At 67.6% G+C, this 55,070-nt stretch carries 56 protein-coding genes and 2 tRNA genes (2 of these 58 cut by a window edge); 28 read left to right on the top strand and 30 right to left on the bottom strand.

Annotated elements, in window-relative coordinates:
• Positions 1–81: the 3' portion of a long-chain-fatty-acid--CoA ligase gene (locus ACR4XW_RS15125; protein WP_434761398.1), read on the top strand. Its footprint begins 1,593 nt before the window's first position; the window shows 81 of its 1,674 coding nt (coding positions 1,594–1,674); the start codon falls outside the window, past its left edge; the stop codon is at positions 79–81.
• Positions 82–121: 40 nt separating this feature from the next.
• On the opposite strand, the gene ACR4XW_RS15120 is transcribed toward ACR4XW_RS15125, so the two are convergent.
• Positions 122–1,789 carry an AMP-binding protein gene (locus ACR4XW_RS15120; protein ID WP_434761397.1) on the bottom strand — a complete coding sequence of 556 codons (1,668 nt, stop codon included), beginning with the start codon at positions 1,787–1,789 and terminating at the stop codon, positions 122–124.
• Positions 1,790–1,962: 173 nt separating this feature from the next.
• Between ACR4XW_RS15120 and ACR4XW_RS15115 the strand changes: the two genes are divergently transcribed.
• Positions 1,963–2,035: transfer RNA gene (locus ACR4XW_RS15115), tRNA-Lys, on the top strand.
• Between the two features lie 150 nt (positions 2,036–2,185).
• On the opposite strand, the gene ACR4XW_RS15110 is transcribed toward ACR4XW_RS15115, so the two are convergent.
• Positions 2,186–2,611: a helix-turn-helix domain-containing protein gene (locus tag ACR4XW_RS15110; RefSeq protein WP_434761396.1), complete on the bottom strand. Its 426-nt coding sequence runs from the start codon at positions 2,609–2,611 to the stop codon at positions 2,186–2,188.
• 127 nt (positions 2,612–2,738) lie between these two features.
• Positions 2,739–3,485 (bottom strand): 2-keto-4-pentenoate hydratase, encoded by a 747-nt coding sequence (locus ACR4XW_RS15105; protein WP_434761395.1) that lies wholly within the window; start codon positions 3,483–3,485, stop codon positions 2,739–2,741.
• A 112-nt stretch (positions 3,486–3,597) separates the two neighbouring features.
• Between ACR4XW_RS15105 and ACR4XW_RS15100 the strand changes: the two genes are divergently transcribed.
• A complete protein-coding gene (locus ACR4XW_RS15100) occupies positions 3,598–4,827 on the top strand; it encodes a CapA family protein (RefSeq protein ID WP_434761416.1) in 1,230 nt (409 codons plus the stop codon).
• Between the two features lie 22 nt (positions 4,828–4,849).
• Here the strand turns inward: ACR4XW_RS15100 and ACR4XW_RS15095 are convergent, their stop codons facing one another.
• Entirely contained in the window at positions 4,850–5,287 is a 438-nt protein-coding gene (locus tag ACR4XW_RS15095) for a hypothetical protein (protein ID WP_434761394.1), read from the bottom strand.
• Between the two features lie 141 nt (positions 5,288–5,428).
• Positions 5,429–5,818, bottom strand: coding sequence for a DUF2237 family protein (locus tag ACR4XW_RS15090; protein ID WP_434761393.1), 390 nt, complete (start codon positions 5,816–5,818; stop codon positions 5,429–5,431).
• A gap of 86 nt (positions 5,819–5,904) precedes the next feature.
• Between ACR4XW_RS15090 and ACR4XW_RS15085 the strand changes: the two genes are divergently transcribed.
• Entirely contained in the window at positions 5,905–6,831 is a 927-nt protein-coding gene (locus ACR4XW_RS15085; RefSeq protein WP_434761392.1) for a PAC2 family protein, read from the top strand.
• A 53-nt stretch (positions 6,832–6,884) separates the two neighbouring features.
• Here the strand turns inward: ACR4XW_RS15085 and ACR4XW_RS15080 are convergent, their stop codons facing one another.
• Together ACR4XW_RS15080 and ACR4XW_RS15075 are read right to left on the bottom strand one after the other, a co-directional pair.
• The gene (locus tag ACR4XW_RS15080) at positions 6,885–7,592 is read right to left on the bottom strand and encodes a type 1 glutamine amidotransferase (RefSeq protein WP_434761391.1); all 708 of its coding nucleotides are present in this window, start codon (positions 7,590–7,592) and stop codon (positions 6,885–6,887) included.
• Positions 7,589–8,995, bottom strand: a complete 1,407-nt coding sequence (locus ACR4XW_RS15075) for a DUF1727 domain-containing protein (protein ID WP_434761390.1) — start codon at positions 8,993–8,995, stop codon at positions 7,589–7,591. Before ACR4XW_RS15075 ends, ACR4XW_RS15080 begins: the two co-directional genes overlap by 4 nt.
• Positions 8,996–9,208: 213 nt before the next feature.
• Between ACR4XW_RS15075 and ACR4XW_RS15070 the strand changes: the two genes are divergently transcribed.
• On the top strand, positions 9,209–10,003 hold the full coding sequence (locus tag ACR4XW_RS15070; RefSeq protein ID WP_434761389.1) for a phosphatase PAP2 family protein: 795 nt from the start codon (positions 9,209–9,211) through the stop codon (positions 10,001–10,003).
• 66 nt (positions 10,004–10,069) lie between these two features.
• A complete protein-coding gene (locus ACR4XW_RS15065; RefSeq protein ID WP_434761388.1) occupies positions 10,070–11,770 on the top strand; it encodes a thiamine pyrophosphate-binding protein in 1,701 nt (566 codons plus the stop codon).
• Between the two features lie 155 nt (positions 11,771–11,925).
• Here the strand turns inward: ACR4XW_RS15065 and ACR4XW_RS15060 are convergent, their stop codons facing one another.
• From ACR4XW_RS15060 to ACR4XW_RS15030, 7 genes are all read right to left on the bottom strand, one after another.
• Positions 11,926–12,720, bottom strand: a complete 795-nt coding sequence (locus tag ACR4XW_RS15060) for an IclR family transcriptional regulator (RefSeq protein ID WP_434761387.1) — start codon at positions 12,718–12,720, stop codon at positions 11,926–11,928.
• Between the two features lie 56 nt (positions 12,721–12,776).
• Positions 12,777–14,222, bottom strand: a complete 1,446-nt coding sequence (locus tag ACR4XW_RS15055) for an aldehyde dehydrogenase (protein WP_434761386.1) — start codon at positions 14,220–14,222, stop codon at positions 12,777–12,779.
• Between the two features lie 39 nt (positions 14,223–14,261).
• Positions 14,262–14,465 (bottom strand): tautomerase family protein, encoded by a 204-nt coding sequence (locus ACR4XW_RS15050; protein ID WP_434761385.1) that lies wholly within the window; start codon positions 14,463–14,465, stop codon positions 14,262–14,264.
• Between the two features lie 5 nt (positions 14,466–14,470).
• Positions 14,471–15,265: a 2-keto-4-pentenoate hydratase gene (locus tag ACR4XW_RS15045; protein ID WP_434761384.1), complete on the bottom strand. Its 795-nt coding sequence runs from the start codon at positions 15,263–15,265 to the stop codon at positions 14,471–14,473.
• Positions 15,266–15,397: 132 nt separating this feature from the next.
• Positions 15,398–16,219 carry an IclR family transcriptional regulator gene (locus ACR4XW_RS15040; RefSeq protein WP_434761383.1) on the bottom strand — a complete coding sequence of 274 codons (822 nt, stop codon included), beginning with the start codon at positions 16,217–16,219 and terminating at the stop codon, positions 15,398–15,400.
• A 140-nt stretch (positions 16,220–16,359) separates the two neighbouring features.
• Positions 16,360–16,785, bottom strand: coding sequence for a GlcG/HbpS family heme-binding protein (locus ACR4XW_RS15035; RefSeq protein WP_434761382.1), 426 nt, complete (start codon positions 16,783–16,785; stop codon positions 16,360–16,362).
• Positions 16,786–16,907: 122 nt separating this feature from the next.
• Complete coding sequence (locus tag ACR4XW_RS15030; protein WP_434761381.1) at positions 16,908–17,822, bottom strand: catechol 2,3-dioxygenase; 915 nt, start codon at positions 17,820–17,822, stop codon at positions 16,908–16,910.
• A gap of 219 nt (positions 17,823–18,041) precedes the next feature.
• Between ACR4XW_RS15030 and ACR4XW_RS15025 the strand changes: the two genes are divergently transcribed.
• From ACR4XW_RS15025 to ACR4XW_RS15015, 3 genes are all read left to right on the top strand, one after another.
• On the top strand, positions 18,042–18,707 hold the full coding sequence (locus tag ACR4XW_RS15025; protein ID WP_434761380.1) for a LuxR C-terminal-related transcriptional regulator: 666 nt from the start codon (positions 18,042–18,044) through the stop codon (positions 18,705–18,707).
• Between the two features lie 114 nt (positions 18,708–18,821).
• Positions 18,822–19,913, top strand: a complete 1,092-nt coding sequence (locus ACR4XW_RS15020) for a tocopherol cyclase family protein (RefSeq protein WP_434761379.1) — start codon at positions 18,822–18,824, stop codon at positions 19,911–19,913.
• A 48-nt stretch (positions 19,914–19,961) separates the two neighbouring features.
• Positions 19,962–20,726 (top strand): YoaK family protein, encoded by a 765-nt coding sequence (locus tag ACR4XW_RS15015; protein WP_434761378.1) that lies wholly within the window; start codon positions 19,962–19,964, stop codon positions 20,724–20,726.
• Between the two features lie 22 nt (positions 20,727–20,748).
• On the opposite strand, the gene ACR4XW_RS15010 is transcribed toward ACR4XW_RS15015, so the two are convergent.
• The 4 genes from ACR4XW_RS15010 to ACR4XW_RS14995 are packed head-to-tail and all read right to left on the bottom strand — an operon-like array spanning position 20,749 to position 23,741.
• Positions 20,749–21,480, bottom strand: coding sequence for a glycosyltransferase family 2 protein (locus ACR4XW_RS15010; protein WP_434761377.1), 732 nt, complete (start codon positions 21,478–21,480; stop codon positions 20,749–20,751).
• A complete protein-coding gene (locus tag ACR4XW_RS15005) occupies positions 21,477–22,433 on the bottom strand; it encodes an acyl-CoA dehydrogenase family protein (RefSeq protein WP_434761376.1) in 957 nt (318 codons plus the stop codon). The genes ACR4XW_RS15010 and ACR4XW_RS15005 overlap by 4 nt, the downstream gene beginning before the upstream one ends.
• Entirely contained in the window at positions 22,433–22,981 is a 549-nt protein-coding gene (locus ACR4XW_RS15000) for a class I SAM-dependent methyltransferase (protein ID WP_434761375.1), read from the bottom strand. The genes ACR4XW_RS15005 and ACR4XW_RS15000 overlap by 1 nt, the downstream gene beginning before the upstream one ends.
• Positions 22,974–23,741 (bottom strand): PIG-L deacetylase family protein, encoded by a 768-nt coding sequence (locus ACR4XW_RS14995; RefSeq protein ID WP_434761374.1) that lies wholly within the window; start codon positions 23,739–23,741, stop codon positions 22,974–22,976. Before ACR4XW_RS14995 ends, ACR4XW_RS15000 begins: the two co-directional genes overlap by 8 nt.
• A gap of 254 nt (positions 23,742–23,995) precedes the next feature.
• Between ACR4XW_RS14995 and ACR4XW_RS14990 the strand changes: the two genes are divergently transcribed.
• From ACR4XW_RS14990 to ACR4XW_RS14975, 4 genes are read left to right on the top strand one after another with little or no spacing between them, the layout of a single operon-like run.
• Complete coding sequence (locus ACR4XW_RS14990) at positions 23,996–24,856, top strand: hypothetical protein (RefSeq protein ID WP_434761373.1); 861 nt, start codon at positions 23,996–23,998, stop codon at positions 24,854–24,856.
• Positions 24,856–25,314 (top strand): phage holin family protein, encoded by a 459-nt coding sequence (locus tag ACR4XW_RS14985; RefSeq protein ID WP_434761372.1) that lies wholly within the window; start codon positions 24,856–24,858, stop codon positions 25,312–25,314. The genes ACR4XW_RS14990 and ACR4XW_RS14985 overlap by 1 nt, the downstream gene beginning before the upstream one ends.
• Positions 25,311–26,147 carry a DUF3618 domain-containing protein gene (locus ACR4XW_RS14980; protein WP_434761371.1) on the top strand — a complete coding sequence of 279 codons (837 nt, stop codon included), beginning with the start codon at positions 25,311–25,313 and terminating at the stop codon, positions 26,145–26,147. Before ACR4XW_RS14985 ends, ACR4XW_RS14980 begins: the two co-directional genes overlap by 4 nt.
• Before the next feature lie 18 nt (positions 26,148–26,165).
• Entirely contained in the window at positions 26,166–26,729 is a 564-nt protein-coding gene (locus ACR4XW_RS14975) for a type 1 glutamine amidotransferase domain-containing protein (protein WP_434761370.1), read from the top strand.
• A 73-nt stretch (positions 26,730–26,802) separates the two neighbouring features.
• Here the strand turns inward: ACR4XW_RS14975 and ACR4XW_RS14970 are convergent, their stop codons facing one another.
• Together ACR4XW_RS14970 and ACR4XW_RS14965 are read right to left on the bottom strand one after the other, a co-directional pair.
• Positions 26,803–27,453, bottom strand: coding sequence for a PRC-barrel domain-containing protein (locus ACR4XW_RS14970; RefSeq protein WP_434761369.1), 651 nt, complete (start codon positions 27,451–27,453; stop codon positions 26,803–26,805).
• A gap of 336 nt (positions 27,454–27,789) precedes the next feature.
• Positions 27,790–28,461 carry a hypothetical protein gene (locus ACR4XW_RS14965; protein WP_434761368.1) on the bottom strand — a complete coding sequence of 224 codons (672 nt, stop codon included), beginning with the start codon at positions 28,459–28,461 and terminating at the stop codon, positions 27,790–27,792.
• Positions 28,462–28,619: 158 nt separating this feature from the next.
• Between ACR4XW_RS14965 and ACR4XW_RS14960 the strand changes: the two genes are divergently transcribed.
• The 3 genes from ACR4XW_RS14960 (at position 28,620) to ACR4XW_RS14950 (ending at position 30,029) form a co-directional block, all read left to right on the top strand.
• Complete coding sequence (locus ACR4XW_RS14960; RefSeq protein WP_434761367.1) at positions 28,620–29,270, top strand: TetR/AcrR family transcriptional regulator; 651 nt, start codon at positions 28,620–28,622, stop codon at positions 29,268–29,270.
• 84 nt (positions 29,271–29,354) lie between these two features.
• Positions 29,355–29,690 (top strand): TfoX/Sxy family protein, encoded by a 336-nt coding sequence (locus ACR4XW_RS14955; protein WP_434761366.1) that lies wholly within the window; start codon positions 29,355–29,357, stop codon positions 29,688–29,690.
• Positions 29,691–29,744: 54 nt separating this feature from the next.
• Positions 29,745–30,029, top strand: a complete 285-nt coding sequence (locus ACR4XW_RS14950; protein WP_434761365.1) for a DUF7218 family protein — start codon at positions 29,745–29,747, stop codon at positions 30,027–30,029.
• Between the two features lie 116 nt (positions 30,030–30,145).
• On the opposite strand, the gene nadE is transcribed toward ACR4XW_RS14950, so the two are convergent.
• The 3 genes from nadE to ACR4XW_RS14935 all read right to left on the bottom strand — a co-directional run bounded on the left by nadE (position 30,146) and on the right by ACR4XW_RS14935 (position 32,288).
• Positions 30,146–30,970, bottom strand: coding sequence for an NAD(+) synthase (nadE, locus tag ACR4XW_RS14945; RefSeq protein WP_434761364.1), 825 nt, complete (start codon positions 30,968–30,970; stop codon positions 30,146–30,148).
• Between the two features lie 70 nt (positions 30,971–31,040).
• Positions 31,041–31,655, bottom strand: a complete 615-nt coding sequence (locus tag ACR4XW_RS14940) for a CDP-alcohol phosphatidyltransferase family protein (RefSeq protein WP_434761363.1) — start codon at positions 31,653–31,655, stop codon at positions 31,041–31,043.
• Positions 31,656–31,820: 165 nt separating this feature from the next.
• Positions 31,821–32,288 (bottom strand): SRPBCC family protein, encoded by a 468-nt coding sequence (locus tag ACR4XW_RS14935; protein ID WP_434761362.1) that lies wholly within the window; start codon positions 32,286–32,288, stop codon positions 31,821–31,823.
• A 133-nt stretch (positions 32,289–32,421) separates the two neighbouring features.
• On the opposite strand from ACR4XW_RS14935, the gene ACR4XW_RS14930 reads away from it, so the two are divergent.
• The 10 genes from ACR4XW_RS14930 to ACR4XW_RS14885 all read left to right on the top strand — a co-directional run bounded on the left by ACR4XW_RS14930 (position 32,422) and on the right by ACR4XW_RS14885 (position 47,257).
• A complete protein-coding gene (locus tag ACR4XW_RS14930) occupies positions 32,422–33,057 on the top strand; it encodes an FAD-binding protein (protein WP_434761361.1) in 636 nt (211 codons plus the stop codon).
• Positions 33,058–33,063: 6 nt separating this feature from the next.
• The gene (locus ACR4XW_RS14925) at positions 33,064–33,663 is read left to right on the top strand and encodes a DUF488 domain-containing protein (protein WP_434761360.1); all 600 of its coding nucleotides are present in this window, start codon (positions 33,064–33,066) and stop codon (positions 33,661–33,663) included.
• Positions 33,664–33,758: 95 nt separating this feature from the next.
• Positions 33,759–38,375 (top strand): NAD-glutamate dehydrogenase, encoded by a 4,617-nt coding sequence (locus ACR4XW_RS14920; RefSeq protein WP_434761359.1) that lies wholly within the window; start codon positions 33,759–33,761, stop codon positions 38,373–38,375.
• A 115-nt stretch (positions 38,376–38,490) separates the two neighbouring features.
• Positions 38,491–39,792 (top strand): B12-binding domain-containing radical SAM protein, encoded by a 1,302-nt coding sequence (locus ACR4XW_RS14915; RefSeq protein ID WP_434761358.1) that lies wholly within the window; start codon positions 38,491–38,493, stop codon positions 39,790–39,792.
• Complete coding sequence (locus tag ACR4XW_RS14910) at positions 39,789–41,153, top strand: B12-binding domain-containing radical SAM protein (RefSeq protein WP_434761357.1); 1,365 nt, start codon at positions 39,789–39,791, stop codon at positions 41,151–41,153. The genes ACR4XW_RS14915 and ACR4XW_RS14910 overlap by 4 nt, the downstream gene beginning before the upstream one ends.
• The gene (locus ACR4XW_RS14905) at positions 41,146–41,850 is read left to right on the top strand and encodes a hypothetical protein (protein ID WP_434761356.1); all 705 of its coding nucleotides are present in this window, start codon (positions 41,146–41,148) and stop codon (positions 41,848–41,850) included. The genes ACR4XW_RS14910 and ACR4XW_RS14905 overlap by 8 nt, the downstream gene beginning before the upstream one ends.
• Complete coding sequence (locus ACR4XW_RS14900; RefSeq protein WP_434761355.1) at positions 41,847–43,403, top strand: GH3 family acyl-acid amido synthetase; 1,557 nt, start codon at positions 41,847–41,849, stop codon at positions 43,401–43,403. Before ACR4XW_RS14905 ends, ACR4XW_RS14900 begins: the two co-directional genes overlap by 4 nt.
• A gap of 59 nt (positions 43,404–43,462) precedes the next feature.
• Positions 43,463–44,821, top strand: a complete 1,359-nt coding sequence (locus tag ACR4XW_RS14895) for a B12-binding domain-containing radical SAM protein (protein WP_434761354.1) — start codon at positions 43,463–43,465, stop codon at positions 44,819–44,821.
• Positions 44,818–46,149 (top strand): B12-binding domain-containing radical SAM protein, encoded by a 1,332-nt coding sequence (locus ACR4XW_RS14890; protein ID WP_434761353.1) that lies wholly within the window; start codon positions 44,818–44,820, stop codon positions 46,147–46,149. Before ACR4XW_RS14895 ends, ACR4XW_RS14890 begins: the two co-directional genes overlap by 4 nt.
• Positions 46,133–47,257, top strand: coding sequence for a hypothetical protein (locus ACR4XW_RS14885; protein ID WP_434761352.1), 1,125 nt, complete (start codon positions 46,133–46,135; stop codon positions 47,255–47,257). The genes ACR4XW_RS14890 and ACR4XW_RS14885 overlap by 17 nt, the downstream gene beginning before the upstream one ends.
• Before the next feature lie 20 nt (positions 47,258–47,277).
• On the opposite strand, the gene ACR4XW_RS14880 is transcribed toward ACR4XW_RS14885, so the two are convergent.
• From ACR4XW_RS14880 to ACR4XW_RS14870, 3 genes are read right to left on the bottom strand one after another with little or no spacing between them, the layout of a single operon-like run.
• Positions 47,278–48,354 carry a hypothetical protein gene (locus ACR4XW_RS14880; protein ID WP_434761351.1) on the bottom strand — a complete coding sequence of 359 codons (1,077 nt, stop codon included), beginning with the start codon at positions 48,352–48,354 and terminating at the stop codon, positions 47,278–47,280.
• A 57-nt stretch (positions 48,355–48,411) separates the two neighbouring features.
• Positions 48,412–49,128 (bottom strand): TVP38/TMEM64 family protein, encoded by a 717-nt coding sequence (locus ACR4XW_RS14875; RefSeq protein WP_434761350.1) that lies wholly within the window; start codon positions 49,126–49,128, stop codon positions 48,412–48,414.
• On the bottom strand, positions 49,128–49,709 hold the full coding sequence (locus tag ACR4XW_RS14870; protein WP_434761349.1) for a class I SAM-dependent methyltransferase: 582 nt from the start codon (positions 49,707–49,709) through the stop codon (positions 49,128–49,130). The genes ACR4XW_RS14875 and ACR4XW_RS14870 overlap by 1 nt, the downstream gene beginning before the upstream one ends.
• Positions 49,710–50,203: 494 nt before the next feature.
• Here ACR4XW_RS14870 and ACR4XW_RS14865 point away from each other — a divergent pair, with 494 nt between their 5' ends.
• A complete protein-coding gene (locus tag ACR4XW_RS14865) occupies positions 50,204–51,550 on the top strand; it encodes a malonyl-CoA decarboxylase (protein WP_434761348.1) in 1,347 nt (448 codons plus the stop codon).
• A gap of 272 nt (positions 51,551–51,822) precedes the next feature.
• A complete protein-coding gene (locus ACR4XW_RS14860) occupies positions 51,823–53,385 on the top strand; it encodes an ABC transporter substrate-binding protein (RefSeq protein ID WP_434761347.1) in 1,563 nt (520 codons plus the stop codon).
• 69 nt (positions 53,386–53,454) lie between these two features.
• On the opposite strand, the gene ACR4XW_RS14855 is transcribed toward ACR4XW_RS14860, so the two are convergent.
• The 4 genes from ACR4XW_RS14855 to ACR4XW_RS14840 form a co-directional block, all read right to left on the bottom strand.
• On the bottom strand, positions 53,455–53,940 hold the full coding sequence (locus ACR4XW_RS14855; protein ID WP_434761346.1) for a VOC family protein: 486 nt from the start codon (positions 53,938–53,940) through the stop codon (positions 53,455–53,457).
• A gap of 152 nt (positions 53,941–54,092) precedes the next feature.
• Positions 54,093–54,167 (bottom strand) — tRNA-His (locus tag ACR4XW_RS14850).
• 102 nt (positions 54,168–54,269) lie between these two features.
• The gene (locus ACR4XW_RS14845) at positions 54,270–54,812 is read right to left on the bottom strand and encodes a hypothetical protein (RefSeq protein ID WP_434761345.1); all 543 of its coding nucleotides are present in this window, start codon (positions 54,810–54,812) and stop codon (positions 54,270–54,272) included.
• Positions 54,809–55,070: the final stretch of a hypothetical protein gene (locus tag ACR4XW_RS14840; RefSeq protein ID WP_434761344.1), read on the bottom strand. 620 nt of this gene lie beyond the right edge of the window; 262 of the gene's 882 nt are visible here — the last part of the coding sequence; the start codon falls outside the window, past its right edge; it ends in the stop codon at positions 54,809–54,811. Before ACR4XW_RS14840 ends, ACR4XW_RS14845 begins: the two co-directional genes overlap by 4 nt.

Below are 55,070 nucleotides of genomic sequence, written 5' to 3'. Positions count from 1 at the left end.
TTCGTCGTGGTGGACGAACTGCCGCGGTCGATGCTGGGCAAGGTGCTGCGCAAACAGGTGCGCGACCAGCACTTCGCCTGAAGCTCGGGTTCGGCGGGTGGACGCAGCCTTCGGTGAGCGTTCAGTCCTCGGCGTCGGCCCCGGGCAGCAGGTGGGCATTGTCGTTGGCCAGGTACTCCTCGCGCAGGGCGGCCCGCGCCGTCTCGTCCAAGAGTTCGTAGGAGGTGCCGTTCCACCGCCAGACCGGGTCGGAGGTCGCCCACGACTGTGAACGCAGGGCCGGCTTGTTGATCTTCTGGGTGGCGGTGACCGGCAGGTTGTCCGACACTCGCACCAGCATCGGCCACGATTTGGTGCTCAGATCCGACTGCTGATGCAGAAACTCCGTCCAGGCCTCGGGATCGAAATCCTCGGTCAGGTGCAGGGCCGCCATCACCTGATCACCGGTGCGTGGATCCGGCACCCCGTACACCGCGGCGGTCACCACGGCCGGGAAGCGGGCGAAGATCCGCTCGATCGGGGCTACCGCGAGGTTCTCCGAATCGACCCGCAACCAGTCGGAGGTGCGGCCGGCGAACCACCAGAAACCGTCGGCGTCCACATAGCCGAGGTCGCCGGTGTGATAGTCATCGCCCTGCAGGCGGGACTCGGTGGCCTCGGGGTTGTTGTAGTAGCCCTCGAACCTGGACGCGATGCCGCGGGAGACGAACTCGCCGATCGCCTCCTCGGGGTTCAGCAGCTCGCCGTTGGGGCCGAACTCGGCCACCGCGGCCTCGGTGCCGTCGGCGCGCAGCACGACCGGATCGAAACCCGGGCCGGGCTTGCCGAGGGCGCCGTCGGGGGTGTCGTCGGTGTGGATGATGAACAGCGTCCCTTCCGAGGAACCGTAGGACTCGAAGACCATGCACTCGAAGCGCCGGGAGAACTCCTCGCGGTCGCGCTTGGAGGCTTCGGTGCCGAAGCCGAAACGCAGTTTGTTGTTGCGCTCGTCGTCGGTTTCGGGCTGGGCGAGGATGTAGGCCAGCGAGCGTCCGACGTAGTTGAAGAAGGTGGCGCCGAACTTCTGGATGTCGGGCAGGAACTGGGAGGCGGAAAACTTGCGCCGGATCGCGAAGGCGCCGCCCTCCTTGATCGTCGGCGCCCAGGCACCCATCAACGAGTTGCCGTGGAACAGCGGCATCGCACTGTAGGCGACGTCGTCGCTGGTGAGCGGGATCGCGTTGGACTGGGCGATGGTGGCCCACCGTCCGGTGCTGAGCCGTACCGCCTTGGGGGCTCCGGTCGAGCCCGAGGTGAACAGCAGCAGCAACTGGTTCGCCGGTTCGAGGGCGGCCTCGGACGGTTCGGGCTTCGCGTCGCGGTGGGTGTCGAGAAGTGCCCGGTATTCCTCGCCCGCGACGTCGATCTGGCGGATGTCGAGGCCCAGACCGTCCAGCAGGCCGGCGTGGGCGTCCTCGGTGAGCAACACCTGACAGTCGGTGGCGCTGATGTCCTGGGCGAGTTCGGCGCCCCGGTGGGTCGGGTTGACCCCGACCACGGTGTAGCCGCCCAGGCAGGCCCCGGCGACGTGGAACAGGTACTCGGGGGTGTTCTCCAACAGCAGCCCGATGTGCCGGATCTCGGCGTCACCGAGCAGTTCATCGACCACCGCGGCACGAACGGCCGCCTCCTGTACCAGCTCGCGCCAGGACCAGGACTGATCCTCGAACAGCAGCGCGGGATTGTCGTCCTCGGCCCGCTCCAGGAACAGGCCTGCCATGGTGTGGTGCTTGATCTCCGGCACGTTCATGAATCAATCGAAAACCCTTTCCCAGGGCCTGGCAAGGATGAATCCGGTTCAATGGACGGGTGGTGCGGGTTCGTTCCGGCGCAGGGGCTCGGGTGGTTTGTGAATCAGACCCCGTCCGGAGGGTTATCGATTTCGCATCGGGGCCGATAACTTGGTAATGTTCTTCCTCGCGCGCACCGCTAGCTCAACTGGCAGAGCAGCTGACTCTTAATCAGCGGGTTCAGGGTTCGAGTCCCTGGCGGTGTACTCCCACGAAAGTGGGTCTGACAAGGGGAAACGCCCCTCCCAACTGCCTTTTGGGAGGGGCGTTTCGCTGTCGTTGGTCACAACCGTGGTCACAAAGGAGGAAAAACCTCGGTGCCTGCGGTGGTGTTTGGGCTGCGTCGAGGTGTCCACTCAGGGTGCCGGCACGGCCGCTGCGGGGATGACCCAGGCGCGCTGACCGGCCCGGCGTGCGGGCAGGGTGCCGTTGTTGATCCGCTCGAGTACTGCCTGGCGGGTGATGTTGAGGCGCTCGGCGGCTTCGGTCACCGAGATCAGCTCGGGGAGATCTTCCAAACCGGCGGTGCGGTCGAACTCGGTGGTTTCGAGCACCTGGAGCCCGATCGGGTCGAGTTCGGCGGTCAGTGCCCAGCCGAGGCGGGCGGCCTGCCCGAGGTTCTCGGCGTGAAGAGTGATGATGACTCGTGTCCGGCCGGTCACCAACCCCGCCGAGACCGCCGGATGAAACTCGGAGAAGGTGTCGTGGACGTGATCGATCCAGTCGGGATCGAGGGTGTTGCTGTCCCTGCGGATGGTTGCAATGACATTGAACTCTGTCATATAGCAAACATATCAATCATGTGGCTTGCTGTATGACGCCCGTGCGGGTGTGCGGGCGCTGCGCGCCGTACGCGCGCCGCCCGCCTTTTCCGTGGGCCGAGTCCCGCCCTGCATCTGGCAACGTGAGTCACCGGGTCAGGGTGACCTCGGCCGTCCGGTCGCCGGCGGTGAACACCGCCCGGGCCGTGCCACCAGCCTCCAAGGGGATCGCCCTGGTCAAGCCGCCGGTCAGCACCACCGACCCCGCCGGGAGCGGTTCGGCCAGTTGGTTCAGCAGCCAGGCCAGTGCAGCCAAAGGGTTGCCCATCGCGGCATCGGCGGTGCCGACCTGCTCGTCCTGGTCGGTCACCTCGAGCCGCACCGAAACGCCGGCCGGATCATCCATCGGCAAACGTTCCCCCAGCACGTAGGCGCCGGCGCTGGAGGAATCCGCGGTGTTGTCGCCCAAATCGAACTGGTAGTCGCTCCAGGAACTGTCGACCACCTCCAGCGACGCCCGCGCCTCGACTCGCCCGGCCAGGTCATCGACGCCGGTGCGTACCTCGTCCAGCATCACCAGGGCCACCTCGGGTTCGACCCGCGGCTGGCGCAGGAAGGACGGGGCGACCGCGCCGGAATCCAAGGCCATCACATCGGTGAGCGGGCCGTAGTTGGGCTGATCGATGCCCATCTGTTCGCGCATCACCGCCGAGGTGTAACCGAGCTTCCAGCCGACGACCCGTTCCCCGGCCGCCAGTCGCAGCGCGGTGACCGCACGTTGAATGCGGTAGGCCGCGGACAGGGTGAAGGGGTGCCCCTGCGTACTGGGGGCCGGCAACACCAGCCCTTGTTGGCGGGCTTGCCAGATCACCTCGGCCACACGGTTCTCGTCCATGTTGCCCATTCAACCCGCCGGCTCACCCCGAACGAGGAGCAACACTCTTATCGAGGCGTTATGAGACCTTATGGACCTCGTAGGGCAGGGCTGACATCATGGCCGCGTGTTCATGAGACGGGGCAAGGCGCGGACGTTGGCGATGGTGGCGGCCGCCTTGTTGGTGACCTCCTGTGCGCCGGGGCCGCAGGCGCCGCAACCGGGCAACCCGACCCCGACCCGGACGCCGACCGCGGACGAGACCAGTGCCTCGCCCACGCCCACCCCGACGCCAACTCCCACCTCGACGCCAACGCCAACCCCGACTCCCGAGAAGAAGCCCGACACCACCGTGCTGCTCTCCGGTGACCTGCTGTGGCACAACACCCTGTGGTACAGCGCGGCCGACGAGAAGGCCCGCACCGGTAAGGGCAAGGAGTTCGACTTCGGGCCGATGTTCGCCCACATCAAACCGCTGCTGGACGAGGCGGATGTCTCGGTTTGTCATGGCGAGGTGCCGTTCGCGCCCTGGGGTGGGCCGTACACCGGCTACCCCACCTTCGCCGCTCCACCGGAGATCGCCGGCCAGCTCAAGGAAATGGGCTGGGACATGTGCACCACCAGCTCGAACCACTCCCTCGACCAGGGGTTCAAGGGGCTGACCCACACCTTGGACGTGTACCACAAGGCCGGCATTCCTACCACGGGAACCTGGGCCAGCAAGCAAGACCGCGACACCCCGGTGATCTTCACCACCGCCGAGGGCGTCAAGGTCTCGATCGTCGGCGGCACCTACGGCACCAATGGGATTCCGGCACCCGAGGGCAAGGAATGGTCGGTCGCGATGCTCGATCCCGACGACATCATCGCCCGGGCCAAGGCGGCCCGCGCGGCCGGTGCCGACATCGTGATCGCCCACATGCACGGTGGGGACGAGTACGTCACCCCGCCGAACAACGAACAAGTCACCGTGGCCAAGAAGATCGTCGCCTCCAAGACGGTGGACCTGGTCTACGGCCAGCACGTCCACGTCGTCCAGCCGTGGACCAAGATCGACGACACCTACGTGATCTACGGACTGGGCAACCTGGTCGCCCAACATCTGGCCGATGTGCCCCGTGGTCAGGAGGGTGTGATCGCGATGCTCACCTTCAGTCAGGACGACAACGGCGACTGGACGATCAACAAGGCCGAGTACGTGCCGACCCTGACCACCCGGTACGCCAACGGCCCGGTGCGGCTCTACCAGATCAACAAGGCCCTGGCCGAGGGCGATGGGCCGTCCGAGGTGCTGAAGGTGGGCGTGGAACGCACCCGCAATGCCGTGCTGTCGATGGGCATCGAAGACATCACCGAACGCTGAGGACGGGGGCGGGTGCTGCTTCCTATTCGCGGAACTCGCTCGACTGCCTGTCCTCGATCAGGTCGGAAATCTCGTCCGACTCGAGGTCGAACATCGTGCTGTTGTGGTCCACCGGAGCGAAGAAGTGGTTCAGTCGGTTGGCGCCGAACTGCAGTCTCAGCCGAGCCCAGTCGCCCGCAGCAAGTACCGCGAAGCCCAAGGAGTCATCGCCCACAGAATCCACGAACCACCGAATCTCGTGGTCCGGGGCCAAGTGCTGTTGGACACCCTTCAGCAGGGTGTCGAGCCCGCCCGCATCGTCGGTGTCGATCCGGGCGTCCTCGGGCAGGTGCTCGTTGACCGCGGACATGACGTCCGGGGCGGCTGCTCGCCGGTCGACCCGGACCAACAGGTCGTCCTCGCGAAAATCGTCCTCGTACTCCGCTGGGGATTGCAGAAAGTCCTCAATAGCCTGAGCCACGTCTTCCACGATGCCTCGCCCTTCATCAAGCCTGCGCCGCGCCCGGCTGGCGATGCGTGGCACAACTATCGCACCCCCATCGGACGGTTGACAGGGGTTTAGAGTCGGCAGATGGAGCCGCGGACGCGGTGGTGCAGCGAGTCAGGTCAGCGCGGACAGATCGTCCGGAACGTCGACGGCGTGCTCCTGCAGGGCGTCGAGCGGAACCACCTCGAGGGCCTTGCGGTTCGTGCCGGCCAGCACCACCGGTGCTGGGTAACCCATCAGATAGGCCTGCATCCAACGCCGGGCAACCACACACCAGCGGTCACCGGCGCTCAATCCGGGGAAGCCGATCTCGGGGATCGGGGTGGTCAGATCGTTGCCGGAGTTGCGTTGATAGCGCAGGAAATCGGTGGTCATCACCGCGCACACGGTGTGACTACCCGGATCGGACCAATCCCAGGTACAGCACCCATCGCGGTGGAAGCCGGTTACCGGGTCGGTGCCGCATTCCTGCAGGGGCTCGCCCAACACATTCAGCTGCGCCATGCCCGCCAGTCTACCGGCGCGGGAATAGTCGGGCCCGGCTCGGTGTTGATCCCTCGGACTCTTCACTGACCGAAAGGTGCGGAAAAATGCTGGATCCGGTGGCTTTGTTCGAGTTCGACCCGCATGTCGACCATCGGACCGTGCGTGCCAGCAAGCTGGTGGTCACGCTGGGTACTCGCGACCCCGGAGGCGTCCAGCAACTCATCGACACCCACCTGTTGAACACCCTGCCGAACCACCGGCTGGGCGGTGTCGACATGGACCAGGTGATCGACTACACGACTGCGCGGCCCACCATCTCGTTCGATCAGGACCACTTCCACGACTACCAGCCGCCGGAGATCGAACTGCACCAGGTGACCGACGCCGAGGGACGCAGCTTCCTGTTGTTGCACGGCTTCGAACCCACCCTGCAGTGGGAACGTCTGGTGAACACGGTCGACCACCTGCTCAATCGCTTCTATGTGGCCGAGACCGTGATCGTCCAGGGGGTGCCCAGCCCCGTGCCGCACACCCGGGAGATGCACGTCACCCGTTACGCGGGGCAGCCCGGCATGGTGCCGGTCGAGGAGAAGGTGCCGGCGGTGTTCAAGATGCCGGCGAGTTTCACCAGCCTGCTGGCGCTGCGGCTGGCGGAGCGCCAGCGCAAGGTCACCGGGCTGGTCGCCCACGTCCCGCACTATTTGGCCCACGGTGAGGCGCCGGAGGCGGCGTTGCGGATGTTGGAGCGCCTCGCCGAGCACACCGCGCTGGACCTGCCGGCCGGCGACCTGCCGATGTTGGTGGAGGCTTTTCGAGCCCAACTGGACGCGGAGGTTGCCGAGTCGGCCGAGGCCCAGCACATGATCAGCCGGTTGGAGGGGTACTACGACCGGTTCTGGGAGACCAGCGCCCTGACCGAATCGACCGAGGTGCCGACCGCGGACGAGATCGGTGCCCAGGTCGAGGACTTCCTGCGGGGGCTCGACACCGACGCCCCCGACAGCCCGGACGAGGGCGACCTGCACGGCTGATTCCCACCGGGTTGGGGCCCAACGGGCTCAGGATTGCCGGCGCCGAACGCCCTTCAGTGCCCCAGGGCCTTGCGCCGCTCGGCGCGCAGCCGGTCGATCTCCGGCATCGGCAGCGGATCGAGTTCGGTGCCCAGCGCGAGCTCCAGCAGGTGATCGGCCAGGGCCGGGTTGCGGGCCAATACCGGCCCGTGCGGATAGGTGCCGAAGACCGTCCCCTGCACCGCACCCTCGGTGCCGTCACCGTTGCCGACCCCGACCACCACATCGGCCAGGGGGGCGCAGTTGTCGCCCAGGGTGGTGAAGCCGCCGTGGTTCTCGAAGCCGGTGATCCACTGCTCTTCACCACCGCGGCCCTGCCATCTGGTGAGGATCTCGCCGACGGCTCGTTCGGGTCCGCGGCGGGTGTCGACGTCCAATAACCCCAGCCCGGGCATCACCTGCTGGTGCTCCCCGATGGTGAAGGTGTTGCCCAGAATCTGGTAGCCGGCGCACACCCCGAACACCACCGCACCACGATCGGCGGCCCGGTGCAGGGCACCGTCGTTGGTGAGTTCGCGCACCGCGGTGGTCTGGGCACCGTCCTCACCGCCGCCGAGCAGGTAGACCTCGGCATCCTCGGGTAGTTCGGTACCCGGTTCGACGACCACCACCTCGGCGTCGATGCCGCGGCGCAGCAGTCGCTGGGCGAGCACGGTGCCATTGCCGCGGTCACCGTAGATGCCCAGCAACGACTGGTAGACCAGCACGATCTGCACGCTCATCGCCGATCTCCTTCGGTTCCCCGGGCGCCGACGTCCGGAAGAGCGGTCGGTTTCGGTTTCGGGTCGGGATGTGCGGTGCGCTGCACCCCGCCCAGATCCAGCAGCCGCTGGAAGGGGGTGTAGGTCGAGACCACATCGATCGGCCCGTCGACCCGTCCGGCGACCGACCGGAAGGCCGCGGTCAGGTCGTGCAGCACCTCGTGGTCGACCCCGGCATAGCTCAGCCGCACCGCCAGGTCACTGGCCCTGGGCCCGGTGCAGACCACGGTGCGGCCCTGCAGTTGTTCGAACTCGACATCCCACAGCCACGACAGGTCCTTGCCGTCGGCGGCGACCGCGTCGATCGCCAGCACCACCGGGTCGGTGGTGGCCAGCGGCAGCGATTCGGCCCACCCGGCCGGGTTCTTCGACAGCATCAGCCGGGCGGGGGTGCCGGCGATGGTGGTCACCGAGAAGCGTCCGGCCGGGGCGGTGACCCGGCGCATGCCCGACAGGGCGGTCACCGAGTCGACACCGAAGGCCTCGGCCGCGGCCAGGGCGCAGGCGGCATTGCCGATGTTGAACTTGCCCGGTACCTGGAGATCGGTGGTCAGTTCGCGTCCCTGCCGATCGATGATCCGGTCCCCGGCGACCCGTACCTCGGCCGGTGGTTCGGCCAACTCGCAGCCGGTGCACTCCCAGTGTCCGGGGATCACCGCGCCGCCGTCGGTCTGCTCGGGGTCGGTGCGGGTCAACAGCGATCCGCATTCGGGGCACAGGGCGGCGTCCTGCGACCAGGTCGACTGGGTGTCGACCCAGATCACCTGTTTGGCCGGACGGGCCGCCCACACCACCAGCGGCTCCTCGGCATTGGCCACCACGACCGGGCCGTCCTCGCCCATCTCGGCCAGTGCTTCGCGCCACGACCGGGCCAGGCCCTTGATCTCGTGATGACGGTCGAGCTGATCGCGGCTGAAGTTCAACAACACCAACACCTCGGGACGCCCCAGACGCAGCACATCGGCCACCACCCGCTCGTCGACCTCCAGCACCGCGATATCGGACTTGGGCTGTTCCCCCAGGGCCGAGGCGATGCCATGGTGCAGGTTCGCCCCATCGGCGTTCGATACAACCCGGGCCGCGTCGGCGCCCAGCGCGGCGCGGATCGCGGCGGCCAGGAAGTGGGTGGTGGTGGTTTTGCCGTTGGTGCCCGACACCGCCAGCACCCGTCGTCCGCGCAGCAATTTGCCCAGCGCGCCGGGGTCGAGGCGCATCATCACCATGCCGCGAATCGAGGCCCCCGAGCCACGTCCGCTCACCCGGGAGGCGAAGGCAGCCAGGCGGCCGGCGGTTTGGGCGACCGCGAGCCGGACTCGTCCCGGGCCCGAGGCCCGCACCAGCTGCCCGCGAGTTTCAACAGACATGTGCCCCATTGTTCTCCCTCACCCGCCCCGATGCCCAAATCGGCGCGCTCGGAAGGGCCCACGTCGGAGCCCTCCACGTGTCGGAGCCCCTCGAACCCCACATGCAACCCGTACTCGTTCCTGCGTGGCGAACTACGTGACGCAGGAACGAGTACGGGTTGCATCTGCGAGGGGTCGGACGAGAAAGGGCGCCTCACCCGTAGGGTCGGTGAGATGAAGGGAACAAAGTCGGTGGGTGGTTTGGGCGATCGTCTTCGAGCCGGGGTCCGACGCTTCGCCGAGTGGATCATCGGCCTGCCCCGGCCGACCCTGATCTTGTTGCTGGTGCTGCTGGCCGCCGGGTTGGCGGTGACCGGACTGTTCCACTTGGCCGGCGAAATCCTCGAAGCGGTCGCCGACCGGCAGGGCATCGCCCTGTGGGACCGTCCGGTGCTGGACTGGGCGATGGCCCGGCGCACCGGCGCGACGACCACGGTGCTGATGTGGTTCACCAACTCCGGCGGACCGATCTGGCAGCCGATCATCATGATGGTGATTTCGCTGCTGCTGTGGTGGCGCTGGCGCAACCCGACCCCGGTGGTGTTGGTGTTGCTCGTCCAGATCGGTGCGGTGCTGATCTCGACCACCACCAAGGGCGTCATCGGCCGACCCCGCCCGCCCGTGATCGACGCGGTGCCGCCCTACGAAACCTCACCGAGTTTCCCCAGCGGACACTCCCTGCAGGCCTTCGCCGCCGCCACGATCGTGTGTTACCTGCTGATCCGGCACATCTGGAACCGGCCCTCGTGGCAACGGGTGCTGATCGCGCTCCTCGGCCTCGGCTATGCCGCGACGATGGCCTTCTCGCGGGTGTACCTGGGCTATCACTGGCTGACCGACGTGCTGGCCGCCGCCCTGCTCGGGTTGGCCTGGGCGCTGATCGTGATCGCCTGCCACCGGGTGTGGCGAACGATCCGCAAACGCCGCGAGGGCAGGCCCGTCGAAGCCGACGGTGCCCCGCCGAGCTGACCCCGAACGCGGTTTCCCGGCCTGCTTCGCGTAACGTGGCAGAACTGGCGAAAGAGGGTGTCGAGCATGCCGAAGAAGACCAAGAAGCACGCGATCACCACCGAGGCCCACCGGATCGCGGTGGCCGACCTGACCCCCGACGCACGCACCGGCGGGGACGTGCTGGTGGAGGTGATGCGCGCCGCGGGGGTGGAGGTCGCCTTCGGGGTGATCAGCATCCACAACCTGCCGCTGGTGGAAGCGGTCGACCGCGAACTGCGGTTCGTGCCGGTGCGCCACGAGGCCGCCGCGATCAACGCCGCCGACGGCTACGCCCGAGCCAGTGGCGGCATCGGCGTCGCGATCACCTCGACCGGCACGGGCGCGGGAAATGCCGCCGGGGCGATGCTCGAGGCACTCACCGCCCAGAGCCCGGTACTGCACGTCACCGGCAACATCAACGTCGACCTGATCGGTGAGGGCAAGGGCGCCTACCACGAGGTGCCCCGTCAGTTGGCGATGCTGTCGGCGGTATCGCAGCACGCGCTGCGGATCACCACCGCCCGCCAGCCCCGCGCGGTGCTGACCGATGCGGTGCGGCTGCTGGCCACCGCTCCGATGGGCCCGGTCAGCGTCGACTGGCCGATCGATCTGCAATACCTGGCCGACCCGGACGAGCAGAACAAGGTTGATGATCGCGAGGCACGGCAACGGCCACCGAGCCGACGAGACCTGGAAGGCGCCATCGAGGTGATGGCTGCTGCCCGTCGTCCGCTGATCTGGGCCGGCGGCGGTGCCCGGCGGGTCGGGCCGGCCCTGGTGGAACTGGCCGAACGCTGGGGGGCCGGGGTGCTGACCGGGGCCAACGGACGCGGCTCGATCGCCGAGGACCACCCGCTGTGTATCGGCAACTTCGCCGCCGATGAGGCCCTGACCGACCTGCTCACCGACGCCGACTGCCTGCTCACCATCGGCAGCCACCTGCGCGCCAACGAGACCCGCAACTTCGAGCTGCCGCTGCCCGAGAATCACGTCCAGATCGATCTGGAAGCCGATGCCTTGGGCCGCAACTTTCCGATCGAGGTGGGTCTGCAGGCCGACACCCGTGCGACCGTCCCGGCACTGCTGGACGGGTTGACCGAGGTGGCCACCGACGAGGACTGGGCCGCTCGCGTGAAGCAGGCGGCCAAGGCGGTGCGGGCCGAACACCGCAAGGACATCGGCGCCTACGCCCAGATCTGCGATGCGATGCGCAAGCGGCTGCCGCGGCGTGCCCCGGTGGTGCGCGATGTCAGCATTCCGGGCAGTTCCTGGGGCAACCGGCTGTTGCCGATCCACGACCCGACCGACAACCTCTACGCCACCGGCGGTGGCATCGGGCAGGGCCTGGCCACCGCGATCGGGGCCGCGGTCGCCCGTCCGGACGTGCCGGTGCTGGCGATGATCGGCGACGGTGGCCTGATGGTGCACCTGGGGGAGCTCGCGGTGCTGGCCGCGGAGCGTCCTGATGTGGTGGTGGTGCTGTTCAACGACGGCGGGTACGGGGTACTGCGCAATATGCAGACCGCCCGGGGTGCGAAAAAGCGCGCGGTCGACCTGACCAACCCCGACTTCGCCGGACTGGCCGGGTCTCTCGGTATCGATCATCGCCCGGTCGACAGCGCGGAGGCCTTCGACAAGGCGCTGAAGAAGGCGCTGAAACGGGGTGGGCCGTGCATCATCGAGATCGACGTCACCGCGCTGCGTCCTCGTCCGGCCGATCTGGTGCCCCCGACCCAAGTCCCGTAATCCCGCACCTGCAACCCGTACTCGTTCCTGCGTGGCCAACTATGTGACGCAGGAACGAGTGCGGGTTGCATCTACGAAAAAGAGGGCCGGACGAGGGCCGCAGGGGTGCGCGAGGGGGCGGAGACAGGCTCTGCGCTGTACGCGGGGGACGGGCGTCAGCGGCGTTCGCGCCAGCGGGCCTGGTAGGCGCGTCCGGCGCTGCGACAAACCCGGGTCAGCGCGTCCAACTGTTGTTCGGTGGGGCCCGACTCGGGTAGTCCCGAGATCGACAGGGCCGCGACCGCGGTACCGCCGGCCAGCACCGGGGCGGCGACACAGTACAAACCCTCGGTGATCTCGGCCCGGTCGTGGGCGATCCCGGTATCGCGAATCGTGGCCAGTTCGGCACGCAGGTCGATCGGGTCGGTGATGGTGTTCGCCGTCCAGGCCGGCATCTCCCCGGCCATCACCTCGGCGGCCACCTCCGGATGCCAGGCCAACAGGGCCTTGCCCACCGCGGTGCAATACGACGGCACCCGGCCACCCACCCGCGAGGCGCTGATCACCTGGTGCAGGCCGTGCAGCTTGTTCAGGTACGACACTTCGGTGCCGCGCAGAATCGCCAGGTGCACCGTGGAGCGGGTGCGTTCGTACAGATGCGCCAGGTAGGGGGTCAGCGCATCCCGGGCGGCGGCCACCTCGGGGGTGGCATCGGGGGCCTGCAGATCCTGGATCAGCGGGCCCAACCGGTACTTGGTGCCGGCCCGTTCCACCAGATCGTTGGCCTCCAGGGTCGCCAGGATCCGGAAGGCGGTCGACTTGCTCATGCCGGTCAGCCGAGCAAGTTCACGTACTCCCAGACCGCTGGCGGATTGGTCGGCGAAGGCACGCAACAGCGCGACCGCCTTGTCGATCGCCCCGCGCTGATCGCGTCCGGACGACCCGGTGGTCGCGCTGTTGGTGGTGGACATGATTCTCCTGTGGTCGGCGGACAATTCTACGCCGCCCGCCGACCGTGATCGTCGGGTCAGCCCCGGTCGATCTGCATCACCACGGCCTTGGGCTCGGTGAAGAACTCCCGGCTGAAGTTGCCGCCCTCGCGGCCCACGCCGGAGTCACCCACGCCGCCGAAGGGGGTGCGCAGGTCGCGGATGAAGAAGCAGTTCACCCAGACGGTGCCGGCCCTGAGATTGGACGAGACGCGGTGTGCCTTCGACAGGTTCTCGGTGAACAGCATCGCGTTCAGGCCGTAACGGGTGTCGTTGGCCAGATGAACGACCTCGTCCTCGGTCTCGAACTTGTTGACCACGCAGACGGGACCGAAGATCTCGCGGCAGTAGGCCGAGGCATCCAGCGGCAGGTCGACGATGATGGTCGGCTTGACCAGCCAGCGGCCCTCCTCGTCCACACCACCGGTGAGAATCCGGCCACCTTCGGCGGGCACCCCGTCGACGAAGCCCTTGACCTTGTTGAAGTGCTTCTGCGAGGCCAACGCGGAGAACTTGGTGTTCGGGTCGAAGGGATCACCGATCGTCAGCGCCTCGGCGGCTTCGACGAAGCGCTTCATGAACTCGTCGTAGATACCGGCCTGGACGAACAGCCGCGAACCGGCCAGGCAGATCTGACCCGAGTTGCGGAAGATCGCCTCCACCGCCCAGTAGACGGCGTTGTCGAGGTCGGCGTCGTCGAAGACGATGTTGGCGCCCTTACCGCCGAGCTCCAGGCTCACCGGGGCGAGGTGGGAGGCGGCGGCGGACATGATGATCTTGCCGGTGCCGGAGTCGCCGGTGAAGGTGACCCGGTCGACACGGGGGTCCTCGGTCAGCGAGGAGCCGGCCGGCACACCGTGGCCGTTCAGGATGTTCAGCACGCCGGGCGGGAAGCCGGCCTCGATCGCGAGCCGGCCGAGCAGGGTCACCGAGGTGGGGGTGTCCTCCGACGGCTTGGCGATCACGGTGTTGCCCCAGGCGATCGCGGGGGCGATCTTCCACGAGGCCATCATCAGCGGGAAGTTCCACGGCGAGATCGCCGCGACCACACCGGCCGGGCCGTACTCGGAGTAGGTGTGGTGGCCCGAGTCCATCGGGTAGACCTCACCGACCGCATCACGCTGGTGGTCGGCGAAGAAACGGAAGTTCTGCACCGAGCGGGCGACGTCGTGCTTGGCCTGGGCGAAGGGCTTGGCCATGTTGGTGGAGTCGAGGGTCGCCAGTTCGTCGGCGCGCTCCTCCATCAGATCGGCGAGCTTGTGGATCATCTTGGCGCGCTCGACGCGGCCCATCCGGGGCCACGGGCCCTCGTCGAAGGCCTTGCGGGCGGCGGCGATGGCGCGGTCGGCGTCCTCGGCCTTGCCCTCGGCGGCCTGGGCGAAGACTTCCTGGGTCCAGGGGTTGACGACGTCGAAGCGGGCGCCGTCCAGCGACTCGACTTCTTCGCCGTTGATGATGTGCCCGAAGAATGGGAGATCAGCCATGGGAGTTCCTTTGTGCGAGGTGTGCGGAAGAGAGAAGGTTCAGGAGTTGGCAGCGGCGTTGCGTTCGGCGATCGTCTGATCGCCGGCGGCGAAGTGGGTCTCGGGAACTTCGCGGATGATCACGCGGACGTTCTGCTGCGGGGCATCGATCGAGGTGGCCACCGCGTTGGTGATCGCGGTGATCATCGCGCGGAGCTTCTCGGGGGCGCGGCCCTCGGTGAGGGTGACTTCGACCAGCGGCATGACGCTCAGGCCTCCCCGCCGTGAATCACGACATCGCCCAGGGTGGAGAAACGGCAGGCGACCTCGCTGCCGGCGGGGGCGAAGACGGCGTCGCTCATGCCACCGGTGAGCACGATCCAGCCGGCCTCGATGGCCAGGCCGCGTCGGGCCAGGTCGTTGGCGGCCAGGGCCAGGGCTTCACCGGGATGGCCCTGGACGTCGGCGCCGGTGGCGGTGTGGACGAGTTCGCCGTCCACCTCGACCCGCACGGCCTCGGCGACCACGTCGATGTCGGCGGCGTCGACGCTCTTCTCACCCACGGCGAAGGCACCGGAGGAGGCGTTGTCGGCGATCACGTCACCGGCGCGGAATTTGAAGTCCTTGTAACGCGAGTCGATGATCTCGGCGCCGGCCGAGACGGTGCCGACCGCGGCCATCGCCGATTCGCAGGTCACCCCGGGGCCTTCCAGGCGGTCCTTCATCACGAAGACGATCTCGGGTTCGATCCGGGGGTGGATCAGCCGGTCCTGCGGGACGGGCTCGCCCAGCGGCAGCACCATGGCGTCGGTGAGCCAGGCGACGAAGGGGGCGTAGACACCCATCCGCTCCTGCTTGGCCTTGCTGGTCAGGCCGAGCTTGACGCCGATCAGCTTCTCGCCCCGGGCGAGGCGCTTCTCGAGGTTCAGGTCCTGAATCTGGTAGCCGGTGTCGACGTCGAGTTCGGGCCACTCATCGGTGAAGCGGACGCGGTCACGCCGCTCGGCCTCACAGGCCAGCAACTCGGCCGCTACGGATTCGACGTTCCACGTGTTCTGGGTCATGGCCATCCTTCCCGGGGGCGTGCAGCAGCCGTTGCTGCCACCTATGACGACCCAATCTAGGGCCGCTGCAAGGCGCTCCTCGGGCTCGTTCCGCAAGCGCGAACACGATCCATCAGGCGGGACACCCCCGGGTCAGCGGATCAGCGAGACCACCCGTTTGGCGGCGACGCTGAGCATCCGGGCGTGCCGCTCGAAGGCCCCGTCGAACTGGGCGGTCGGCCCGAGCATCGACAGTGCCCCGAAGGCGGTGCCGTCCAGGGACAGCAGGGGCACCGCGACGGTGGAGAAGCGGTCGAAGGACTCGCTGTTGCTGGCCGCGAACCCCCGGCGGCGCACCTCGTTCAGGGTGCGCACCCAGTCGGCCTCGCTGCGGATCGTCCGGCTGGCCCGGGGCGGGAAGCCCGCGGCCCGTCGCTCGCGGTCGAAGGCGGTGTTGTGGGCGGCGATCGCCTTGCCCGAACTGGTGACGTGGGCGGGGTAGCGGCGTCCGTAATGGGAGAGCAACTGTCGGGCACCGCCGATCTCGATGCGTTCGATGAACACCACATCGGGGCCGTCGGGCACCGAGAGGTTCACCGTGTAGCCGGTGCGCCGCGAGATGTCGATCATCACCGGCAGGGCGGCATGACGGATCTCGTTGCGCCCCTGCACCAGGATGCCGAGTTCGAGAAGGTGCAGGCCGAGACGGTACTTACCGGTTTCGTGGTTCTGGTCGATGATGCGCCGGGAGGCCAGGGTGGTCAACAGTCGGTGCGCGGTGCTCTTGGCGATCCCGAGCCGGCGGGAGATGTCGGAGACCCCCAACTCGGTGTCCACCGCGAAACATTCCAGCAGGTCGAGGGCGGTCGCCACCGATTTCAACGCCTCGGTATCGGCCGAGGCCTCGCTGGACATCGGGGTGGTGGTCACCCATACGCTGCCGTCCTCGGACGACCTGGACTGCGTCTCGCTCATGTAAGCCCTCTGGTCAACGACCCCCATCGGTCGGATTCATCATTCTTGCCAGAAGCGGACGAATAAGGCAATGACCCCCGCGTCCGATGTCGCAGGGGTCATGGTCGGAACGGCTCCCGGGGGCCGATCCGTGGGCGGGCTCAGGCCAGCGCGGCCGCACCCGCTTCGGCGATCTGACGGTCCTCCTCGGCGGTGCCACCGGAGACGCCGATCGTGCCCACGAACTCACCGTCGATCATGATCGGCAGGCCACCACCGAAGGCGATCAGGCGGTGCTGGTGGACGATGCCCTCGCGCACGGCCGCGTCGTCCTTGATCGCCTCGTAGAACAGGTGGGTGGGGGCGCCGCCGAGGATGGCCACCGAGTAGGCCTTGTCCTGGGCGACCTGGGCCGACATCGGGAAGGCGCCGTCGTGACGCTCGAAGGCCAGCAGGTGGCCACCGGTGTCGGCGATCGCCACGTTCACGGCGAGGCCCATCTCGGCGCTCTTCTTGGCGGCGGCGGCCAGGGCGATCCGGGCCCCGTCCAGGGTGAGGTGATTGCGGGAGCGGACGTAGTCGGACATGGCTTCCTTTCGCAGGGTGGTGAGGTCGCGGGATGGGTCATCCACGGCGGTGCAACGATTCGGCCCCACACCGGGGTTGCGATGTGGGGCCGAATGTCATGGACTCCGCTGGAGTCCGGGAATCAGGTGAGCACCGAGGTGAAGCGCTCGTTGAGCTCACGGGCGTGGTAGAAGATGCCCTTGCCGATCTGGTCGGCGGTCCAGGTCACGGTCGGACGATCCGGGAAGGCCAGGTAGCCACCGGCGAAGACCTCATTGCGGTTACCGGACGGATCGAAGAAGTACACGGTCTGGCCGCGGGTGATGCCGTGGCGGGTCGGGCCGACGTCGATCGGCACATCGTCCATCGACATCAGGTCGGCGGCGCGGCCCACGTCGTTCCAGTTGTCCAACCGGAAGGCGAAGTGGTGCAGCTTGCCCTGCGGGCCCGACAGCACCGCGAGCTGGTGGATCTGGTTGTTGTTGGTCATCCAGACGGCGATCTTCTCGGCGTCGTCGTCCAACGAGGTGCAGACCTGCTCGGTGGTGTAGTAGCCGAAGGCGTCCTTGAGGAAGCGCTCCATCAGCGAGGCGTCCTCGGCGGTGATCAGCGCGTGGTCCAGAGCCGGGGCGCCGATGCCGCGGACGTGGCGCGGGAAGGCCTCCGGGTTGGCGTAGCCGACATCGGAGCCGACGAAGCCGGCCTCGGTGTAGACCTCGAAGACGTGGTCGGACGGGGTGAAGACGCGCAGGCCGTCACCGATCTCGGGGTTGTCGCCCTTCGACATGCGCTCGGTGGTGACACCGAAGGTCTGGCAGGCGTTCTCGACGCGGGCGATGTCCTCTTCGGTCTCGGCCTTGAAGCCGAACTTGACGACGCCGACGCCGCCTTCTTCGATGACGACCGAGTGGTGGTCGTGTTCGTCCCAGCCCTTGAAGTAGACCTTGCCGTCCTGCTCCAGGGTCTCGACCAACCCGAGGGTCTCGGTGTAGTGCTGACGGGCCTCAGCCATGTTGGTCACTCGGACGTGGGCGTAGCCCATTCGCATAATGGCCATGCGGTACTCCTTTGTATCGGCGCCGGTGACGGCGTCTGGCTTCGGGGGAGACACTGGGTGCTGCGACCCCGTATGCAATAAGTGTCCGATGAATCGTCCGGGGTCTGAGTGAGCGTTCCTGGTTGCGGAACAGAATCGCCCCCGCCGCACGGGCCCGCCTCCGCGTCCCGCTGGGAGATAAATCGACTCTGATGTGGTTGAGCGCTGTATGATACGGCTGTGAGTGAGCAGCATTCCCCGATTTCGGTGGCACTGGTGAACGATTACCCGGTGATCGTTGAGGGGGTGGCTCGCATGCTCGAACCGTATCCCGGCTTGCGTGTGGTGGAGCTCGATTCCCTGGTCGATCCGGCCCGTCCGGTGGATGTGGTGTTGTTCGATGCCTTTGCTTCCAAGTCGGGAATCAGCCCCGATGTATCGCGGCTGGTGCGTGACCCGCGCTGTGGACGAGTGGTGATCTACAGCTGGAATGTGGCCGACGGGCAGGTGCGCGAGGCCCTCGATCTGGGAGCTCACGGATACCTCTCCAAGTCGCTGGACGCCCAGGACCTGGCCGCTGCATTGTGCCGGGCCCATGCCGGGGAACAGGTGGTCGAACCCGCCCCGGCCGAGATCGAAATAGAGATCGCCGATTGGCCCGGACGCTCGGTCGGTCTGACCGCCCGGGAGGCCGAGGTGGTCGCGTTGATCACCCAGGGCATCACCAACGACGAGATCGCCCGGCACTGCTACCTGAGCATCAACTCGGTGAAGTCCTACATCCGCTCGGCCTACCGCAAGATGGGCGTACAGCGGCGCAGCCAGGCCGTGCTGTGGGGCATCGAGAACGGCATGCTGCCGCGTCCGTCGCGGGAGATTCCCGGCGCGATTCGCACCCCGCGCTGAGGTTTGCTCGCCGCCGCTTCGGCAGGCGCGTCCGACGGCCCTGACCTTCTGCCCTTCCCGTTCCACACCCGTTGGGGTCTTCGTTCGCGCGCCGTTGTGCACCAGACTTGCGGTATGAGCGACGCCAACGCCGGCCTGGCGGCGAACCTGCACCCGGCACGAGTACTGGGACGCCTGATCGGGGCCTATCGGTCGACCGGTGCCGATCTGCCCTACGGCGACCCACTGCCCTGGCACGGGGTGTCGATGGAGGGCTACTTCTGGCGGCTGACCGACCCCGACAACGAACGGGTGGTGATCGCCCTGGTCGGCATCAACACCCCACGGCAGGGCCCGGCCTGGGCCACCGTCGGCATCGCCACCGAACCCGAGCAGGTGTTGGTCACCGCAGAGCTGCCCGATGCCCGTGCCGATGAACGTGCGCTGGGAGCCTGGGTGGGCGATCACGTGGCGGCCACCCGCGACCACGTCCGCTTCGACCTTGATGGCGCGGCGGTGAACTTCCGGGTCGACCGGCCGCGGCCCTGGCCGCAGCGCAGCTTCGGCGGATCGAGCTATTTCCAGACCGTTCCCGGGTTGAACCAGTACTGGCACCCGTGGTTGCTCGGCGGACGGGCCCACGGCTCACTGACCGTCGACGGCGTGCAGACCGAGGTCGACGGTTGGCAGGTCTATGCGGAGAAGAACTGGGGCCGCGGCGGCTTTCCCGATGCCTGGTGGTGGGGGCAGGCCCAGGGCTTCTCCGACCGCGACGCCGCGGTGGCCTTCGCCGGTGGGGTGGTCACGGCCGGGCCGACCGTCCTGGGCAGGCGGTTGTCGACCGAGGTGACCGCCCTGGTCGTCGCCCTACCGGACGGGCGGGTGCTGCGGTTGGGTAATCCGGTCACCTCCCCGGTGCACACCGAGGCCGAACCGGGCCGGTGGGTACTGCACGGGCGATCCCGCAACTGGCGGGTCGATGTCGAAGCCTTCGCCGATCCCGACCAGTCCTTCGTACTGCCCGTGCCGTTGGTGGAGGAACGCCGCAATACCCCCGGCGACCTGGAACACCTCGTCGGTGAACTGCGGGTGACGGTGCGCCGGGGCCACAACATCGTCTGGCGAGACGAGACCCGGCTGGCCGCACTGGAGGTCGGCGGCCGGGACCTGGCCGAGGCGGAACTGGCTCGACGTGGGGGAGACCCGCGTCCGGTGCGTGGGGGCTGAACCGGCCGCGGACTCGTCCACCGGGTGGTTCGTGGGTACCCTGCCCGCATGGTGGGCAATTGGTGGCGACGGATCCGGCTGATCACCGGCCCCGAACGCACCGCGGCACGCAACTTTCACCTGGCCAATCTGCTCGCCCTGCACGCCGGGCTGCTGAACTCGGTGGGTTTCGTGGCAACCGCCACCTACGCCTCGCACATGACCGGGCTGACCGCGATCGTGGCCGACCACATCGTCCTCGGTGATTTCCGGCTGGTGGGGATGGGTCTGATCGCGATCGCGAGTTTCATCGCCGGGGCGATGACCTGCGCCCTGGTGTTCAACTGGGGACGCCGCCGCGGGCTGCGCAGCAAATTCTCCAGTGTGCTGGTGCTGGAGTCGTCCATGGTGTTGGTCTTCGGCGGGCTGGCCGATCAGGTCACCTGGCAGCACCGGGTCTGGCTGTTCATCCCGGTGCTGTGTTTCACCATGGGTCTGCAGAATGCGATCGTCACCAAGGCATCCGATGCCCAGATTCGCACCACCCACGTCACCGGAATGATCACCGACATCGGCATCGAACTGGGCAAGCTCGTCTACCTCAATCGCCGCCGCGGGTCCGAGCCGGTCCGGGCCAACGCCCGGCAGTTGCGTCATCACCTGGCGATCGTCGGACTGTTCTTCGTCGGCGGGGTACTGGGTGCGGCCGGCTACCTGACGATCGGCTTCTTCGCGCTGATCCCGGCGGCGATGTTCCTGCTGGTGCTCGCCCTGCCGCACCTGATCGCCGACTTTAGGGATTGGCCGCAGGCACCCGCGGCGGATCTGCCCTGACTTGTTCTGATCCGACGCTCGCTCAGGTGTGGGAGGCCAACCGTCCCAGCAGTGCGCCGAGGCCGTCGGGGCAGCGTCCGGCGGTTCGTCCCGAGGTGGCCACCCGCGGTGTCCGCGGGGTCGCCACCCGGTATCCGGCCGCCCGCAGCCGGGCCACCAGGGCGTGATCCTCACCGTGCTCGCAGTGCGGGAATCCGCCCACGGCCAGGTAGGCGTCCAGCCGCACGACCAGGTTCGCCCCGTACACGTGATCGTGTCCGCCGGCGTGCAGGCCCTCCTGGATCAGGGCCCGATAGGCCCGCCGGGCCGCCCGGGACGCCCGCCACCCGACCACGTCGACCAGTCCGGCGGCCGCCACCGCGTTGTCGGTGCGCATCGTGGTCAAGGTGGCCGTGATCCAGTCCGACGGAACCCAGGAATCAGCATCGGTGTTGAACAGCCAGGTGCGTTCGGCGGTGCCGGCCTGCGCGTCTGTCCAACCGGCCTCGACCCCGCGCCGACGCACCTGGGCGACGGTGGTAGAGCGGGTATCGGGTACCACGATCCCGGTCACCGGTTGGCCGGCCAGGGCGAGTGCTGCCAGTTCCGCGGTGCGATCCGAACACCGGTGTGGCACCACCACGACCGTGGCCCGGTCGACCAGCCCGGCACGCCGTCCCTGCCCGACCGCGGCCAGCACCCGGCTCACGCAGCGCCGGATCGCGTGCTCCTCGTTGTGGGCCGGAATCACCACCAGCACATCGTTCGCGGTCATGGCAGGGAACCCAGGTAATGGGCGTCGGAGTCGATGCCCTGCTGGGCCACGAACATGGCCAGATCGTCGACCGCCCGGGTGAGTTCCTCGTCGAAGGCCAACCCGGCCGGCCCCGCCAGGGTGCGCACCTCGTCCAACAACCGGCGGATCGCCGCAGCCACCCCGGCGCGGCAGCCGGTCGCCACCGGACGTGGATCGGCCGGACGATGCTGCACCGCGAGCGCACCCTGCCGCACCAGGGCCACGGCGGTCACCAACTCGGTGCGGGCCCGGCCCAGTCGCGCCACCCGCTGCTCGCCCGAACCGGCCCGTTCGCCCAACAGGTCGAGCACCCGGGCGGCGCATCCGGTCCACACTGCGGCCACCCCGATACCACCGGGGTGGAAGCCCCAGCGGCGCAGATAGAAGTTGTCGCTGTCCACCTGGCGGGCCTCGACCGGGTGGTCGAGCCGCACCCGGTGGGAGCGGGAAAGTTCCATCGCCCGAGTGCGCCAGTCACCCTCGTCGAAGCTCCACTGCTTCACCTCGCAGTCCAACAACACGTGCCGGGAACCGTCCGGGGTCCAAGCGGTGACCAGGGCCCGATCGAGCAGCCCGGCTCCGGAGGCGAAGCGCAGTTCGCCGGTGAGGTGCCACCGCCCGTCCCGCTGCTCGAAGGTCAAACCGGTGCCCTCCGAACGCGAGGCCCAGACCCCGTAGAGGGCATCGGGGACGGGGGCGAGCCCGCCCTCGGTGAGAATCCGCAGCGCATCGATGTGCCCCTCGGCGAGCCGGCTGAGCGGAATGTCGGTACGGCCCAGGGCGATCAGGGCATCGACCAGTTCGGGCCAGCGCAGGCCGCGCCACCCGTGCGCCCCGGCCAGCCACCGCATCGCGCGACGCTGGGTGGTGATGTCGGGGCGGCGGAGCTCATCGGGCAGTGGTAGGGCTGCGGGGATCGACCAATCCGGCATCAGCGGCGTCCTGCCCGGTGGATCGACAACAGGAAGTCGGGTTCGTCGTGGCGCACCAACTGTTGGTGCCCGGCCGCGGCCAGGGCTTCCTCGAACTCGGCCTGGGCCTCGGCCCCCGACAGGTACGCATCGTGCGGCAGGTGCCGCCACTGGACGCAGACCACGTCGGCCGACATCGCGGCCAACATGACCAGGGTCGCGGCCCGACCGCCGGCAGGCAGGTAATACAGCACCTCGGAGACCACCACCAGATCGGCCCCACCGGCTTCGGGTGGTAACGCGGGCAGTGCGGAGCGAAAACTCGCCGCGAACCGAGGGTCGCCGAGAGCGGCTGCCGAAGCCGAGGCATCGGTGGCGATCACCCGGTCGCAGCGCTCGGTCAGACGGGCTGCCAGATGGCCGGTGCCGGCGGCGGCATCCCACCCCAGCCGGTACCGCTGCCTCGGCAGGCAGGCGAGCACGACCTCGATCTTGCGTTGCTCGTACCAGCTCGATCCCACTCGGAAGGGGTCGGGGTCGGTGCGGTAAAGCTGGTCGAAATCAGGCATTGATCACCAGCAGTTGGGTGGGGTGGCGACGCAGCAACTCCTCGGGAACCACCGGCTGGGTGGCCGGGGGACGGGGCTCCAGTTGGGATCGGTGGCACCTCACGGCCGCGTCCCGGGTGGCCTCGGCCTCCAGCGAAGTGGGGATGGTGACCAGGCGCGATCCGAGCTGCTGCACCCGCTGCGGGGTGAGCCAGTAGGTGGTCCACACCGGGTAGGCCAGCAGCGGTATGCCGAGGTCTTCGGCGGCCCGGCTCGCGGCCCGGCCGGCGGCCTCGTGGTCGGGGTGGGGGTCGTGGCACCAGGGGGCGAGCAGCACATCGTGGTCGGCCAACTCGTCGATCAGCAGCTCGGTCAGCGCGTTCTCGAACTCGGCCAGGCGCCCGTCCGGCCATTGGCGGGTCTCCAACGGAATCATGCCCAGTTCGTTGGCGGCCGCGCCCCATTCGTCCAAGCGGGTGCGGGCGACCCGGTCGGTGTCGACCGACGGGCCGAAGCAGCCCTCACCGGCCGACAGGGTCAGGCAACTGATGGGCCCGGGATGATCGGCGATCAGCCGCCCCGCCCCGATCGCCTCGTCATCGGGGTGGGCGGCCACCACCAGCCAGGAGGCCTCGGGATCGAGTTCGAACGGGAACGGCTCGTGGGCCTCGTCCTCGTGGGTCAGGGTCTCGTCGGTCAGAGCACGGTGCCATTGCGCCCACGGAACCGGATCCGGGGCGCGGTCGGGTGGGCTGGCTTCGGGTGATGGGATGGCAGGCACACATCCTCCTGGGATGCAGTCAAATGAGTTGCAGACTCTAAATCGATAAAACCCTTTGTCGAAACATCCCGAAGGGTGTGTGGTGGCGCGAAGCTCCCTCAGTAGCTTCGACGTGCAAGCCGGTCGTCCACAGGTCGACGACGCGCGGTTTCGATGCGCCCCGCGCCTGTGGAAGCAGCAATCGATCCTCGCTGTGGGTGGGACCAGCCCGCAGCAGCCGACAGCGCGGGAGCGCAGGGCAGGAGTTCTGCACGATGAGCCACTATTCCCAACAGGGCGGTGCCAAGGAAGAGGCCGCACGCCAGGCGGGCGAGGTGAAGGATCATGCCGTCGCCGAAGCTGCCGACGTCAAGGACCACGCCGCCGCAGCCGCCCAGGACGTCGCCGGCACCGCCGGCCGGGAAGCCAAGTCAGTGGCCCGGGACGCCCGGGCCGAGTTCCGCAGTCTGGTCGACAACGGACTGAATGAAGTCAACACCCAGGCGGGCCACGGCCAACGACAGGCCGCCGAACAACTGCGCACTGTGGTCGATGAACTCGACGGCATGGTGCAGGGCAGCGAACGCTACGGCCTGGCCACCCAGGCCGCCCAGGAACTGGCCGATCGTGGTCGCGGGCTGGCCGGTTGGCTGGAGAACCACGAACCGCGCGACGCGGTCGATGAGGTGCGCCGCTACGCCGCCCGCAACCCCTGGACCTTCCTGGCGATCGCCGCCGGAGCCGGGCTGCTGGTCGGCCGGTTCGTCCGCGGCCTGCGGGACGAAGGCAACGATGACGCGCCCGACCGCTCGCTGGACGCCCGCCGCGCCCAGCCCCAGGGGCAGCGCTCGCTGGGGACGGACTACGCGCCGCCCCAGTCCCCGTACGGGCAGGGCTTCCAGCCCGACCCGTCCCAGCGCGCCGTTGACCCGGCCTACACCGACCCGGGCTTCGCCGCACCCGGCGGGCTGCACGGCGGCCCGTCCTACGGTGGGGCACCGGCCGTCGGTGGGCCCATGGGTCAGCAGCCCCAGCAGAGCGATTGGGGTTCGGGGCCGGGTGGCCAGTTCTTCGACGACGGTGCCGGGCACCGGCAAGAGGGGGAGGACCCCTTCCGAGGCCTGGGTGAGCGTTGATGAGCCATCAACCCAACGAGATTTCCGAAGGGCGTTCGGTCGAACGCCAACTCGAGGGTGACAACCGCTCGATCGGGGAGATCTTCGCCGACCTGACCACGAACCTGTCCACCCTGATGCGCCAGGAAGTTGCCCTGGCCAAGGCCGAGGTGCGCGAGAGCGCCACCGCCGCCGGTAAGGGTGCCGGCATGTTCGCCGGGGCCGGGGTGGCCGCGCACCTGATGCTGGTCTTCCTCTCGATCGCTATTTGGTGGGGGATTGCCCACCTGATCGGGTCGGACGAGCCCCGCTTCGGCTGGGCCGCCCTGATCGTGGCGGTCATCTGGGCCGTCGTCGCCGCGATTCTTGCACTGGCGGGCAAGTCGTCGCTGAACAAGGTCGAGGGTGCTCCTCGAACCGCCGAAACCGTCAGCCAGATTCCGAACGCCCTGAAGGGCGAGGAGGCACAGAACCGATGACCAGCAACGATCCCGACGCCATCCGCCGAGAAATCGAACAGACCCGCGCACACCTCAGCCAGGACGTCAACGCCCTGGCCGACGAGGCCAAGCCCGGCAATGTCGTCAAGCGCCAGGTCGAAGGCGTCAAGGAGAGCGCCCAGGGCATCAAGGAGCGGATCTTCGGTTCGGCCGACGACGACCGCTACGCCCCCTACGACCAGCCCTACGGCCACGAGCCCTCGGTGGGTGACCGCGTCCAGCAGTTCGGCACCGATGCCCGCGACACCGTCCAGGATGCGCCGCGGCAACTGAAGCAGCGCACCCGGGGCAACCCGCTGGCCGCCGGTCTGATCGCCTTCGGTATCGGCGCCCTGATCGGTGGGCTGATGCCCACCACCCGCAAGGAGCAGGAGTTGGCCGCTGACCTGAAGGATCGCGCCCAGCCGCTGATGGATCAGGCCCAGGACGCGGCCAAGCAGGCCGCCGAGAACCTGAAGCCGCAGGCCCAGCAGGCGGTGCAGACGGTCAAGGAATCGGCCACCGACTCGGCACAGGTCGTGGCCGACGAGGGTAAGGTCCACGCTGAGGACGTGCGTGACCATGCCCAATCGTCAGCCGAAGACGTGCGGGGTCATGCCCAACAAGCAGGCCAGGAGGTACGAGACATGTCCGAACAACAGCAGGACCCCGGAGTGGGACAGCCCGGTTCCAGCGCCGATTACTCCCAGGCGGACCCGCAGCAGGCCGAGCAGAGCACCGGCTACCCGCAGGCCGACCAGGAGTTCACCCAGTCGATCGATCAGCCGGGTGAAGGCGGCGGCGACCCCCGTCCGGAGAACCAGGGGCTCTGACACCGGGAGGTGGCGACCATGAACGACTCGCAGCAGGTGGCCTTCCTGGTTGCCCATGAGGGCATCGAGGAGATCGAACTCACCGACCCGTGGGAAGCGGTGCGCGACGCCGGCTACACCCCGCGGTTGTTGAGCCCGAAGGCCGGCGAGGTACAGGCCTACAACCACCTCGACAAGTCGAACACCTACCCGGTGGACGCCGAAGTGGGTGGGGCCTCGGTCGACGACTACGCCGCCCTGGTGCTGCCGGGCGGGGTGGCCAACCCCGACGCTCTGCGCACCGACGCCGATGCCGTGCGGTTCATCGCCGACTTCGTCGCATCGGGCAAGCCGGTGGCCGCGATCTGCCACGCCCCCTGGGTGCTGGCCGAGGCCGAGGTGCTGCGCGGACGGACGGTGACCGCCTATCCCAGCGTGCGCACCGACCTGCGCAATGCCGGGGCCGAGGTGGTTGATGAGCGGGTTGTGGTGGACGGCAACCTGATCACCTCGCGCAACCCCGACGATCTGCCCGCTTTCAACGGGGCACTGCTGGAGGCGCTGAACCACGGTTCGGCGGCCAACCCCGAAACGGCCGGCTGATCGCACAACGCGATGTGGCCCGGTTCCCCGAGGGGAGCCGGGCCACATTCGTTGGTGGTTCTTCGGTCGAGGGTCAGCGCTGGGTGTCCTCGTGGGGACGGTAGACCCGCAGGTAGCCCTCCTCGGAGGTGACCCGCTCGGTGCCGTGCTCACCGCGGGCCCGCACCGTGTCGTCGCCCGGGGTGACGTCCCGTTCCAGGTGGTCGCGATCCAGGGCTTCGTCCTCGGCGATTCGGTCGCCGTCGAAGCCGTGCTCACGGGGCCGGTCGAAGTCTTCGGTCACCTGCGGGCGGGTGCCCATGGTGTCGGCTTCGCGGGTGTCGGCGCCCAGGTCGTAGGTGCCCTCGGCAGTGCGGTCCCGGCCCATACCTGCCGCGGTGCGGTCGGCGCGGCGGGTTTCCAGGTCGGTGTAGCGGGTCGAGCGTCCGTAGTGCTCGTAGAGGCGGCGCTCCTCGTCACGGGAGAGATGTTCGTCCACATCGATGCGCGGGGCGTCCTTGATGGTGTCCTTGTCGGTGCTGACCTCGAGCCGGTCGTCGTCGACGAGGCGGGCGTCGTCGATCGGCACGAAGCTCATCTTGGTGCCGAACAGGCCGGTGGAGACGGTGGCCCAGGACGGCCGGTCGGTCTCGTCGTCGACGAAAACCTCGTGCACCGAGCCCACCTTCTCTCCTTGGGCGTAGACGACTGCACTGCGCAAACGATTGACGTCGGTGATGTCCATAACGAGGTGCCTCAATTCGGGTTGGCGGTCATTTTCCGCACCATGAGAACAATGGTGTTGTCCACGATAGAATCTGTCGCTTCGAGGGCAAGGGTTCCCGGTGGGCAGAAATCCCCGGTGGTGGTTCATCCGCTGCTGACAACGGGGAACGGTTCGGCTCCCGGATCAGAAATACCCCTATGGGTGAAGACCGGTTCCATTCACCACTATGGCCCGAAAAGGTGTTTCGTTCGTACCCGAAACGGGGTAAATGAAGAATGCCCCGGGCCATCGCTTTTTGCGAGCCGGGGCATTCCTGATCGTCCGATTCTCGGGCGGTTCAGCAGGCTTTTCTGATTACTGCCCACCGGCGGCGTTGCGCCTCTTCATCAGGCCGCGCACCAGCCAGACGCCGGCGGCCGCAGCGCAGGCCACGCCGTAGGTGATCCGGCCGGTCGGCGGCAGGAAGAACTGGGGCAGTACGCCCGCCATCACGGCGGCCAGCGGCCAGGCGGCCCAGTTGCCGCGAGCACGCTGCCAGCCCAGGGCCATGCCGACCCCGCCCAGAGCAAGTGCCAGCAGGCCCACGCCGAACATCGTCATCGCGGCCGGGTGGTCCCGCATCTCGCCGACCAGATTCAGTACCGAGGTGTCGCCGGCGAGTGCGGCGCGGCCTGCTGCTTGCAGGCCGAAGGTCTCGAGTCCGTAGTAGGGCAACACCAGCACCGCGCCGGCCAGCGTGGCGGTGCGTGCCAGGCGGGTGCTGAACAAGCCGAGATTGTCGTGCAGTCGCAGCGCCAGTCGGCCGAAGGAGGCGATCGCCAGCATCCCGCTCACGTGGGCGATCACCCACCGGGTCGAGGCGAAGGCCTCGGCGGCCGCGAGGGTGTCGCCGCCGGCGGCATCCCCGTAGGGGCGGGTCACCAGGTAGACGGCCATCAATGCGCCGGTGCCCACCAAGGGGGCGATGAGGTTCTTGTCGTCGTGCTGAGCGGTGGTGGTCTTCGGCTGGGGCTGGGTGATGGTCATTTCGATCTCCTGGATTAGAGAGCAGTGCTCTTTGTTCTGGTTAAAACGTAGAGCAGTGCTCTCGGAGTGTCAAGAGCGGTGCTCTCTGAGTTGTGGCACAGTGGTCTCGGAAACAAGCACAGGTCCATCGGGACACCGGTGTCATAGGAGGTGGTGTGATGGGAATCCGAGAACAGGCCCGGGCCGACATGACCGCGCAGATTCTGGCTGCCGCGCGAGCCGAGATCGCCGAACACGGCGGTGGGGGACTGTCGATGCGAGCCGTGGCCAGGGAGGTCGGGTTGGTGTCCTCGGCGGTGTATCGCTATTTCCCGACCCGCGAGGCGCTGCTCACCGCGATGATCATCGAGAGCTACGAACACCTCGCCGAGGTGCTGGGCGAGGTCACCGAGGACGATCCGGGGGAGCGCTGGCGGAGGTTGGCCCATGCCTTTCGTGGCTGGGCGCTGGAGCACCGCCATGAGTATCAACTGATCTACGGCACCCCGGTACCCGGTTACGTCGCCCCCGCCGAAACCGTCCCGGCCGCCGGCGCGGTCGCCGGGTATTTCATCGCCGCCGTATCCGCGGCGTCGGGCTCGGTCGAGAGGCACTTCACCGATGCCGAGTTGGCCGATCAACTGGATGCTCCCGCAGGGGAGTTCGGGGTCGAGCCGTCGGCGATGGGGGCGGTGTTGGCCGAACTGTCGGCGCTGGTCGGGGTCGTGAGCCTGGAACTGTCGGGCCACTTCGTCGGCACCGCCGACCCGGCCGATGCGCTCTTCGCCGCCATGGTGGAGCGACAGGTGCAGACCCTCGGGCTGGTCTGAATCCGGGGGCTCGGTCATGGTCGTGGCACAGCTTTCCGGGGACAGGTCTTGTCGCCCGAGGTGCGGCGACAGCACGATGGGGGCGTGAGCGAACCGCAATCAGATCTCATCGAGCGCCTGCGTGAGGCACTGGCCACCCGGGCGGTGACCGAGCAGAAGATGTTCGGCGCCCATTGCTTCATGGTCGACGGCAAACTCGCCGCCTGCGCCAACAAGGATGGTGGCCTGCTGGCCCGGGTCGACAGTGACCGTCAGGAGGAGATCTTGGCCCGTCCCGGAGCCTCCATCTCGGAGATGGGTGAGGGCCGCTCGATGGGCCCCTCCTGGATTCGGGTCGCCCCCGAGGCCGTCGCCACCGACGAACAACTCAGTATCTGGATGGTCGATGTGCTCGAGTTCAACCAGCGCCTGACCCGCTGAAACCGGGCCGTCCGGGGCCGACCTAGGCTGGATACCGGACCTAAGGAGGCAGGTATGGCACCCAAGGGCAACAAGCGCGAGGATCCGGGGCCTTCGGTGAAGGATCCCGAGTTGTACGAAACCCTGCGCGATGAGGGCAACAGCAAGGAGAAAGCGGCTCGGATCGCCAATGCGGCGGCGGCCAGTTCCCGATCCCGGGTCGGTGAGCGCGGCGGTAAGGCCGAGGACTATGAGGACCGCACCAAGGACGAGTTGCTCGAGCGGGCCCGCGAGTTGGAGATAGAGGGTCGCTCATCGATGACCAAGGACGAGCTCATCGAGGCACTGCGCAAGCACTAGCGGGCCCTGCGCAAGCACTAAAGGCACGGCGCGAGCACTGGAGAGTGCGGCGCAAGCATCAGAGGGCGCTGCGAGCGCCGGAGCGCGCAGCAGGCATGTTGAGCCCGGAAAGCGGCTCAGTCGCGCCACCAGGAATCGGCCGGGGTGACCGGCACGGTGCGCTTGTGCCGCGACCGCAGGTAGACCTGCTCGATCTTCTCGGCCACCTCGGTGGCGACCTCACGGCCCTCGAGGTAATCGTCGATGTCGTCGTAGCGCAGCCCCAACTCGTCCTCGTCGGCGCGGCCGACATTCTCATCGAGCAGATCGGCAGTGGGCACCTTCGCCCAGAGGTGCTCCGGGCTGTTCAGGTGTTGCAGCAGTTGCCGGTTCTGCCGCTTGTTCAATCCGGCCAGGGGCAGGATGTCGGCGCCCCCGTCGCCGAACTTGGTGAAGAAACCGGTGACCGATTCGGCCGCGTGGTCGGTGCCGATCACCAGCAGCCGCCGGTCGCCGGCCACCGCGTACTGGGCGACCATCCGGACTCGCGCCTTGACGTTGCCCTTGTTGAAGTCCGACAGCGGCGTGGTGACGTTGGCCGCGTATTCCTCGGTGAAGGCATCCACCGCCGGGCCGACGTTGTAGGTGACCTCTTCATCAGCGGCCACGAACCTCATCGCATCGGCGGCATCGGCTTCATCGTGCTGCACCCGATAGGGCAGCCGCATCGCCACGAACACCGCCGACCCGTCGGCCTCCCGCACCCGCTCGACAGCCAGTTGGGCGAGCCGGCCGGCGAGGGTGGAATCGACGCCGCCGGAGATGCCGAGCACGTACCCGGCCGACCCGGTGCGGGTCAGGTAATCGGCCAGGAACTGCACCCGCCGATCGATCTCCTGAGCCGGGTCGATCTCGGGCTGCACGTGCAACTCGTCGTTGATGGTCTGCTGCAGTGGTCGCATGGGTCCATTCTGTCGGCTCACTGCGGTCCGACGAAGGTCCGGTCCGGAATCGGCGGCTGCCGACTGCACCTCAGCGGGCCGGTGGCGGGTCCAGCTCGGCCCGGGAACCGTCCCGCAGCGTGCGGGCGGCCTGTCCGATGTACAGGGCGCCGGCCGTCCAGTGGAACACCGCGCCGGCAATCGCGAGCACCCAGCCGACGGTGCTGAAGACCGGGAGGTCGAACTCGTTGGAGTAACCGATCAACATCACCGGAAAGGCAATCAGCAGAGCGAAGGTGGCGGCCTTGCCGAAGTGGTTCACCTGCACCGGACGGTAATCACCGCGGCGGGTGACCAACAGCAGCACGAACAGCACCACATCGCGCGAGACCAGAATCACCAGGAACCACCACGGCACGATGCCCCGGATGAGCAGTGCGACCAGCGCGGTGACGATGTAGAGCCGATCGGCGATCGGATCGAGCTTGGCGCCCAGTTCGGTGCGCTGCTGCAGCTTGCGGGCCAGGAATCCGTCCAGCCAATCGGTGGCACCGAACAGCGCCAGCAGAATCACCGCGGCGAGGTCGTGCCCGAGCACGATCAGGGCCCCGAAGACCAACACCGACAACAATCGCAGGAAGGACAGGATGTTGGGAGCGGTCCACGTGCGGTCGGTGTCCCATTGCGGCTCGGTTGCCACGGTCACGTCCCTCCCTGTGGCCGATGCTGGCCGATTAAGCGTATCGGCCGCAGGAAGGAACGTCGGGGATCAACGCGCAGCCCGCTCGCCGGCCCGTGGCGTCCGGGATGGCTCGTCGAGTGGGAAACCCGACAGGTGATCAGGCAACAAGCTGTTCAAGCAAGAGAGTGTTCAGGCGACCGATTCGGCCAGCAGGTTCAGCGACTGCTCGAGGGCTTCCTGGGGGATCACCGGCATCGTGGGAATCGACGGCAGCTTCTCCATCCACGGCCCGGGCTTCAGACCCGACCAGTCATAGGTGAGGGTGACCTCGGTGGAGTCCGGACCCTCGGGCTCCAGGGTGTAGGTCCAGGTGTGACCCATGGGATCCATGCCTTCCATGGCCGGCGCCCAGCCGACCACCTTGTTCGGCGCACAGGCGGTCACGTGGTTCTCCATCGTGTAGTCGCCCAGGCCGTCGGCATGCATGTTCATTCGGAAGACATCGCCCACCGCTTGGATCCGCTGACTGGCGTCGCCGGACTGAACCATGGAGGATCCGTCGAAGTCGCGATGGCGCTCCGGACGGGTGAGGACATCGAAGATGGCATCGGCCGAGGCATTGATGCTGCGGGTTACGGAAAGCTTTTCTTCGCTCATGCCGGTAACAATGCCGGTTGGGGCTTGTAAAAAAACAGGGGCAAAGTTAGGTAAGCCTATCCGGCGCCGATGGTCGGCTTCTGATCGGCAAGCCACAGCTTCTGACACAGGACCCGTCGTCCTAGGGTGAAATATGACCGCACCGCTGAGCATTCGCAGTGAAGACGAGTTGATCGCGGCCATTCGCGAGGCCGACGTACGCCTGCGAGGTTGGGACGGGCCCTCGTCCGGACGGTTGATTCACGACGCCACCACAGGCATCACGGTCAACGACGACGGTTGTGACCCGTCCGGCTTGGTGTACTGCGGGGCGGTGACGGTGACCGTCGCCTCGGGGGAGGCCTGGGACGAGCTGGTTGCCCTCGCTGTCGAGCAGGAATGGGTCGGTCTCGAGGCGCTCTCCGGGCTGCCCGGCACGGTCGGTGAGGTGGTCTCGGCCAACCGGCACGCCTACGGGCAGAGCCCCGCCGACACGGTCTCCGCGATCCACACCTGGGACCGCAAGCACCATGCCCGCAAATACCTGCCGATGGTCGACTGCGAGTTCGGCGACGACGGGTCCAGACTCTCGCGTGAACTGCTACCCGACCGAACCCCACGCTTCATTCCGCTGAAGGTGAGTTTCCTGCTGAAACAAGGCGACCTCACCACCCCGATCCGGGACCAGAACCTGACCAGCCTGCTCGGAGTGGAGTACGGAGCACGCGTGGCCTTGGAACTCGTTCGCGAACGCGTCCTCGAACAGCGCTCGCCCGCCGGCGGACGGTGAGCGGCGATGCCCGATCAGCCGACGACACCCGACAGCACCGACGAAACCGCACCGACCATCTGGACGATCGGTCACTGGGTCTGCCCGCAGGGTGACTTCGTGCACACCCTCCGGGCGGAGGACATCGAGACCGTGGTCGATGTGCGCTCACACCCGGGCTCGCGGCGCAGCCCCCAATTCGGTGCTGACGCGCTGCGCACCTGGCTCCCTGAAGCCGGCCTCGACTATCTGCACCTGCCCGAACTGGGCGGCCGACGCGCCAAGCAGCACGAGGTGCAGCCCGAGATCAACGCCGGCTGGCAGAACACCAGCTTCAAGAACTACGCCGACTACACCCTCACCGAGGCCTATCGCGAGGGCCTGCACCGGCTGCAAGAACTGGCCGCGCACCGCAACGTCGTGATCATGTGCGGCGAACCGATGCCCTGGCGCTGTCACCGGTCGTTGATCGCCAACAGCCTCACCGCCCGGGGCTGGACGGTGTGGCATCTGTCGACCACCGCCGCACCGCGTCGACATGTGCTGGGCGCCTGGGGTGCCGAGCCGGTGGTCAACGAGGACGGCACGATCACGTATCCACCCGAACAGCAATCCGCGCGAACCTGAGTCGGGCCGGGCCCGTCGTCCGTGCGCGTCTATGGTTCCCAGGCGGGGTTCGGCCCGTTAGCGTGACCGGCAGGGACAAAGAGCAAGGGAGCGCTATGTCAGCCGTCGTCACGGTGTCCGAGGAGCTGGAGCGGATGGGTCGGGTGCGGGCGGCCGGGGTCGACCTGGTCGCGGTGACGACGCCGAGTCAGCGGACGGACGGACGTGGCGCCGGCGGGCCGACGTTGGTGCAGGTGGTCACCGACGACCGGCCCTTCATCGTCGACACGGTGCTGATGGTGCTCACCGATCAGGGCTGGACGACCCGGCGGATCGACCACCCGGTGCTGGCCGTGCAGCGCGACACCGACGGCATTCTGCAGCACCTCCGGGCCCACGAGACACCCGGTGCGGGGGCCGAATCGTGGCTCGAGGTGGAGGCCTACCCGCCCCTGGGCACCGCGGCGGACGAACTGCGTCCGGCCCTGCAAGCGGGCATCGAGGAAGGTCTCGCGGCCTCCCGGGTCGCCCATGACGACCGGCCCGCGATGCACCGACGGCTCCTGTCGGTGATCCACCATCTCGACGAGAGCCCACAGCCCGTCGTGGCGGCCTGGGTGCGCAGGATCACCGACCTGCTGCGATGGATGGCCCACGGCCGCTTCGAGCTGGTCGGCTACCGCGAATACACCGTCGACGGCGACACCTTCACCCCTGTGCCCGGCAGCGGCCTGGGCCTGCTGCGGGACGCGGGCCCCGACCCCTTCAACGCCACCCGGATCACCGAAGACCCCCAGGTCATGGTGATCACCAAGGACTCCCGCAGGTCACCGCTGCATCGCACCGGCTACCTCGACTACGTCTCCCTCCGCGATTACGACCACGACGGACGGTTGATCGGCGAGCGACGCTTCCTCGGCCTGTGGACCTCGCACGCCTACTCCGAACCGGTCGAATCGATCCCGCTGGTGCGCGACAAGGCCAACTGGGTGTGGGACGAACTCGCGGTCGACCCCTCGTCCCACAACGGCCAGTTGACCCGGGAGGCGATGGCCTCCCTGCCACGTGACAACTGGTTCGCCGACTCGATCGACGACCTCGTCTCACTGGTGCGCCGCACCGCGGCCGTCCAACGGCAACGCCACACCCGCCTGCTGGTGCAACGCGCCCCACACGGCAGGTTCTGGTCGTGCTTCGTCTACGTGCCACGGGAGAAATACCGGACGGTCACCCGCGAGCGGATCACCGCAGTACTGCAGGAACGCTTCGGCGCGGAGAACATCGACTTCCGTGCGCTGGTCAACGAGAGCGCGATGGCGCGCCTGTTGCTGCTGGTGAAGCGACCCGACGGCGCACCCGAACCCGAACTCGACCTGGCCGCGATCGAAGCCGAGGTCGCCCACGTCGCACGCAGTTGGGACGACGACTTCAACGACGTCGCCGAGACCCTGCCCGCCGAGGAGCGGGGCGTCGAGTTCGGTGAGGCCTTCAAGGCCGCCTACACCGCCAAACAGGCGCTGGCCGACCTGCGCCTGGCCAACACCCTGGCCGAACCGGACGATCTCCGGTTCGCGATGTTCAAACCCGACCGGGCCGTCGACCCGGCCGACATGCGCTTCAAGGTGATCACCCGGGGCACGATGTCGCTCTCGCGGGTCATGCCGCACCTGGACGCGCTGGGCCTCAGCGTCATCGACGAACAGCCCTTCGTCTGGGACCTGCGGGGCGAACCCGTCCATGTCTACGACTTCGGCTTCACATTCCCACCGGGACAGACCCTCGACGACTGGACCCTGGCCGACCGGGCCCGGTTCGCCGAGGCCTTCGAAGCCTCCTACACCGGACGCTCGTCGGCCGGGAATCTGAACCGGCTGGTGATGAGCGCGCGCTTGACGTGGGTACAGGTGAGCTGGCTGCGCGGCATCTCCAGGTACCTGCAACAGGCCGGCATCCCCTTCAGCCAGACCTATGTGGCGACGGCCCTCAACGCCAACCCGGGCATCGCGGCCGCCCTGGTGGCGGCCTTCGAAACCCGCTTCGACCCCGACCAGTACGACCACGCCACCGCCCGGGACCGGGCCTTCGATGATCGGGTCAATGGCCTGCTGCGTGCCCTGGACGCGGTCGAAAGCCTCGACCAGGACCGCATCCTGCGAATGTTCGTAGCCGTCCTGCGGGCGATCAAGCGCACCAATGCCTTCGCCGCCGATCAACCCGCACTCGCCTTCAAGATCTCCCCGCCCGAACTCGACCTGCTGCCGGAGCCGCGCCCGATGCACGAGTTCTTCGTGGTCAGCCCGCGCGTCCAAGGCATCCACCTGCGATTCGGCCCCGTCGCCCGCGGCGGCTTGCGCTGGTCGGACCGGGCGGAGGATTTCCGCACCGAGGTGCTCGGTCTGGTCAAGGCGCAGATGGTCAAGAACACCGTCATCGTGCCCGTCGGGGCGAAGGGCGGTTTCGTGCCGCAGCGGCTGCCCGACCCGCGCAGCGACCGCGCCGCCTGGCTGGCCGAGGGCGTGGCCTGCTACGAGATCTTCATCGGCTCGCTGCTCAGCCTGACCGACAATCTCGTCGACGGGGTGGTCGTGCCGCCACCCGATGTGGTGCGCCACGACGGCGACGACAGCTACTTGGTGGTGGCCGCCGACAAGGGCACCGCGACGTTCTCCGACACAGCCAACCGGATCGCGGTGGAGCGGGGCTTCTGGCTCGGCGACGCCTTCGCAGCCGGCGGTTCGAACGGCTACGACCACAAGCGCATGGGCATCACCGCCCGCGGGGCCTGGGAGTCGGTGAAACGCCACTTCTACGAAGAGGGCATCGACTGCCAGACCGAGGACTTCGCCTGTGTGGGAATCGGCGACATGGCCGGCGACGTCTTCGGCAACGGCATGCTGCTCAGCGAACACACCAAACTGGTGGCCGCCTTCAACCACCTGCACATCTTCCTCGACCCCGATCCGTGCCCGGCCGCTTCCCACGCCGAGCGCCGGCGGCTGTTCGAGGTGCCGCGGTCGACTTGGGACGACTACGACAAGTCTCTGATCTCACCCGGTGGTGGGGTCCATTCCCGCACCGCGAAGTCGATCCCGATCACCGAGCAGGTGCGCGACGTTCTGGGCCTCGACCCCGACGTGGGGGCGCTGACCCCGAACGAACTGATCCGCGCGATTCTGCTCGCCCCGGTTGATCTGTTGTGGAACGGCGGCATCGGGACGTATGTGAAGGCCTCGGACGAGACCCACGCCGAGGTGGGCGACCGGGCCAACGACGCGGTGCGGGTGGACGGCCGCGACCTGCGGGTCAGGATCGTCGGTGAGGGCGGCAACCTGGGCTGTACCCAACGCGGCCGGGTTGAGTTCGCCCACGCCGGTGGCCGGATCAACACCGATTTCATCGACAATTCCGCCGGGGTCGACACCTCCGACCACGAGGTCAACATCAAGGTGTTACTGGCCCCCGAAGTCGAGGCCGGTCGACTCGAACCCGAGGCGCGCACCGAACTTCTGGCGTCGATGACCGACGAGATCGGCCACCTGGTGTTGGCCAATAACGTCGACCAGAACATCGCGCTGTCCACCGAACTGGGTCAGGGCTCCGACATTGCGGGTGCCCACGAGGCATGGATGCGTTCCCTGGAGAAGGTCGGCCTGCTCGACCGTCACCTGGAATCACTGCCGAGCCGGACGGAGATGAACCGCCGACTCGCCGACGGGGACGGCCTCACCCGCCCCGAACTGGCGATGCTGCTGGCCTGGACGAAGATCCACCTGGCCGGGATCGTCAACGAATCGAGCCTGCCCGATGACCCCTACCTGGCCGACCAACTGGTCACCTACTTCCCGACCCCACTGCGCACCGACCGCTACGCCGACGCCCTGCAGGCCCATCCGCTGCGGCGCGAGATCGTGACCACGGTGACGGTGAACCGCTTCGTCAACAGCCAGGGCATCACCGGCTACAGCAGGCTGGCGCACGAGACCGGCACCACCATCGCCGACCTCGTCCGCGCCCACGTGGCCGCCCGCACGATCTTCTCGGTCGACTGCAGCGAACAGCAGCTCGACGAAGCCACGATCCCGGCGCAGACCGAAGTACGGATTCGGGTCGCCCTGCGCCGCATGGTCGAATACGCCACCCGCTGGCTGTTGCTCAGCCGCCGAGGTGACCTCGCCATCGAGGATGAAGCGGCCGTGTTCAGCGAGGCGGTCGATACGGTCTGGGCTTTGTTCGACGACCTGGCGACCCCGCACATCCGCGAACAGACCAGTCAGGTGTTCGACTCGCTGACCGCCGACGGGGTGTCCCGCAGCCTGGCGCACACCACAGCGACCGCCCCCTACCGGCACCTTGCCCTGGCGATCGTCGACCTGGCCGGCAAGCTTGACCGGCCGCTCGACCTGGTGGCCCGGGTGTTCTTCGGACTGACCGCAGAACTCGGCCTCGACCGGGTCTACGACCGGATCGACGAACTGCCCGTCACCAGCCGCTGGGACGCGATGGCGCGCACGGTCCTGCGCGACGACCTCACCCGGCTGCAGGCCGACCTCACCCGCTCGGTGCTGGATCGTGCGCCCGACTCCGACGACAGCGCAGCAGCATTGGCCGACTGGGTGGCGGCTTCCGGCGGGTTCGAACGCGAGGCCGCCGAACTGGCCGAGATCACCTCGGAGGGCTCGACCCTGGCCCGCATGTCGATGGCCCTGCGCACGATCCGGCTGCTGCTGGCCTGACTCGCGGAATCCGTGACCGGCGTTTACGCAACACCGCGTCCGGCGGCCGGAAACCCGCCCGGATAGACTGACGCCACCAGGCTCCGCGCCGGGGCCGACTCAGCGAGGAGGCCGGATGCACGTCGCCTTCGTCCGTCCCGGGATGACCCGGCGGCCGAGTGCCGATGCGCTGCAACCCCTGGTGTTCTCGGTGATCTCCGCGGTCACCCCCGACGAGGTCGACATCACCTTCCACGACGGCATGGTCGACGAGATCCCCGAGATCTTCGAAGCCGACGCGGTCGCGATCACCGTCCAGACCTACACCGCCCGGCACGCCTACGCGATCGCCGACCGACACCGGCAGCGCGGCATCCCGGTGATTCTCGGCGGCTATCACCCCTCCGCCTGCCCCGAAGAAGCCGGCGAACACGCCGACGCGGTGGTGATCGGGGACGCCGAGGACACCTGGCCGCAGGTGCTGGCCGACCTCGCCGCCGGCCGGCTGCAACCGCGCTACGAAGCCGACAACCACACAGACCTGGCCCATGCACCGTGCCGGACCGAACCCTTCCGGCGACGGGGCTACCCACCCCTGGGCGTGGTGCAGTTCAGCCGGGGCTGCCGCTACACCTGCGACTTCTGCTCGATCCACGCCTTCTACGGCCGCGGCATCCGCACCAAACCCCTGGACGTCATCGTCGACGAGATCACCGCCCGTCCCGAGAAGCAGTTGTTCTTCGTCGACGACAACCTCTTCGCCGACCGGCAGCGGGCCCGGGAACTGTTCGAAGCCCTCGTCCCGCTGCGCAAACGATGGGTCTGCCAGATCTCGATGGACATCGCCGAGGACGCCGAGCTGCTGCGGTTGATGCGTCGCGCCGGCTGCCTGATGGTGCTGATCGGCTTCGAATCCCTCGACCGCGACAATCTGAAACAGATGCGCAAGGGTGCCAACCTGCGCGCCGGCGACTACCAACGGGTGATCGACACGATCAAACGCGCCGGGCTGATGATCTACGGCACCTTCGTGATCGGCTACGACCACGACACGGTCGACACCGCGGGTGCGATTCGGGAGTTCGCGACCCGGCACGGGTTCTCGATCGCCAACTTCAACCCGCTCACCCCGATGCCCGGCACCGAACTGTTCGACCGGCTCCGCGACGAGGGCCGGCTGCTGCACGACCGGTGGTGGCTGGACGAGAACTACCGCTACGGCGAGGCCACCTACGTCCCGGCCCGGATGTCCCCGGCCGAACTGACCGCGAGCTGCCGGGCGGCCCGCTTCGGGTTCTACTCCCGCCGCGGCATCGCCCGCCGGGCCCTGGCCAACGCCGGTACCCCGATGCGGCTGGGTCTGCACTTGGCTGCGAACACCATCTCCCGGCGCGAGATCCGGGCCAAACAGGGCGAACTGTTGGGGGAACGGCGATGAGGCTCACCCTGATCAAACCCAATATGGGACGCCGCGGCACGAAACGGTATGTCGATTCCGGGAGGATGGAGCCGCTGCAACTCGGTGTACTGGCCGGGCTCACCCCGTCCGAGGTCGAGATCACCCTGGTCGACGACCGCAGCGAGACCATCGACTACGACCTGCCCACCGACCTCGTGGCGCTGACGGTGGAGACCTTCACCGCCCGCCGCGCCTACGAGATCGCCGAACAGTACCGGCGCCGCGGAGTGCCGGTGGTGATGGGTGGCATGCACCCCACGCTGATTCCCGACGAAGTGGCCGGCTACTGCGATGCGGTGATCACCGGGGACGCCGAGGCGGTGTGGTCGACGGTGCTCGACGACGCCGCCGCCGGACGGTTGCAGGCCCGCTACGACGGTCACATCGCCCGGCCACCGCAACACCACGGCCGCACCCGCCGCGACCTGTTCCGCGGCAAGGGATACCTGCCGATCACCCTGCTGCAGTACTCGCGCGGCTGCCGGTACCGGTGCAGCTACTGTGCGACCAGCGTGTTCTTCGACCGCTCCCACCAACACCGTCCGGTGGCCGAGGTGATCGATGAGATCCGCGCCCAGAAACGCCGCTACCTGTTCTTCGTCGACGACAACATCACCGCCGACCACGAGGCGGCCAAGGAACTGTTCGCCGCCCTGATTCCGCTGAAGGTGCGCTGGGTCAGCCAGGCCAGCCTCGACATGCTGCGCGATGCCGAACTGATGGACCTGATGGTGCGCAGCGGGTGCCAGGGCAATGTGATCGGCTTCGAATCGATCAACACCGACTCGCTGATCGGTATGCGCAAGGCGGTCAATCGGGCCGAGGCCGCCAACCAATACGCGGGCGCGATCGACCAGTTGCGTCGCCTCGGTCTGCAGACCTGGGCGGCGTTCACCATCGGCCACGACGCCGACACCGTCGAATCGATCCGAGCCACCTGCCGGTTCGCGATCGAGAACAAGTTCACCTTCGCCGCCTACAACATCCTGATGCCCTACCCGGGCACGGCGCTCTACGACGACCTGGCCGAACAGGGCCGGCTGCTCTACGACGGGCAATGGTGGCTGCACCCCGACTACCGGTTCAACCACGCCGCCTTCCTGCCGGCGAATATGCCGCCGGACGAACTGACCCGAATCGGATTCGCCTGCCGGGCCAGAACCAACAGCGTCGGCTCGATCCTGCGGCGGCTGGCCGAACCCCGAACCAACCTGCGCAATCCCATCCGATTCGCCAACTTCGTCGCCTACAACCCGCTGTTTCGCCGCGAGGTGTTCAAGAAGCAATCGATGGCACTCGGCTACCACGAACAAACCACCCCGAGGCGGGACGATGGCTGAGTTGACCGGCGACGTCCTCACCCCGAGCACGCTCACCGACACCGACCGCGACCGGATGTTCGCGATCATGGAACAGGTCTACGACAACACCGACCGGGCGCAGTTCGAGGCCGACCTGGCCGCCAAGGACGAGGTGATCGTGCTGCGCGACCCGAACGGCTGCCTCGGCGGTTTCAGCACCCAGCGATTCCTCGACCTCGACATCGGGGGACGGGTGGTGCGCGGGGTGTTCTCCGGCGACACCGTGATCGCCCCCGAACACTGGGGCGGCATGGTGCTGTTCCAAACCTTCGCCCGCCGCTACATCATCACCCGCAACGAACCCTGGTACTGGTTCTTGATCTGCAAGGGCCAACGCACCTACCGCCTGCTGCCGACCTTCTTCACCGACTACTGGCCCAGCCGGCACGCACCCACCCCGGGCGAGGCTGCCCGGATCATGGACGCCTACGCCGGCGCGCTGTACCCCGACGACTACGACCCGGCCACCGGCGTGCTGGCCTACCGACACCCCAAGGACCGGCTGCGCCCCGGTATCGCCGGGGTCGACGAGATGTCCGTCCGCAACCCGGATGCGGCTTTCTTCGCCGCCCGCAACCCCGGACACGAACTCGGCCACGACCTGGTCTGCCTGACCGTGCTCGACCCGGCGAACCTGCGTCCGCAACACCGCGCACGACTGCTCGGCCACCCATGAGCAGCAACACCCCGGCCGGCACCAGGGTCACCACCCGGATGCTCACCGGTGCCCTGGTCGCCGGCAATGCCCATGCCCATCGCCGGCTGGTCGGGGTGGACGATCTGCGCGCCCTGCAACTGCGGATGCTGCGCCGCACCGTCGAGGCCAATGCCGACACCTGGTTCGGACACCGGCACGACTTCGCCCGGCTGCGTTCGATCGCCGACTACCGGGCCGCGGTACCGCTGACCCGCTGGGACGACCTCGAACCCGCCATCGCACGGATCGCCGACGGTGAACCCGGGATGCTCACCCGAGAACCCGTGCGGCTGCTCGAACCCTCGTCCGGGTCGACCGCGGCCACCAAACTGATTCCCTACACCACCACGCTGCTGCGGCAATTCCGCGCCGGACTGCAACCGTGGCTGTACGACCTGTACACCCGGTACCCGGGCCTGCGCCGGGGCCGCAGCTACTGGTCGGCCACCCCCGCGGCCACCCGGCCACACCGCGACACGGCCGTCCCGATCGGCTTCGAGGAGGACACCGACTACCTCGGCCCACTCACCGCCCGGCTGATGAGCGCACTGTTCGCCGTCGGGCCCGAGGTGGCCCGGGCGGCGAGCATGGACGAGTTTCGCCGCCGCACCGCCAGCGCCCTGCTCGCCGCCGAAGACCTCGCCCTGGTCAGTGTCTGGAATCCGACCTTCTTCACCGGCCTGCTCGACTGGATCGCCGACCACCCCGACGAAGCGTTGGACGGTCTGGCGCCGCGCCGCCGACGCGAGGTGGCGTCCGCGCTCGCGGCCCGGGACTGGCCCGCGATCTGGCCGAATCTGGCCGTGCTGTCCTGTTGGGCCGATGCCCAGGCGGCCGGCCCCGCGGCCGAACTGGCTGCCCTCTTTCCCCAGGCGTTCGTGCAACCCAAGGGGCTGCTGGCCACCGAGGCGATGATCAGCCTGCCGCTGCACGCCGCCGGTGGGGCGGTGCTGGCGGCCCGCTCGCATGTGGTGGAGTTTCTCGACGGCGACGAGTGCGTGTTGGCCGATCAGGTCGAGGTCGGCCGGCGCTACGAGATCGTGGTGACCACCGGCGGTGGGCTGTATCGCTACCGGCTCGGTGATCTGGTCGAGGTCACCGGGTACCACGGTGCGTTGCCGGTGCTGCGGTTCGTCGGCCGCGCCGACAAGGTCAGCGACCTGGTGGGGGAGAAGCTCAACGAGGCCTTCGTCGCCGGCTGCCTGACCGGGCTGGCCGGTTTCGCGATGCTGGCCCCCGAATCCGAACCCCGACCCCACTACGTGCTGTATGCCGAGAACGCCGACGCCGCGGTCGCGGCCCGACTGGAATCCGCCCTGCGGGCGTCCTTCCACTACGACTACGCCCGCCGTCTCGGCCAACTCGGCCCGGTGCGCGTCGTCGCGGTGGCTGCCGATGCCCGGCAGCGGTACCTCGACGCCCGGGTTGCCGCCGGGATGCGGCTGGGCGATGTGAAGGTTCCGGCGCTGGCCTTGACCGGCGGATGGGCTGCGGTACTAGGGGTTCCGCCGTCCGCGCCGGCGCCGTCCTGACGTATCGTGGATATCGCTACGGAAGGTCGCATCGTCGACCGGAAACGGGAGGTCGGCCAATGAAGATCGCGCTCCTCGCCCCGGCCGGGGCCATGCACCGGTACGGGGGTAGCTTCGGGCTGAGCCTGCACTACGCCCCGCTCACCCTGACCACCCTCGCCGCGCTCGTCCCCGACGACGTCAACGCCGAGGTCGAGATCCACGACGAAACCGCCGGCAAGATCCCGCTCGATCTGGACGCCGACCTGGTGTGCATGACCGCGATCACCGGCACCTCGTCGCGCACCTACGCCTACGCCGACTACTTCCGGGCCCTGGGCAAAACCGTGATCCTCGGCGGGGTGCACCCCACGATGCTGCCCGACGAGGCCGCCCAACATGCCGACTCGGTGATCACCGGCTTCGCCGAACAGACCTTCCCCGAAGCGATCCGCGACTATGCCCGTGGCCAACTGCAACCCCGCTACAACCAGGCGGCCGACTACACCATCGCCGGACGTCCCACCCCGATGCGCGGCCTGCTGCGCAAGCACCGCTACATCACCACCAACTCGGTCGAGGTCGTCCGCGGCTGTGCCCTGGGCTGCACCTTCTGCGCCTACCCGACCGCCTTCGGATCCAAGGTGCACAAGCGACCGATCCCCGAGGTGATCGCCGAGATCGAGGCCCTGCCGGGCAAACACGTGCTGTTTCCCGACGTGAACCTGCTCACCGGACGCGCCTACACCGAAGCCTTCTTCACCGCGATGATCCCGCTGAAGAAGAAGTGGTTCGGGCTGGTCACCTCTGCGATCGGCGCCGATGACGGGCTGATCGACCTGTTCCGTCGCAGCGGCTGCGTCGGCCTGTTGATCGGCTTCGAATCGGTCAACGCCGAGAGTCAGAAGTTCTTCAAGAAGCGCGTCAACAAGGTCGGCGGCTACCCCGAGCTGATGAAGAAACTGCACGATGCCGGCATCGTCGTCCAGGGCTGTTTCGCCTTCGGCGGCGACGACGAGGACACCAGTGTCTTCGAGCGCACCGTCGAGATGGTGCAGGAATGCCAGATCGACCTGCCCCGCTACTCGATCCTCACCCCCTTCCCGAACACCCCGTTCTTCGCCCAACTCGAGGAACAGGGCCGCATCATCGAACGCGACTGGGCGATGTACGACGTCGAGCACTGCGTATTCACCCCGGCCAAGATGACCAAGGAACAGTTGGAGGAGGGCAACGAGTGGGCCTGGCGCGAGACCTACAAGATGAGCTCGATCGTCGACCGGCTCAAACCCTTCAACCGCAACCCGATCGTCAGCCTGCTCACCAACTTCGGGTACCGGGGTTATGCCGAGAAGTTCCACAAGTTCACCCGTGAGGTGATGTGCGACAACTCCGACATCCCCACCCCCGACCGGGTCGCGGTCACGACGCGTCCATGAAGGTCACCTTCATCGTCCCGGCGATCGGCAAGAAGCCCGGGCAACGCTATATCGCCACCTGGAAGATGGAGCCGCTGATGGTGGCCGCGCTGGCCGCGCTGACCCCGCCCCATGTCGAGACCGAACTGTTCGACGACCGTGTCGAGTTGATCGACTACGACACCGACACCGACCTGGTCGCGATCAGCGTCGAGACCTACACCGCCGCCCGGGCCTATGCGATCGCGGAGCGGTTCCGCGCCCGTGGGGTGCCGGTGGTGCTCGGCGGCTATCACGCCACCTTGTTGCCCGAGGAGGTCGCCCAGCATGCCGATGCGGTGGTGCTGCGCAATGCCGAGACCGTCTGGGCGCAGGTGATCGCCGACGCCGAAGCGGGACGGCTGCAACCCAGCTATGCCGGCGACACCGGGTTCGCGCCGGTCGCCCCCGACAAGACCATCTTCGCCGGCAAGAAGTACCTGCCGGTGGGCCTGGTCGAGACCGGACGCGGTTGCGGGCATTTCTGCGAGTTCTGCGCGATCGCCGGGTACTACGGGGCGCATTACCACCCCCGCGATGTCGATGCGATCGTCGCCGATGTGGTCGCTTCGGGGCGCAAACTGTTCTTCTTCGTCGACGACAACCTGGTGGCCGACCCGGAGAACCTGATGGCGCTGTGCGACCGGCTGCGTCCGTTGAAGGTGATGTGGGCCGCCCAGGGCACGCTGGAGTTGGCCCGGCAACCCGAGCTGATGGCGGCGATGAAATCGGCCGGCTGCGAGATGATCCTGATCGGTTTCGAATCGGTCGAACCCGAAAGCCTGGCGAAGATGGGCAAACGTTGGTCGACCAAACTCGGCGATCGCCAAGAACTCGTCGACCGGATCCACCGGGCCGGTATCGGGATCTACGCCACCTTCGTGCTCGGCTACGACGGCGACACCGAGCAGACCTTCGGCGCGACCTTGGATTTTGCGAAACGTGCCGGGTTCTTCACCGCCGCGTTCAACCATCTGCTGCCGTTTCCCGGCACCCGGCTCTATCGCCGATTGGAGTCGGAGGGCCGGTTGCTGACCCCGGCCTGGTGGCTGGACGAGGACTACCACTACGGGCAGGTGGCCTTTCAACCGAAGCACCTGAGCCCCGAACAGGTCAGCGCCATGTGTCGGCGGGCCCGCAAGGAGTTCGCCTCGCTGCCGGTGTTGGCCGATCGGGGATTCAAGGCGCTGCGTCGCGGCCGACTGCGGATGTGGCCGGTCTACTGGGCGATGAACGCCCGCCTGGGCAGGGAAGTGGACGAGAAGTTCAACGTCCCGATCGGACACAACCTCGATGAGCTCCCCAAGTAGCGACGGGCCGTCCGGAACGGAACTGAGTGGGCCGTCCGACCACGTGGGGAACTCCGGGAGAACCGACCGCAGCAGTCGGCGCTCACAAGGGTTCGAGATCGAACTCGCCACCGGGGCCGATGCGCGCGAACTGGCGGCGATCTACGGCTCCGATGACGGTTTCGCCGGTTCGATCGCGGTCAAGTTCACCCGCGATCCCGACCCCTACGCTTCCCTGTTGGCGGAGGGGGATGAGGTGGTGGTGCCGGTCGCCCGGGAGCGCGAGAGCGGCCGGCTGGTCGGGATGGGGGCCTGCGTGATCCGGACCGCTTGGGTCAACGGGGAACCCGTCCGGATCGGTTATCTGACCGGGTTGAAGGCGCTGCCGCAGTTTCGCGGGTGGCTACGGCTGATTCCGCAGATGTATGCCTTCCTGCGTGAGCACAGTCGCTCGGTGGAGTGTTATGTGACCACGATTCTGTCGGCCAACACGACTGCCCGCCGACTGCTGGAACGCAACCGCACCGGGATGCCGAACTACCGGTTCGTCACCGACTACACCACCCACTGTTTCCGGGTTGCCCGTGCCCGGGGCCGCGACCGGATGGATGCGGGCACGGTCGCCGAGATGACCGCTGCCGATGGACGGTTCAACCTGGCCGCGGTCGGCGCGCCCCCGGGGGTGAGTGATGCCGATGTGCGGGTGCTGCGTGATCGGGACGGCGCCGCGCTGGCCTGGTGTGCGGTGCTGGATCAACGCGCCACCAAGCAATACCGGATCACCGGCTACGGCGGGGTCTACGCGGGGTTGGCGAAGCTTCCGGTGCACCGGTTCGGGTACCCGCGGTTGCCGCGGGCCGGCGCGGTCGCCAACCACGTCAGTGTGATCGGGGCCGGGGCGGAGCAGGACGACCCCCGGCTGATCAAGGAACTGCTCGGCCGGGTCGGGGCGGAGTTCGCCGACCGTGACTTCGTGATGGTGGGCGCCACGCCCGGTCATCCGGTGGCTGGGGCACTGGAATCGATGCGCACCATCACCTACGACAGCAGGCTCTACGACGTCGGCTTCGACCCGGCCTGCCGACGGTTGGATCGACGTCCGGTCGGGCTCGACGTCGCCTATCTCTGAGTTGGGAACGTATCTCCGAGTCAGAACAACAGGCTGTTGAACACGAACCACAGCAGGATCATGCCGCCGGCTGCCACCATCGCGATCACCGGCTTCGAGGTCTGCAGCCGCTGACCACCGGAGGCGATCGCGCGCGCCGGTTGACCCGGAGTGGCGGCCATCGGGTTCTGGGCGCGGTAGTCGGTGTAGCGCTGGGATACCTGCGACAGCCCGGCCACCACCGACTCGGCGATGGTCTCGAACAGCCGCCAGGTTTCGGGGTCGGTGAGGTCCTGGCCCGAGCGGGTGTAGAGGAACATCCAGTCGTCGATGATCTCGATGTCGTAATCGACGGTGGCGTCCAGCAGTGCCTGCATCACGTTGGGTGGGAAGAGGAAGAATGCGTCGGTGCCGTAGTCCTCGGGGGCGTAGAGAACATAGTGGTCATCGAAGGGCGCGCCGAGGCTGACCCGCTGGTCCTTGTGGAAGCTGACCGGCAGGTTGCTGAGGTTGCTTCGGCCCAGGTTGTTGCTCTTCGCGTCCAGCAACAGGTGCGGCATCGGGCGGGGCAGCCGGAAGGCGGCGAAGTTCCAGTAATGGCGCGTTCGATCGTCACCGGAACCGGTGACGTACACGTACTGTCCGGCATCGGCGAACGCACCGGTGTGGCTGAACACGTGGTCGAGCGAGTAGCGGGTATGGCCCCGATTGAAGATCAGGCCCGGGTAGGCGGGATTGTCCGAGCGATTGCGGAAGGCCAACCCGTTCTCCTCGGCGAAGCGGGCCGTCTTCGCCCAGGCCTTGGGTGTATTCCGGGAAACCAGGCGGTGAATGAGCCGTGCCACGATGAATGCGAAGACGGCCAGCCAGAGGATCATGAAGGGAGAGATCCGGCTGATCATCGCCCCGCCGCCCGGGCTGGAGGCGATGCCGCCCCACACCTTCACGAACGTGAAACTGATGAAACCGATAACCGCCGCGCCCAGAATGATGACGACCACGCCGCAGGAGTTGGATCTCCGAGGCCCGAACTTTCCCTCTTTGCGTTGGCGCTCGATCGTCGCCAACTCCTCGCGGCTCATCGGCCGGGTGAGTGGGTCGGTGTTGAACAGAGCCATCAATTCACTATAACGAGCGCCCGGTCACCTGCCTCCGGACGCGAGGGGCGGCCCCGGTCAGTGGCCCTTGGGTGCGCCCGGCAGGGAGCGGTGGGACGAGCCCTTCAACACCCGCCACGACCAGATGGTCAATACCAGCACCACGGCCCAGGAGATCACCACCACCAAGCCGCTCCACAGGTTGGGTTGGGCCGCGAAGGAACCGATCGAGACCAGGGAGGCCTGGCCGGGCAGCGAGGCGATGCCCGAGGCGGTCGCGAACTCACCGAACGGCACCCCGAGTGCTCCGGCCCCGTAGTTGATCGGCCAGTACGGCATTCCGGGCATCACCCGCAGGGTGAACACCGCCTCGAAACCGGCCGAGTCGAGACGTTTCTCCAGGGTTGCGGCCCGCGATCCCAGTAACCGCAGGACAGTCTGTTTGCCCAGGGCGCGGGCGATCCAATACGCCCCGATGCCACCGAGCATCGACCCGATCAGCGACAGCACGGTGCCGCCGATGGTGCCGAACAACACCCCGGCGGCCAGCGCCATCAGGGTGACCGGAATCGGGGTCAGGGCCACCAGGGCGTAGCTGCCGATGAACACCAGCCAGCCCCACCAGCCGAAGTACTCGATGTCGGCGCGCAGTTCCTTCAACGGGGGCAGCCGGACGTTGAAGGCCAGCCACACCATCACCACGATCACCGCAACCAGGCCCAGGGTGCGCAGCAGCGACGACCAGGAGATGCCCGAGTCGTCCTGTTCGGGGGTGTCGGAGTCGTGCGCGGACATCAGTGGCCGTTCGTCAACCGGGCGCTGAAGGCGCAGAACAGCCCGGCGTCGGTGCCGGGACGCACCTCGGGGCGGCCGTCGTCGGACAGGGTGACCTGGCGCGCGTCGTGCACCCGATAGCCGGCCTGCTGCAGCAGGGCTTCGATCTCGTCGGCGGTGCGCAGGGTGGCGTGCTCGTAGAAGGGGTCGCTGTGCTGGGTGGCGGCGAGTTGCTCACCGAGGGCGCTGGCCCGGTTCAGGAAGGCCACCAGGATCCAGCCGCCTTCGCGGGTGACCCGGCGGGCCTCGTGCAGTGACCGGGCGGCGTCGGTGACGAAACACAGCGAGGTGATGAAGGCGGTGTGGTCGAAGGTGGCGTCGTCGAAGGGCAGGGCTTCGGCGGGAGCTTCGGTGACGTCGATGCCGCTGTGACGTGCCAGCTCGGCCATCTTGGGGGCGGGTTCGACGCCGTGGCCGATCTTCAGCGGGGCTGCGAAGCGTCCGGTACCGACACCCACCTCCAGGCCGCGGGCGTCCGTCCCGAGGTCGGCTCGGATCGGGGCCAGCAGTTCCTCCAACGCGGCGATCTCGGCCTCGTACAACTCGCGATTCTCGTCGAACCAGCGGTCGTACTCGTCGGCGCGCGCGTCGTAAGTAGCTGCGGCGGGGAGTTCGGATGAAGCGATGATGACCTCCGGACGGTTGAGGCGTCGATGCTATCAAGCGGTGTTGTGGCCCCGCCCGATGTGACGGTGCTGCCCGGCCCCGCCCCGCATGGCCGCCTGCCCGAGCCTGTGGAGCGCCGCCCGGTGGGTCCGTGTTCGGGCTGCTGGGCACCCGCTTCCACGCCTGCCCGCCTTCCCCTGCTGCAACGTGCCTGATTTCGGCTACCAAAACCCACATATGGCTTTGCTCCTCGAGATCGGGCAGGTTGCAGCAGCGGGCGAGTGTGCAGATGGGGCGCTCGGTGCTGATCGGGGGTCACCGCGTCCCGGTTGTCGGGCGGTCGTCGGTGGTGGGGCCGGCCCTGATTGGATGAGAGCGACCGCACGTCCAGCGTTTGTGCCGGTCGTGCCGGTCGAGTGGAGGAGGATCCATGGCCAGGCGCAGCCGCCCGTTTCTCACGGACCTGATTCGGGCGTTGACCGGGGAGCGACGCTCCCGCGAGCGTGACCCCGACAGCCCCGAGGCGCTGGAACATGCGCTGGCACGTCCGCCCTTGGAGCGGTTGTTGGCCGCCTGCGATGTGTTGATGGGGCAGTTGGGTGAGGCCTCGTTGGTGGCGGTTGCCGCCGAAGCCGTGGATGCCTACGCCGAACTCGACGAGGAGGGCAAGGCCGCGTTCTTCCGGCATCTGCGCGACCACTTCGGTGCCGAGGCCACACCGATCCGGGCGGCCTATGCGGACTGGTCGGAGAATCCCGATGCGGCGAACCTGGCGGTGCTGTTTCGCAGTGCCGAACCGCGCCGGCAACAGCTTCTGCGGCGACTCAATATGACCTCGGGGGCGACCCTGGATCTGGTGCACATGCGCGCCGACCTGTTGCGGGCGGCGAAACGGGACCCGGAGTTGGTGCCGCTGGATGCCGACTTCGTGCACCTGCTGACCGCCTGGTTCAACCGCGGCTTTCTGGAGATGCGCCGGATCGACTGGGAGACCTCGGCATCGATTCTGGAGAAGATTCTCGAATACGAATCGGTGCACCCGATGGACGGCTGGGACGAACTGCGCCGCCGCCTCGACCCGGTCGATCGGCGCTGCTACGCCTTCTTCCACCCGACCACCGGCAACGAACCACTGATCTTCGTCGAGGTGGCGCTCACCCGAGAGATCCCCGGTGCGATCGCGCCGCTATTGGAGCCCGGTGAAGCGATCGACCCCGAGGACGCCGACACCGCAGTGTTCTACTCGATCAACAACTCTCTCACCGGGCTGCGCGGGATCTCCTTCGGCAGCTTCCTGCTCAAACAGGTCGTTGCGGCACTTGGTCAGGACCTGCCCGGTCTGCAGCGCTTCGTGACCCTATCGCCGGCACCCGGTTTCGCTCGGTGGTTGGCATCCGAAGCCGAACACGATGCTGCGGTCGCCGAGTTGGTGGATCGGTTGGATGAGCGGACGTGGTTGCAGGACCAGAACCTGCAGGAGTCGCTGCGTCCGGCGGTGCTGGGGGCAGCAGCGCGGTATTTCCTGCGGGCGAAGAACCCGAAGGGGGCACCGCTCGACCCGGTCGCGCGGTTCCACCTCGGCAACGGCGCCTCGGCCGACCGGATCACCTGGCCGGCCGACCTGTCCGAAAGCGCGCTGTCCCGCGGCTACGGCGTGATGATCAACTACCGCTACGAGCTCGGCCTGATCGAGGCCCGCCACGAGGCCTTCGTCCGCGACAACACGGTCACCCACAGCGACGCTCTGGAAGAACTGCTGGACGCCGAGCAGGAGTAGCTCGAGAGTCGTCGGGTTCGGGGGAGGCGCAGTGTTTCCGCTGACCAAAAAGTCGGCGGAGAGTTGCGGCACCTCTATTAGCTTCCGTCCACATCGTTGAAGGACGGCTTGGCACCACCCACCCCCCGGTTGGTGCTCCGGCAGCAGGGATCAGAAGGCATTCGGCATGCGAGTTGCCCGGGCGGTTCGGCTCAAGCCCACACGAAAGGACGTCTGGCATGTTGAATGGTCGTTCCCGTTTGCGATCGGTTGCTGCGTTGGCTGCGATCAGCATGCTTTTGGTGGCGTGTGGCGCCCGGGAGCAAGACGCACCCGGCGACCGGCCGGACGATCAGTCGGGATCTTCGGATGTCTTCAAACCGGCGATCATCGAGAAGCCGGTGCCGGGGGAGCCACAGTCGGGTGGCACGCTGACGGTCGCCGAGGTCGCCCAACCCCGGAGTCTGGACCCGGCCAAGACACTGTCCTCAGGTACGACCGGTGGGACGGTGATGGCGGCGATCTACGACCCGCTCATGCGGTTCGACATGGAGCAGAAGAAGTTCGTCCCGCAACTGGCCGAGAGCGTCGAGCCCAACGACGACTACACACAGTGGACCATCACGATGCGCGACGGGGTGAAGTTCTCCGACGGTACGCCCGTCGATGCCGACGCGGTGATCGGTTCGATGAAGTACTACCTCGACAACAAGGGGTACGACGCGGGGGTCATCGGCCCGCTGTGGAAGGGCGCCCACAAGGTCGACGACCGCACAGTACGAGTGGACCTCGCCGAGCCTTGGGGAACGTTTGACGCCACCCTGGCTCTGGGCTTCGGCCACATCGTGGCGCCGGCAGCCATCGAGGGCGGCCAGGACCACTTCAAGCCGATCGGGGCCGGACCATTCATCTTTGCCTCACATTCCCAGAACGAAGAACTGGTGCTACAGGCCAACCCGGACTACTGGGACGGCAAGCCCTACTTGGACAAGCTCCGCTTCGTCTGGCTCGGCCCCGACCAGACTAAGACCGAAACCTTCGATGGCGAGCAAGTGCAAGGAGCACTGATCCAAGACCCACAACTGGTCAAGAAATACCGAGAAGCGGAAACTGCCGGTTTCACCTGGGCGTACAGCCGCTCCGATCTGCTCTTGGTGAATCATCGTGAGGGTCGTCCCGGTCACGACCCGAAGGTACGTGCTGCGATCACGCACGCGATCGAACCGGAGACGCTGTACGACCGCATCTTCGACGGTATCGGCCAGCCGGGCAAGGAACTGTGGATCGAAAACTCCGCCTGGGCCAACGACGCCGAAGTACCGCCCTACGACACGGAACTCGCCAAGCAGGAGCTGGCCGAAGCCAAGACGGACGGCTACGACGGCGAGCTGACCTTCGTTGCGCTCAGCAGCGCCACAGAACGCGATGCCGCGCTGACACTGACCGCCCAGTTGGAGGCGGCCGGCTTCACGGTGAAGGTCGATACGCTCCGCAATCCCGCGGAGATGGTGCAGCGGGTCATGTTCGACACCGACTACGACATCTCCCGCACATCACTGATGATGTCGGACGAACACGTGGCCTCCCGACTGTATGCCCAGATGCACTCGAAGTCGTTCAAGAATCAGATGGGCTATGCGAGCCCGGAGATGGACCGCTTGATCGAGGAACTGCGCGCCCTTCCGGCCGACCAGCAGGCCGACACGATGCGCAAGATCGAGGAGCAGTACCACCGGGACTTCGCTTCGGTGAACCTCGGCGGTTCGACCTGGTACTACATGTTCGGTGACAACGTGCATGGGCTCGTCCCCAACACCGAAATGATGCCCCTGTTCGCCAAGGCATGGGTCAGCTAACACCTCTGGTCGGGAGAATCTGCCGAACGTCAGCGCCCTCGTAGGACCATGTCTCCGCAGCCTCGTGGGCTACCCGCCGGCGGCGGCCTTCTCGATCGTTGCGACGTCGATCTTCTGCATGGTCATCATGGCGGTGAACACGCGCTGCGCCACGTCCGGGTCACTCGAATTGGCACCCTCGGCGAGTACGCGCGGGGTGATCTGCCACGACAGGCCCCATTTGTCCTTGCACCAGCCGCAGTCGCTCGGTTGTCCACCGTTGTCGACGATCGCGTTCCAGTAGCGGTCGGTCTCGGCCTGGTCCTCGGTGATGATCTGGAACGAGAATGCCTCCGACTGAGGGAAGTCGGGCCCGCCGTTGAGGCCCATGCAGGGGATGCCACAGACCGTGAAATCGACGGTCAGCACGTCGCCGGCGCTGCCACCGGGGAAGTCGGTCGGAGCCCGGTGGACCGCGTCCACACTGGTGTCGGGAAAGACCGACGCGTAGAAGGTTGCTGCTTCCTCGGCGTCACCGTTGAACCACAGGCAGATCGTGTTTTTCGGGATGGACATGGCGCACTCCTGAAGACCTCCCGACGGCCGTTTGCCGCTGGGAGGAACCACGCTACGTCCGCTCGCAGGCAGCGAGTTGTCCTGAGTTGCGCGCTTCGCCAGGGAGAAATGATGTGGCCCCCGGATCAACCGATGCCGGGGGCCACATCACATGGGGTGAGTAACGGGATTTGAACCCGCGACCCCCTGGACCACAACCAGGTGCTCTACCGCTGAGCTATACCCACCATGTCGCACGGCCGAGGCCGTATGAACCACAGAAGAGTACCCGGAATCATGCGGCTTCGCCAATCGCAGCCACTACCCGAAACCGGTCCCGCACGAACCGTCTACTCCGCCACCGCTCGCCGATTCGAGCGCCGCTTCCCGACCTGCGGGCCGACCCCGAGCACCGACCCGAGCTTCATCACCGCACCCGCCGCCAGGAAGGGCAGCACGATCGCCAGCACGTAGCCGACGCCCAGCCACATCCGGCTCGTCCCGGCCGGGTGATCCAGCGTGGCGACCACCTCGGTGGGCTGGGTTCGTCGGGTCACCGCCGGTCTGCGGTACGAGGCGACGGCATGTTCGCCCTCGACCGAAGTCGGCGACCAGACCAAGTACGGCGACTGCGCCGCCAGGACGTTCTCAGGTTCGGTGGTTCCGGCGTCCCACCTGATGTCGGCGGTGCACACGTGGTCGAGGAACAGCCCGGTGAAGGCGCGGCGGCACTCAACGATCGTGGCGGTTCCGGTGCGCAGTTGCTCGCCCTCCCAGCCGGAACCGATTCGGTTCGCGATCGAGGGCACCAGCCACAGGCAGATGCCCATCGTCGCGACCAGGGTCAGTGCGACCAGCCCCATCCATCGCGATGGCTTGGGGTTCGGGGTCATTCCCGATCCGTCTGAGTGGCGCCGCCTGCTGCACTGGTTCCTGCACCGACAGATTCGGGCAACCCCGGAATGTGGCTCCGGGCCTGGGAAACCTGGTTGAAGGTGGTGCGGAAGTTCTGCGAGGTGGCAGCGCCGGCCCGGAACTTTCCGCTCAACTGGCCCATCGCCTTCGCGGCCTTGCCGAACTCGTCGCCCATCTTCACCATGACGTCACCGATCTTGCCGAGCACACCCCCGCAGTGGCGCAGCTTGCTGCCC

Source organism: Pseudenemella bisphenolivorans (assembly GCF_051133435.1).
Taxonomy (GTDB): domain Bacteria; phylum Actinomycetota; class Actinomycetes; order Propionibacteriales; family Propionibacteriaceae; genus JAAYAO01.
Note: the sequence above shows the minus strand (reverse complement) of the source record. Positions and strands in the feature narration are given on the sequence as shown.

Bases quoted from the DNA above. Each gene is read 5' to 3' on its own strand.
- ACR4XW_RS15120 (WP_434761397.1), bottom strand. From the start codon at position 1,789: ATGAACGTGCCGGAGATCAAGCACCACACCATGGCAGGCCTGTTCCTG.
- ACR4XW_RS15110 (WP_434761396.1), bottom strand. From the start codon at position 2,611: ATGACAGAGTTCAATGTCATTGCAACCATCCGCAGGGACAGCAACACC.
- ACR4XW_RS15105 (WP_434761395.1), bottom strand. From the start codon at position 3,485: ATGGACGAGAACCGTGTGGCCGAGGTGATCTGGCAAGCCCGCCAACAA.
- ACR4XW_RS15100 (WP_434761416.1), top strand. From the start codon at position 3,598: ATGAGACGGGGCAAGGCGCGGACGTTGGCGATGGTGGCGGCCGCCTTG.
- ACR4XW_RS15090 (WP_434761393.1), bottom strand. From the start codon at position 5,818: ATGGCGCAGCTGAATGTGTTGGGCGAGCCCCTGCAGGAATGCGGCACC.
- ACR4XW_RS15085 (WP_434761392.1), top strand. From the start codon at position 5,905: ATGCTGGATCCGGTGGCTTTGTTCGAGTTCGACCCGCATGTCGACCAT.
- ACR4XW_RS15080 (WP_434761391.1), bottom strand. From the start codon at position 7,592: ATGAGCGTGCAGATCGTGCTGGTCTACCAGTCGTTGCTGGGCATCTAC.
- ACR4XW_RS15075 (WP_434761390.1), bottom strand. From the start codon at position 8,995: ATGTCTGTTGAAACTCGCGGGCAGCTGGTGCGGGCCTCGGGCCCGGGA.
- ACR4XW_RS15070 (WP_434761389.1), top strand. From the start codon at position 9,209: ATGAAGGGAACAAAGTCGGTGGGTGGTTTGGGCGATCGTCTTCGAGCC.
- ACR4XW_RS15065 (WP_434761388.1), top strand. From the start codon at position 10,070: ATGCCGAAGAAGACCAAGAAGCACGCGATCACCACCGAGGCCCACCGG.
- ACR4XW_RS15060 (WP_434761387.1), bottom strand. From the start codon at position 12,720: ATGTCCACCACCAACAGCGCGACCACCGGGTCGTCCGGACGCGATCAG.
- ACR4XW_RS15055 (WP_434761386.1), bottom strand. From the start codon at position 14,222: ATGGCTGATCTCCCATTCTTCGGGCACATCATCAACGGCGAAGAAGTC.
- ACR4XW_RS15050 (WP_434761385.1), bottom strand. From the start codon at position 14,465: ATGCCGCTGGTCGAAGTCACCCTCACCGAGGGCCGCGCCCCCGAGAAG.
- ACR4XW_RS15045 (WP_434761384.1), bottom strand. From the start codon at position 15,265: ATGACCCAGAACACGTGGAACGTCGAATCCGTAGCGGCCGAGTTGCTG.
- ACR4XW_RS15040 (WP_434761383.1), bottom strand. From the start codon at position 16,219: ATGAGCGAGACGCAGTCCAGGTCGTCCGAGGACGGCAGCGTATGGGTG.
- ACR4XW_RS15035 (WP_434761382.1), bottom strand. From the start codon at position 16,785: ATGTCCGACTACGTCCGCTCCCGCAATCACCTCACCCTGGACGGGGCC.
- ACR4XW_RS15030 (WP_434761381.1), bottom strand. From the start codon at position 17,822: ATGGCCATTATGCGAATGGGCTACGCCCACGTCCGAGTGACCAACATG.
- ACR4XW_RS15020 (WP_434761379.1), top strand. From the start codon at position 18,822: ATGAGCGACGCCAACGCCGGCCTGGCGGCGAACCTGCACCCGGCACGA.
- ACR4XW_RS15015 (WP_434761378.1), top strand. From the start codon at position 19,962: ATGGTGGGCAATTGGTGGCGACGGATCCGGCTGATCACCGGCCCCGAA.
- ACR4XW_RS15010 (WP_434761377.1), bottom strand. From the start codon at position 21,480: ATGACCGCGAACGATGTGCTGGTGGTGATTCCGGCCCACAACGAGGAG.
- ACR4XW_RS15005 (WP_434761376.1), bottom strand. From the start codon at position 22,433: ATGCCGGATTGGTCGATCCCCGCAGCCCTACCACTGCCCGATGAGCTC.
- ACR4XW_RS15000 (WP_434761375.1), bottom strand. From the start codon at position 22,981: ATGCCTGATTTCGACCAGCTTTACCGCACCGACCCCGACCCCTTCCGA.
- ACR4XW_RS14990 (WP_434761373.1), top strand. From the start codon at position 23,996: ATGAGCCACTATTCCCAACAGGGCGGTGCCAAGGAAGAGGCCGCACGC.
- ACR4XW_RS14985 (WP_434761372.1), top strand. From the start codon at position 24,856: ATGAGCCATCAACCCAACGAGATTTCCGAAGGGCGTTCGGTCGAACGC.
- ACR4XW_RS14980 (WP_434761371.1), top strand. From the start codon at position 25,311: ATGACCAGCAACGATCCCGACGCCATCCGCCGAGAAATCGAACAGACC.
- ACR4XW_RS14975 (WP_434761370.1), top strand. From the start codon at position 26,166: ATGAACGACTCGCAGCAGGTGGCCTTCCTGGTTGCCCATGAGGGCATC.
- ACR4XW_RS14970 (WP_434761369.1), bottom strand. From the start codon at position 27,453: ATGGACATCACCGACGTCAATCGTTTGCGCAGTGCAGTCGTCTACGCC.
- ACR4XW_RS14965 (WP_434761368.1), bottom strand. From the start codon at position 28,461: ATGACCATCACCCAGCCCCAGCCGAAGACCACCACCGCTCAGCACGAC.
- ACR4XW_RS14960 (WP_434761367.1), top strand. From the start codon at position 28,620: ATGGGAATCCGAGAACAGGCCCGGGCCGACATGACCGCGCAGATTCTG.
- ACR4XW_RS14950 (WP_434761365.1), top strand. From the start codon at position 29,745: ATGGCACCCAAGGGCAACAAGCGCGAGGATCCGGGGCCTTCGGTGAAG.
- nadE (WP_434761364.1), bottom strand. From the start codon at position 30,970: ATGCGACCACTGCAGCAGACCATCAACGACGAGTTGCACGTGCAGCCC.
- ACR4XW_RS14935 (WP_434761362.1), bottom strand. From the start codon at position 32,288: ATGAGCGAAGAAAAGCTTTCCGTAACCCGCAGCATCAATGCCTCGGCC.
- ACR4XW_RS14930 (WP_434761361.1), top strand. From the start codon at position 32,422: ATGACCGCACCGCTGAGCATTCGCAGTGAAGACGAGTTGATCGCGGCC.
- ACR4XW_RS14925 (WP_434761360.1), top strand. From the start codon at position 33,064: ATGCCCGATCAGCCGACGACACCCGACAGCACCGACGAAACCGCACCG.
- ACR4XW_RS14920 (WP_434761359.1), top strand. From the start codon at position 33,759: ATGTCAGCCGTCGTCACGGTGTCCGAGGAGCTGGAGCGGATGGGTCGG.
- ACR4XW_RS14915 (WP_434761358.1), top strand. From the start codon at position 38,491: ATGCACGTCGCCTTCGTCCGTCCCGGGATGACCCGGCGGCCGAGTGCC.
- ACR4XW_RS14910 (WP_434761357.1), top strand. From the start codon at position 39,789: ATGAGGCTCACCCTGATCAAACCCAATATGGGACGCCGCGGCACGAAA.
- ACR4XW_RS14905 (WP_434761356.1), top strand. From the start codon at position 41,146: ATGGCTGAGTTGACCGGCGACGTCCTCACCCCGAGCACGCTCACCGAC.
- ACR4XW_RS14900 (WP_434761355.1), top strand. From the start codon at position 41,847: ATGAGCAGCAACACCCCGGCCGGCACCAGGGTCACCACCCGGATGCTC.
- ACR4XW_RS14895 (WP_434761354.1), top strand. From the start codon at position 43,463: ATGAAGATCGCGCTCCTCGCCCCGGCCGGGGCCATGCACCGGTACGGG.
- ACR4XW_RS14890 (WP_434761353.1), top strand. From the start codon at position 44,818: ATGAAGGTCACCTTCATCGTCCCGGCGATCGGCAAGAAGCCCGGGCAA.
- ACR4XW_RS14885 (WP_434761352.1), top strand. From the start codon at position 46,133: ATGAGCTCCCCAAGTAGCGACGGGCCGTCCGGAACGGAACTGAGTGGG.
- ACR4XW_RS14880 (WP_434761351.1), bottom strand. From the start codon at position 48,354: ATGGCTCTGTTCAACACCGACCCACTCACCCGGCCGATGAGCCGCGAG.
- ACR4XW_RS14875 (WP_434761350.1), bottom strand. From the start codon at position 49,128: ATGTCCGCGCACGACTCCGACACCCCCGAACAGGACGACTCGGGCATC.
- ACR4XW_RS14865 (WP_434761348.1), top strand. From the start codon at position 50,204: ATGGCCAGGCGCAGCCGCCCGTTTCTCACGGACCTGATTCGGGCGTTG.
- ACR4XW_RS14860 (WP_434761347.1), top strand. From the start codon at position 51,823: ATGCTTTTGGTGGCGTGTGGCGCCCGGGAGCAAGACGCACCCGGCGAC.
- ACR4XW_RS14855 (WP_434761346.1), bottom strand. From the start codon at position 53,940: ATGTCCATCCCGAAAAACACGATCTGCCTGTGGTTCAACGGTGACGCC.
- ACR4XW_RS14845 (WP_434761345.1), bottom strand. From the start codon at position 54,812: ATGACCCCGAACCCCAAGCCATCGCGATGGATGGGGCTGGTCGCACTG.